A 55,441-nucleotide genomic window follows, 5' to 3' on the forward strand; every position below is an offset into this window, starting at 1 on the left:
CTAAGCCTTACAGCGCCGATGGTACTGCAGGGGGGACCCTGTGGGAGAGTAGGACGCCGCCGAACAAATTTTGAGAAGAAGCCTCAACTCTTGGGTATACACCCGGAGTTGGGGCTTTTTCGCGTTCACTAGGTAGTCATGCGCGCATCAATGGGATCCCATGCGACATCGATGCTGAACCCGTTCACAGCGAGGCCGCATGCGAATGGGGCGGTCTGGCAGAGCGTGCGAGTGAGGCGGTCTGGCAGAGCGTGCGAGTGAGGCGGTCTGGCAGAGCGTGCGGGGCATTGACTCCGTGATGCTGAGCCCCGGCCCGATCTGTAGGGGGCTGTGCCCAATGATCAGGGATCGGGCGGCAGATCTGGATGACGACGACTGAGTGACGTACGCCGGCCCCCACTCCCATCGGAGTGGGGGCCATTCCATCGGGGAGGCTACTTCAGGCGGGACGACGCGACGATCGAGACGATGTGGGCGGGGACGAGGAGCCACACGATCGCCGTCACGGCCACGGTCGCGATCTTCGTCGCCGTCAGGTCGCCGAGCGCCAGGTCGACGATCGCCGTCACGAGCAGCAGGATGGTGCACTCGATGCCGTTGACCAGGCGGTGGAGGCCGACGGCCGAGGTGAGGCGGCGGACCCGGGCAAGGCCGCTGGAGCGCGGGACGACGGACTGGTCGGTGGCCTTCTCCATGCCGCTGTCGGAGCGCGCCACGTGGACGAGGTCGGAGGACGACTTCAGGAGCAGCACGCCGATGGCTGCCGCCAGGCCGGCCACCAGGTAGGGGTCCAGGCCGAGTTCGGAGGCGCGGATGCCCATCCCGACCATGACGGCGGCGTCGGCGAGGTAGGCGCCGAGGCGGTCCAGGTAGACGCCGAGCGGGCTGAACTGCTTGCGCCAGCGGGCCACTTCGCCGTCCACGCAGTCCAGCAGCAGGTACAGCTGCATGAAGACGACGGAAAGCGCGGCGCCGCCGAGGCCCGGCAGGGCCAGGGCGACTCCGGAGAGTACGCCCGCGAAGACCATGACCGTCGTGATCTGGTTCGGCGAGAAGCGCGTGCCCAGCATCAGGCGGGTCACCCGCAGCGAGAGCGCACGCATATAGAGGCGGCCGGCCCAGTGCTCCGCCCTGCTGTCCAGTTTGCCCGCGGGGTGGATGACCTCGCGGAGTTCCTCTAGTTGGACCTTGGTCATGCGGATTTCTCCCCTGGATCAATGTGCGTTCAGGGAAGAGCATGACGGGGGCCCGGACGGCGGGCGTAGGCAGGGTGGACAACCGGTGGGTGATGTCGTACGCGCGTATTACGGTGGCCCCCATGAACCACGTGATCCGGTCCATATGTTCCGACGAGTGGGCCAAGGTGAAGGAGCTCCGGCTCGCCGCCCTGCGGGACCCCGTCGCGCATCTCGCGTTCCTGGAGACGTACGAGGATGCCGCCGTCAAGCCGGACGCGTTCTGGCGGGAGCGTGCCGCGGGGGCCGCGGTGGGGACGACCGAGCGGCAGCAGTTCGTCGCCGTGGGTGAGGGCGGGGAGTGGGCCGGATCCGTGACCGTGCTGGTCGAAGAGGCCGGGTCGCGGGATCCCTTTGGGAGTGTGATCGAGCAGAGCCAGGGGCATCTGGTGGGGGTTTTCGTACGGCCGGAGCACCGGGGGAGCGGTGTCGGGGTGACCGGAGCGCTGTTCGATGCCGCCCTTGAGTGGTCCTGGGGGATCGGGCTCGATCGCGTACGGCTGTTCGTGCACGAGAAGAACGGTCGGGCCGAGACGTTCTACCGCAAGACGGGGTTCGTGCCGACCGGGGAGAGCGTGGAGGTGCCGGGGGCGCCGGGGGAGCTGGAGCTCGAGTTCGTGATCACTCGGGGGAGCTCGCGGGGCGTCTAGCCCTTGCGTGAGCCTCGCCTGGCCTCCGCCTGGCCTTGACCCTTGCGGATCCTTGCCGGTCCTTGCCGGTCCTTGCCCGGTCCCTGCGTGGTCCTCGTCCAGTCCCCGGTCAGACCGGGAGTTCGTACTGGGGCCAGCGGGACCTCGCCTGTTCCTGGGAGCGGAGCAGGGCGAGGGTCGGGAGGCCCCGGTTGGCTCCGCTGGTCAGGAGGTCCGGGAGCTGGGGGAGCGGGGCCACGGCCGCCACGTCGTCCAGGACGAGCGTGAGTGGTGGGTCGAGGCGACCGGAGGATGACCGTTCGGCCATGCGCCGGCCGCGCTCGACCACGCTTGAGGCGAGGGCCGTCAGGAGCGGCATCGCGCCGGGGTTCGCCTTGGGGTCCTCGATGGGTTCACCGATCACATAAAGCGTGCCCCCTTCGTTGACGAAGGAATCCAAGGCAAGGCTGTCATTTCGGTTCGGAGTGCAGGCTTCGCGGACGTTCACGGTGAAGAGGGAGGAGAGGGCGCGAGCCGTCAATTCCTGTGCGATGTCTCGGCGTTCGGGGTGCGACGTGAGGGCGGCCTCGAGTTCGCCCGCGGCGCCGGATGCGGCCTTGGGGTGGGTACGAAGAACTCGTACGGCGTCCTGTACCTGGGTGCCCTGGGCCCAGCGGTGGACGTGGCGGAAGGGTTTGCCCTCCACGGCCGCGGCGTGCAGATAGCTGCGCAGAAGCGTTTCCGCGACGTCTGCCATCGCCTGGTCGACCTTGGCGGTGGGGCGTACGGGGGCAAGTATCGCGGCCGCTCTTGCCGCCGCCGTCGCCTTGTCCTCGCAGCTCGTTGCCGGGGACCAGTGGAGGCGGGCCGGGGTGTCGCACAGATGCGAGGGGTCGTAGAGGAGGACGGGGCCGAGCTTGGCTCTGGCGTCCTTGGTCTCCGACCAGGTTCTGGGGTTCGAGGTGATGACCAGGGCCGGGCCTTCGGCGTCTCGGACGGCTTGGGCGGCGGTGATGTGGCGGGCTTCGGCGGGGGCGAGGACGACGGTGCCTGCGGCGCGTGTTGCCCACCCGGCCGCCCGTTCGCCCCGTTCCCGCGCCGCCACCGTCGGCAGGACCGCGTCTTCGGCGCGGAGGCTTTCCCGTCCGCTCACCGGTTCACGGTCAGCTGCCGAAGGAGCCGTCGACATCGGCTGCGGCGCCGTTATGGGGTGCGGCGGCGCGCCTTCGGAGCGAGCGGTTTCCCACCCGCCCGCCCCACCGTCGGCTGTCGAAGAGGCCCTCGAAGAGGTCGTCGTCGGCTGGGTGGCCGCCGGAGTGCGAGGCGCTCTCCCCTGCCTCGGTACCCCCATCCCCTCGTCGGCAGCCTCCGCCCTGCGTCTCGCCCTTCCCGCCCTCCACCTTGCCACTGTCCCCATCACGAACACCGTCAGGACCAGCAGCACCATCAACTGGCCGATGAACAGGCCCCAGAAGAGCCCGTAGCCGGACAGTTGGGCCGCGGGGGTGTCGGGCCAGGCCCCCGTGATGTCATGCGGCTGCCCGATGAGGTGGCGCATGGCCAGCGGCGTGTGCGAGAAGGTGACCGCGTCCGGCCAGGCACCCCGGGCGAACCAACCCGCGAGGCCCGTGGCCGTCCACACCATCAGCGTCATGCCAAGGAGGAAGGCCAGTACGCCGACCAACAGCCCGTCGGGGATGCCGCCTTCCCCTTCGCGACGCCCGTCACGCTGGTCCTGTCTCATCTCACGCCACCTCTCACGCCACCGTGGACTCGGAGGAGTCGTCGAGATCGCTGAGGTGCTGTTCCACGAAGGCCGCAGCCCGCTCCTCCGCCTCCAACTCCGCGGCGCGCAGCGCGTCGTCGGAGAGCAGGTCCGCGGAGGACTCGGTCATGGCGCGGTCGGTGAAGACGAGGGGGCGCTCGGTCTCGGTGATGAGGTGTTTCACCACCTGGACGTTGCCGTTGACATCCCAGACCGCGATGCCGGGGGTCAGCGTCGGGATGATCTCGACCGCCCACCTGGGCAGGCCCAGCACCCGGCCCGTCGACCGCGCCTCGTCCGCCTTCTGGGCGTAGATCGTCCTTGTCGACGCCATCTTCAGGATCGCCGCCGCCTCCTTCGCCGCCGCGCCGTCGACCACGTCGGACAAGTGGTGGACCACCGCCACGAAGGACAGACCCAGTCGCCGGCCGAACTTCAGCAGACGCTGGAAGAGTTGGGCCACGAAGGGGCTGTTGATGATGTGCCACGCCTCCTCGACCAGGAAGATGCGCTTCTTCCGGTCGGGGCGGATCCATGTGTGCTCAAGCCACACGCCCACGATCGCCATCAGGATCGGCATGGCGATCGAGTTGCGGTCGATGTGGGACAGGTCGAAGACGATGAGGGGCGCGTCGAGGTCGATGCCCACCGTGGTCGGGCCGTCGAACATGCCCCTCAAGTCACCGTCGACCAGGCGGTCCAGGACCAGCGCCACGTCCAGGCCCCACGCCCGTACGTCGTCTATGGCGACGTTCATCGCCTCCGCCGACTCCGGCTCGGGGTGCCGCAGCTGTTCGACGATGTCCATCAGCACCGGCTGGCGCTCGACGATCGTCTCGTTCACGTACGCGTGCGCGACCTTCAGAGCGAAGCCCGAGCGCTCGTCGAGGCCGTGGCCCATCGCGACCTCGATGATCGTCCGGAGCAGCGCGAGCTGGCCCGTCGTCGTGATCGCCGGGTCGAGCGGGTTGAGGCGGATGCCCATGTCGAGCGCCGCGGTCGGGTCGAGCCGGATGGGAGTTATTCCCAGCTCCTCCGCGATCAGGTTCCATTCGCCGACGCCGTCCTCGCCCTGTGCGTCGAGGACGACGACCTGGCGGTCCCGGAAGCGCAACTGACGGAGGACGTACGTCTTCTCCAGGGCCGACTTGCCGTTGCCGGACTCGCCGAGGACCAGCCAGTGCGGGGCCGGCAGCTGCTGCCCGTACAGCTGGAAGGGGTCGTAGATGTACCCCTTCCCGGAGTACACCTCGCGTCCGATGATGACACCGGAGTCGCCGAGGCCGGGCGCGGCGGTCGGCAGGTAGACCGCCTGGGCCTGACCCGTGGAGGTGCGCACGGGGAGGCGGGTCGTCTCGACCTTGCCGAAGAGGAAGGACGTGAAGGCGTCCGTGGCGGCGGACAGCGGATCCCGCATCAGAACATCAGCCCCTACCTGCGGATTCCGGTGGCGAACGGCAGTGTGTTGACGAAGGCGCGGTGGTGCTCGCGGTCGCACCACTCCAGCTTCAGATACGACTTGCCGGCCGAGGCGCGGATCGTCCGCTTGTCGCGTGCGAGGGCTTCCGGCGAGCGGGCGGAGACCGTGATGTAGCCGACGAGGTTGACGCCCGCGGCGCCACTGGCGAGATCCTCACCGCGCTGGTCCAGGCGGTTGTGCGAGGCGACGTCGCGTGGGTCCACGGTGCGGTTCATCTTGGCGGCGCGGCTGGCCTCGGCCTCGTCGTTCGTCTTCTCGGTCAGCATGCGCTCGATGGCGACCTCGGTGGGTTCGAGGTCCATCGTGACGGCCACGGTCCGGATCACGTCCGGGGTATGGACGAGCAGCGGGGCGAGGAAGTTGACGCCCACCGGGGTCATCGGCCACTCCTTCACCCAGGCCGTGGCGTGGCACCAGGGTGCGCGGGTGGAGGACTCGCGGGTCTTCGCCTGGAGGTAGGTGGGCTCCATGGCGTCGAGTTCGGCGGGCCAGGCGTTGCGCTTGGTCATCGCCTGGATGTGGTCGATCGGGTGGTCCGGGTCGTACATCGAGTGCACGAGGGAGGCGAGCCGCCCCTGACCGAGCGGCTGCCGTACGCGGATGTCGGCTTCCTGGAGCCGCGAGCAGATGTCGGTGAGCTCGCGCGCCATGACGACGGCGAGGCCCGCGTCCCGGTCGAGCTTCCTCCCGCCCTGGGGCCGTGCCGCCCGCGCCATCGCCTGTGCCTCGGCGGCGAGTTCGCGCGAGTAGTGCATGCAGGCGACGAGGTACGCCCGGTGCTGCTCGCTGCTCGTGGACACCATGGACTGCAGTTGGTCGTACGACTGCTGGAGCCACCCGGGGGCCTTCCCGTCGCCTCGCACGGCGACGTCCTTGGCGTGTGCGTCCGGGTCGGCGGGCAGGGTGCGCGCGAGCATTTGCAGCCGGGTGACGAAGCCGTCGCCGTTCGCGACGTGCTTGAGGAGGGTCCCGAAGCGGTCGACGAGGGCTTCCTGGTCCTCGGAGTCGCGCAGGCCGACGCCCGGTCCCTCGATCTCGATCGCTGCCGTCACCGTGCGGCGGTCGGCGTGCAGGAGGACGGCGATCTCGTCCGGGCCGAAGGGCGCCGCGAGCCATGAGATGCGGCCGATACCCGGCGGCGGTCCGATCTCGATCTCACGGCCGTCGAGACGCGTACCCGCCTCCATGACGTTCGACCGGTACGTCGTCCCCTGGCGCAGGGTCCGCTTGTAACTGCGGTTGATCTCGAACCACTTGTAGAACGTGCGGCGCTTGTACGGGACGTACACCGCGGCCAGCGCAAGGAGCGGGAAGCCCATGAGCAAGACGATCCGCAGGGACAGGACGGGGACGAGTAGACCGCACATCATGCCGAGGAACGCGCCCGCGATGATCAGCGCGATCTCGCCGGATTCACGATTCCGGCCGACGATCGCGTTCGGCCGGGCGCGGCCGATCAGATATGTACGGCGGGGCGTGACCGGATGGGACACGTGGGACTCGGTCGTCAACGCCCTTCACCTCCCGTGCGGTTGGTACTGCTGTTGCGGGTGCTGCTTGCGTGCGGGGTGTTGGCCGGGCTGGTACGCGGCGGGGGTGCGGCGGAGGGGACAGATCCGCCGCCTCCGTTCGGCGTACGCGTGCTGTGCGCGGCCACACCGCCGGAGGCCGGGTTGGCGGGGCGGGGCTGGTTGCCACCGCCTCCGCCGCCGTTGTTGTCGGCGCGGGAACTGTGGGTCTTGATGCCCTGCGCGACCAGGGTGGCCGGCGAGCTGATCACGGCCGCGGCCTTGCTCTCGGCGCCCTGCATGATGCGGTTGTTGCGGGAGCCCGCGATCTCGTCGCCGAAGCCCGGTACGAAGCGGTAGATCATCGCGCTGGCGAAGATGGCGAGCAGGATGATGGCGAGGCCGGAGACGACGGCGGAGAAGGCGTCCGGCCCGCTGTCGGTGGACAGCGCCCCGGCGAGCCCCAGCACGATCACGATCACCGGCTTCACCAGGATCACCGCGATCATGATGCCCGCCCAGCGGCGGACATGGCCCCACAGGTTCTTGTCGACCAGACCCGCGTAGACGACGGTGCCGAGCAGGGCGCCGACGTAGAGGAGGGCGGCCCGGATCACCAGCTCCAGCCACAGCACACCCGCCGCGAGGATCGACACCAGCGACACGACGATCAGCATGATCGGGCCGCCGCCGATGTCCTCGCCCTTGCTCAGCGCGCCGGAGAACGTCCCGAAGAAGGTGTCCGTCTGGTTGCCGGTGGTCTTGGCGAGCACCTCGGTGACACCGTCCGTCGCCGAGACGACGGTGTAGAGGATCAGCGGGGTGAAGGCGCTCGCCAGCACCGTCAGCCACAGAAACCCGATCGCCTCCGACAGCGCGGTGGTGAGCGGGACACCCCGCACCGCCCTCTTCGCCACCGCCAGCAGCCAGAGCAGGAGGGTGAGGATCGTGGACGCCGCGAAGACGACGGCGTACTGCTGCAGGAACTTGGGGTTCGTGAAGTCGACGTTCGCCGTGTCGTTGACCGCGGTGGAGAGCTTGTCGATGGTCCAGGAGGCGGCGTCGGCGCAGCCCTTGGCGAGGGAGGAGAGGGGGTCGAGGGTGGAGGTGGGGTCGAGGCTGCCTCCGGTGCCCTTTCTGCCGCTGTCGCCTTCGCAGTAGTTCTTGGCGGGGCCGTGGATGAGGCCGCAGGGGTCGCTGCTTGGCGACGGAGTGGGCGCGGCGACGGCCCGCGTGGCCACCAGCACCGCGGTGGCCTGCAGGGCCCCAACGGCGGCGCCGAGTTTGAGTACGCGATGGTTAGCGGGCATACGAGAACCCTCCGTACTCCTCGACAGCCTTCGCGATGTCGTCGGCGCTGGAGGCCCGATCGTCGCCCGGGACGGGCGCGGGGCCGTCCTTCTGAGAGTGCGAGACGATCTTCCAGTCCCCGCCGGTCCACTCCAGCTTCATGGTGATGGTGAACCAGCTGCTGGTGACGGGGTTGGTGGAGTTCTGGCCCGCGAGGCCAAGTAGACCGCCACACCAGACCTCGACTGTCGCGGTGTCACCGGAGGACGCGGTCACCTTGGTGCCGATGGGGCTCGTCCGCGAGACGAACGTGTAGCCCTGGGGCGCCGAGCCGTCCTCGTTGAGGCCGACGTTCTTGTTGAACTGCGGGGTGTACGCCTTGTCCAGCGTGGTCTCGAACTCGGTCACCCGGGACGGGGTGACGACGGCCGAGAGGATCTGGTCCCGCTTGCCCTTGTTGAACATGTCGGCCGAACCCAACGCCACCGCATAGTTCGCCGCCGCGCTCTGCGCCCCCTGCTCGCTCCGCGCGAACCCCGACGGGATCCCCGCCGTCTTCGACTCCACCGGACGCGTCCCCGAGGCCGCCGTAGGTGATGTCTTCGCCTTGTCGCCGCCTCCGTTGCCCGAAGAGGAGTCGTCCCCTCCACGGTTCGCGAAGGCGATCGCGGCGATCAGGAGGACGACGACGCCGACGACCGTGACCAGGCTCCGGGAGGAGGACCGCCCGCGGCGGGCGCCGCCGTAGACGTCGCCCGGGCGGTCGGGGAGGCGGGTCCGGGTCTGGCCGGAGCCGCCGTACCCCCCGTCCTCGCCGCGCGAGGCGTCGCCGTAGCCGGGTTCGTCACCGAGACTCATGTCGCGTACGCCCCCTCAACCTCTCGCTGAACCAAGTAGTACGACGGTAGCCGTGCTGGTTCCCGCGCGGGCGCGGTGTGGTGACTCGACATCAGGGAAACGCAACCTCAGCCGGTGGGCACGACGGACGGGTGGGTCGGAGGGGAGAGGATCGGGCGCGCCCGGCCGGGGACTGACGGTGCGCCAGGCATGGCCGGGCCTAGACAGCCATGCCGTACACGATGGTGAAGAGTGTGCCGAGCGATCCGATGATGAAGACTCCGGTGAGGCCCGCGATGATGAGGCCCTTGCCCTGTTCGGCACTGAAGGTGTCGCGGAGGGCGGTCGCACCGATGCGCTGCTTGGCCGCGCCCCAGATCGCGATGCCGAGGCAGAGCAGGATGGCGACCGCCATCACGACCTCGATCATCACCTTCGCTTCGTTGCCCAGGCTGCCGAAGGGACCCCAGTCCGGAGCGATCCCGCCGATGATCGTGGTGATGTCGCCCTTATCGGCTGCGAAAAGCATGTAAGTCACCGCCCCTAGTGGGTAGTTCTGCACCCCCTGCCACTGCGCGCAGAGGTCGGGCCCATTCTCGCCGACAATGACGCTGTCGTATGTCGACTTGGCGTCATTGATTGGCGGGTTTCGTACGAATCCCTTGTCACCGGCGTACGCGGGATCCTCACGGGAGGCGTGCGACGGTATGCGAGGGGTCGCATGGTCACTCTGTGTATCACGGCAGGTCACGCCGGGCAATGAAGTCGGAGCGGAACCTGTCGTGTGGTTCCGTCGTTAACCCCTTCTACGAAGCGCACGCCCCGCCCGTCTCGTACGTACGCCGTGTGCGCGTCCCGATTCTGACGGGCCGTCGAGCCGATGTTCTCCGGGTCGTCGCGTCTGCGGGATGTGGACGCCGACCGTCGGCCCGGTGTTCCCCAGGCTATCCCTCGCCTCTGAACGCGGCGAAACGGGCCGCGGTCGGTTGCCGCGGCCCGTTCTCCGAACGCCGCCGGTGGATGGGCACGGTCACTTCATGGCCGGGGTTCGGTGGACTCCTCGTCCTCCAGGCCCTCTACGAAGTGGTCGAATTCTCCTGCCTGTACGCCCAGTACGAACGCGTCCCACTTTCTCCGGGTGGTGGTGACGACGTTCTCCGGGTCGCTGGTCTCACGGATGTGGACCAGGTCGTTGTCCCCGAAGGCGAGTTCGATCCAGGGGCCGGGGCCGGTCGCGTCGTCGGGCGCCGCGCGGACCCAGTCCAGGTTCTGGGGGACTTCAGCCACGGTGGTCGTTCTCCTTCAGTACGTGGATGAGGGTGCGGAAGGCGGCGGGGGTGGCTCCGTGAGCGGAGACTGCTCCCGGCAACCGTATCCCCGCCCTGGTCCTCCACCCTCCAACTCCCGCACGATCCCCGGGCCCGGGGATCGCCCGGGTCACCTTCCGGCGTACGGGCGCCGACGCGGCGGGGGCGGTTCACAGGAGACTTTTAGTCTGCCCTCGGCGTTTTTCTCACGTGCCTGCGGCAAGGTGAGGGGCGATGAAGCGCACCTCCCGTCCCCCCGGCACCCGCCGGCACGCCCTGCTCGGTGCGGTCGTGTTGATGGTGGCCGTGACGTCCTCCTCCGTGGCGGCCGCGGATGCCGGTCCCGGGCCGCTCGGGGTGACCGTGCCTGCCGCCGCGACCGCGCAGAGCGCACGCGTGGGCGCGCTGTTCCACGGGAGCGGCGGGCACTTCTGTACCGCGTCCGTCGTGCACAGCGCCGGCCGGGATCTGATCGTGACCGCCGCCCACTGCGTGGACGGCGGAGGGACCCTGCGCTTCGCCCCCGGGTACCGGGACGGGCAGGCACCGTACGGGTACTGGGAGGTCGCCGGGACCGTCGTCCCCGAGGGGTGGACGAACGCGCAGGACGAGGACACCGATGTCGCCTTCGCCGTTCTCGCCGAGAAGGACGGGAAGGGTGTCGAGGATGTCGTGGGGGGTGGGAACGTCTTTGCGGCCGGGCGTGCCACCGGGTCGACCGCCGTCACCGTCACCGGGTATCCCAGCACCTTCGATACGCCCATCACCTGCACCAACAAGCCCACCGTCCACAGCCGCACGCAGCAGCGCATCGAGTGCCCCGAGTTCGCCGGGGGGACGAGCGGGAGTCCCTGGGTGAACGGTGACGGGGAGGTCGTCGGTGTCATCGGCGGGCATCAGCAGGGCGGCGACACCGACGACGTCTCGTACAGCGTCGTCTTCGGGGACGAGGTCGCGGCGCTCTATCGCGAGGCCGTCATGACTGGCTCGTGACCTCGTTGGAGATGTACACGGCGAGCCAGAGCAGCGGCAGGAGCAGGACCACGTAGGCCAGCGGGCGCTGGAAGACCGGCTTGCCCTGGTCCATGACCACCCCGGTCGGGGACGGCGTCGTCGGGTGTGGAAGCTTGCCGATCTTCGTGCGGACGTAGAGGTTCCACAGGAGTGTGAGGGGGGTGAACAGGAGCAGCGACACCGGGCTCCACCAGCCGCCCGCCAGGGTTTTCGTCGTCATGTCGCGGTGGATCGCCGTCGCGCAGGAGCGGCAGAACGGGCCCTCCATCTTGGAGAACCGCATCGCGACCAGCAGGCCCGTGTGCTGACGGATGGTCATGTCCCCGGCCGGCTGCGAGGCGCATATGCGGCAGCCGGGGGTAAGGGGTGGCGGGGCGGCCGCGTAGGCGGGGCCGCCCGCGGGGGCGTACGGGTCCTGGCCGTACGCGGGGGCGGTCTGGGCGTACGCCGGGTTCTGGTGCGGTGCTGCCGGGCTCTGCGCGTACGGGTTCTGGCCGTACGCCGAGTTCTGTGCGCCGTACGCGTCCTGTGTGCCGTATGAGCCATACGGCTGCGCCCCGTTTGGCGCGTAACCGCCTTGCGGGGCAAAGGGGTTGCCCTGGGGCGGGTTCGAGTGCGGGGGCGGGGTCGCCACGTGCGGTTTCTCCTTGTGCGTGATCGTCCCGCTGCGCGAGGCCCGCCTCTAGACTGACCGTCGGCGGACTCCTGGGCGGCGAGGGGCGGTTGACGGTGCGTAAGGCATGGATCGTAGCGACCGCTGCTGTCGGGGCGGGGATCAGCTTCGTGATGCTGCTCGTCGTCGGCGTCTACATGGTCGCCGGGAACCTCGCCAACGGGTTGGGCGGAGGCGCGGTCGCGCTCGCCAAGGGAGCCGTACCCGCCGCGTACCAGGGGCTCGTACAGAAGTGGGGGAATCTGTGCAGCGCCATCAATCCCGCGCTGCTGGCCGCCCAGCTGTATCAGGAGAGCGGGTTCAACCCGAATGCCAAGAGTCCGGCGAAAGCGGAAGGGATAGCGCAATTCATCCCGGGGACCTGGGCCACGCACGGAGTCGACGGCGACGGGGACGGCGACCGCGACGTATGGGATCCGAATGACGCGATTCCGTCGGCCGCCTCGTACGACTGCCAGCTCGCCTCCTACGTGAAGAACGCGCCGGGGAACGTCACCGAGAACATGCTCGCCGCCTACAACGCGGGGGCCTACGCGGTCATCAAGTACGGAGGCGTGCCGCCGTACAAGGAGACCCGGAACTACGTGAAGACGATCACGACACTGTCGAAGAGCTTCGCCGCGCCGGTGACCCGGGTGGATCCCTCGAAGCAGGCCGCGGCGGCGATCACGTACGCGCAGAAGAAGCTCGGAACGCTCTATCTGTGGGGCGGCAACGGTGGCGCTGACCAGGGCGGACGCTTCGACTGCTCGGGGCTGACGAAAGCCGCGTACGAGAGTGTCGGGGTCGAGCTGCCGCGAGTCGCCAACGATCAGTACAACGCCGGGCCGCACCCGAAGAGGGAAGAGCTGCTGCCCGGGGATCTGGTCTTCTTCTCGGACGACCTCACCAACTCCCGGGCCATCCGGCACGTGGGGATCTATGTGGGCGGCGGGTACATGATCGACGCACCGAGGCCGGGCGCCGTGATTCGCTTCGACCCCGTCGACACCCCCGACTACTTCGGGGCCACCCGGGTGACCGAAGATGGCGCGAAAGCATTGCCCACATCCGTGTGAACCTGGGGGAAAGCACCCCCTGAGCTGCGGAGATGTGTCTCTCTTCGATAACGTCTGCGTGATCATTCCGTGGAGGGTGGAACGTATGACAAGGGACTGTGCGTTCCTTTTGACGTAGCGCTGTTCTATGACGCGGTTCTAGCGGTTCTACGACCACGGGGGTGGATCGAGCCGCGCACGAAACGGTGCGCGCGCGGGAAAGACGACGAAGGGGCCGCAGCACCATGGCTGGACTCGCCGAATCCGGTTCGAACCCCGACGTCGACCTGCTCTACGACATCAACGGCCTGGCCAAGTCCGCGCCGCACTGGTTCGACCGGGGCATGGAGTTCGTGGGCGAGTACGGGCTGCTGCTCGCCATGGTCCTGCTGGTGCTGTGGTGCTGGTGGACCGTGCGGCGGCGGGGCGGTGCCCATGCCGCGTCGTCCGTGGCCGCGTTGGTGTGGGCGCCGCTGGCCGCCGGCATCGCGGTGCTGGTGAACGTGCCGATACGGGGCTTCGTGGAGAGACCCCGCCCCTCCGTCGACCACCAGGGGCTGGACGTCCTGGTCTCCGGCAAGACCGACTTCTCCTTCGTCAGCGATCATGCGACGCTCACCATGGCGATGGGGGTCGGGCTGTTCGTGGCGAACCGGAAGTTCGGGCTGGCCGGGATCGGGCTCGCGCTGCTCGAAGGCTTCTGCCGGGTGTACATGGGGGTGCATTACCCGACGGACGTCGTCGGAGGGTTCGCGCTCGGTACGGCGGTGGCGCTGCTGTTGTCGCCGCCGGCGATGGCGTTGCTGACACCTGTCATGAAGGCGGTGGAGCAGGCCCCGCGCGCCGGGTGGCTGATCCGGGCGCGGGGGGTGGCTCCCGCCGGGCGGGATGCGGTGATTCCCGGGGCTCGGGCGGAGCTGCCCGAGGAGCGGGACCTGGCCGCGTAGCCGGCTGGGGCTGGGGAGCTGCCGTCTCCCAGACCCCCGCTTCGGTCTGAACGGCCATGTCCTCAAACGCCGGACGGGCTGAAAAGCCGGCCCCCTTACAGCGCCTGCGGGAACGTGAAGAAGTGGTTCGGGTCGTACTGCCTCTTCAACGTGGTGAGGCGGGTGGCGGCGTCGCCGTAGTACGCCTTGCGCCAGTCGGTGAGGGTGGGGTCCGTGTAGTTCTGGTAGGCGGCGCCCGAGGCGTGCCGGGCCATCGCGTTGTGCGCGGTGGTGAGCCAGGACTGGGCGGTCGTGCCCGAGGTGCCCGTCTGCCAGGAGGCGATGTACTGGGCGAGCATGCGCGAGCGGCGGTGGACGAAGGCCGTCGCGGTGGGCGAGACGCGGTTGACCGCGCCGCCCAGTGCCGTCAGGGCGATGCTGCCCGAGCCGCCTCGGACCGACGAGATCTGGTGGAGAAGCGTCTGGATGCCGGCCGTCGATATCGAGCGGTCGAAGAAGTCCGAGCGGGCCGCGTAGGTCTCGCGGCCGAGGGCGCCCTGGGGGCTGCGGCCCGGGGTCGATCCCGGGAGGTGGCACTGGGCATCGGTCGGGAAGGAGGAGCAGCCCGCGTACACCTCCATCGAGTCCTCGTACGAGCGCTTCTTCAGGGAGACGCTGCGCGCGGGGGAGCCGATCTTGTCGGCCAGGCGGTCCACGGCGTTCTGGAGTTCGCTGTACGTGCCGAGGGAGAACGCCGCGATGGAGACCGTGGGCGTGCCTCCGGCCGCGTTCGCGAGATGGCACGATGACCAGATCTCGTCCGGCTGGTCCGGGCCCCACTCCTGCCAGGCCTTCACCACGGCGGCGGCCTTGGCCCAGGGCCAGGTCATGTACGCCGAGACGGCCTGCGGGGCGGGGTGGGTCCGGAAGCGCAGCTCGGTGACGACGCCGAAGTTGCCGTTGCCGGCGCCGCGCAGGGCCCAGAAGAGGTCCTTGTTCTCGGTGGCGTTCGCGACGAGCTGCTTGCCGTCGGCGGTGATCAGCGTCGCCTGCGTAAGGCTGTCGCAGGTCAGACCGTACGCCCGTGACACGACGCCGTGGCCGCCCCCGAGCGTCAGTCCGGAGACGCCGACGGTCGGGCAGGAACCGGCCGGGATGGTCACACCCTTCGCGGCGAGGGTGCGATAGACGTCGATCAGTTTCGATCCGGCTCCGACGACCGCCTCGTTCCCGGACGCCCGGATCTTGTTCAGCTTGGAGACGTCGACGACCAGGCGGCCGTTGCCGGAGGACCAGCCGGCGTACGAGTGGCCGCCGTTGCGGATCGATACCTTGATGCCGTGGGCGCGGGCGTAGTCCATGGTGGTGCGGATGTCGTCCGCGTGGGCCACATACGCGACGGCGGCGGGCTTCAGGTTGTCGAAGCGCGTGTTGTAGAGCTGGTGCGCGGCCGTCCAGCTGCGGTCTCCGGGGCGGACCAGTGCGCCGTCCAGCTCCCTCGACAGGGCGGCCCAGTTCGCGGCGGCGCGGGTGCTGGTGGTGGCCGTGCGTATGGAGGTGCCGCTGCTCTCGGTGGCACCGGAGGCCTTCGGGCCGCCGCTGTCACCGCCGTTGCACGCGGACGTCGCCGCCGCCGCGAGTGCGGCGGTGGCTCCGCCGATGAACGTACGCCGTTGCATGTGCGCCTCCCGAGGGTTCCGTGGAACGAGACGGGTCCCCGGGCCCCAGGGTTCCACCGGCGAATGCCACGGAATCGCTACAGCGCAGCTCCAGCGGCACGACCGTTCGCCGCCGAGACGGCTAGGCCCTGTCGTCAAATTCCCGTCTGCCCCGCGACGCCATGCACGCACTCTCGCCGCACCGGGCACAGACCCAAGTACATCCAGTACGAGGGCCTGTGCCCGGCACGCCGAGAGCACGCACCTGACGCCGCAGGGCCCGCCCTCCGGGCGGACGACGGGAATTTGACGACAGGACCTAGGGCCTGTCGTCACGACAGGCCCTAGGCCAGAAGGGTACCGGTGTGGGTTTGCGCGTCCTCGCGGGCCAGGCTGCGGGCTCTGCGGGCCGGGCCTCTCCAGCCGCACGTGCAGCGGGCTACGCAGAAGCGGCCCTGTTCGACCGTCGTGGTCCGGTGTTCCAGGGAGGCGTCGGTCTCGTCCTGCTGTGCCACGCCGACAACGTTACCCAAGGCAAGTGAACGGGATGCCGCCGCGTGACGGGCGCCTCTACTCGTCGTTAACCGGAACGACAGGGAGGGCCCGGGACGGACCGGCTGGGGGTCGGCAGGAGATGGTGGCGCTGGAGGAAGGGCGGGCCGGCTGGACGGTCGTCGCGGCTGTCGCGGCGGGGTTGATGGTGTGTGCCACGGGATGCTCGGGCGGCGGGGCCGCCGCCGAGGACGCCCACGCCGGTGCCGACTCCGTCCAGGTGCTGCACCGGGCCGCCGCCACGCTGGAGCGCGCGGGCAGTGCGAAGGCCCGTACGTCCATGGAGATGGCCACCGGCGGGACCCGCGTCACCATCCGGGGCGAGGGCGTGTACGACTTCAAGGATCAGATGGGGCAGCTCAAGGTGCTGCTGCCGCAGGACCCGGCCGGCACCGACGAGCACCGGCCGATCACCGAACTCCTCGCCCCGGGTGCCCTGTTCATGAAGAATCGCGGTGCCGGCGTGCCCGCCGACAAGTGGGTCCGCGTCGACACGGCCGGCCTCACCGACGGGAACCTGGTGACGGGCGGCGCCACCGACCCGTACGCGGCGGCCGAGTTGCTGCGCGGGGCGCGGGCGGCGACCTATGTGGGGAAGACCGAGGTGGCCGGGACTCCGGTGCGGCACTATCGCGGGACCGCCGACCTGGACATCGCCGCGCAGAGCGCGTCGAAGGGGCAGCGGAAGGCTCTGATGGCGGCGGCCAAAGGGTTCGCCACCGCCGAGGTGCCGTTCGATGCCTACCTCGACGATCAGGGGCGGCTGCGCAAGGTCCGCCACCGGTTCAGCTTTGTCAACGGGCAGCAGAAGGGCACGGTCGCGGTCGCCTCGACGACGTTGCTGTTCGACTTCGGGGTCCCGGCCGACGTACAGCTTCCGGAAGCCGGGGACATCTTCGCCGGGAAGATCGCGGAGTAGTGGATTCCGGAGGGATGGGCAAGAGCATCCGGAGCCGTAGCTTCACCGGAGGGCCGGAAATGGCCCTTCCGTGCCATGCGCGGTGTGTAGGCCGCTCCCTACTCTAGGAAGTCGGTGACGGCAGGAAGAGGTGATGCACGTGGCTCCGGTCGGCGGTACGGCAGTTCAGGACCACGTGGCCCTCGCCGAGATCGAGCTGTGCGGCGACCTGATCATCGCGGCCTCGGCCGCCCATGAGGACCGGCTCAGTCTTGAGAGCATCGACGAGGTGCTGAAAGTGGCTGAAGAGCGTGCCCATGATGTCCCTGAGCGGGGTGTCGAGGAGTAGCCTCCCGGCCTTCCTCCGGTACCCGGGCGTGGCCCGGTCCCCGCCACGTCGTACCCCACGTCACACCATGATTCATGTCACCTCGTACCGCATGTGTGAAATGTACGAAACGGTCGGTGTCTCAGGTACGGAGCAGTCGGCCGATCGCCTTTGTCGCCTCTTCGACCTTCGCGTCGATCTCGTCGCCGCCCTTGACGGCCGCGTCCGCGACGCAGTGGCGCAGGTGCTCCTCCAGGAGCTGGAGGGCGAAGGACTGCAGGGCCTTCGTGGAGGCGGAGACCTGGGTGAGTATGTCGATGCAGTAGACGTCCTCGTCGACCATGCGTTGCAGGCCGCGGATCTGGCCCTCGATGCGGCGCAGGCGCTTGAGGTGCTCGTCCTTCTGCTTGTGGTACCCGTGGATTCCGCGGTCGTGGTCGGTCACGATCTCCTGCGGTTCCTGGACCTCTTTCACCTCGCCGGAGGGTGCCGTCGCGCCGGCCTCGGTGGTCGTCATCGCGTCCTCCTGCTGAATCTGCCGAATTGGTCCCGGGCGGTTGGCGAACCTGTCTGAAACGCCACTTACATATACCCCTGGTAGGTATATGGTATCGAACTTTGCTGGGTATAGGGCCCTTGCCCGATGCCGGAACCGGACCCTGTGCTGATCACTGTGCCCGATGGGCGACACTGGGGGACGGCCCATTAGCCGTGGCCGGATGATGCGCCTAGCATCAGCCTGACCGAACCGAAGCACCCCGAGGACCCCACGTGCGCTTTCGTCTGACCCCCAGGGAGACGAGCTTCTATGACATGTTTTCCGCATCCGCGGACAACATCGTCACGGGCTCGAAACTCCTGATGGAACTGCTTGGGGCGGACGCCTCCGCCCGGGCCGAGATCGCAGAGCGTATGCGGGCAGCGGAACACGCCGGTGACGACGCCACGCACGCGATCTTCCACCAGTTGAACTCCTCGTTCATCACGCCGTTCGACCGTGAGGACATCTACAACCTGGCCTCGTCCCTCGACGACATCATGGACTTCATGGAGGAGGCCGTCGACCTGGTCGTCCTCTATAACGTCGAGGAACTGCCCAAGGGTGTCGAGCAGCAGATCGAGGTGTTGGCGCGCGCCGCGGACCTGACGGCGGAGGCCATGCCGAACCTCCGCACCATGGACAACCTCACCGAGTACTGGATCGAGGTCAACCGGCTGGAGAACCAGGCCGACCAGATACACCGCAAGCTGCTGGCCCACCTCTTCAACGGCAAGTACGACGCCATCGAGGTGCTGAAGCTCAAGCAGATCGTGGATGTGCTGGAGGAAGCGGCCGACGCGTTCGAGCACGTGGCGAACACGGTGGAGACCATCGCCGTCAAGGAGTCCTGACCCGTTCATGGACACCTTTGCTTTGATCGTGACCATCGGGGTCGCGCTCGGATTCACGTACACGAACGGCTTCCACGACTCGGCGAACGCCATCGCCACATCGGTGTCCACGCGGGCGCTGACCCCGCGGGCGGCGCTCGCCATGGCCGCGGTGATGAACCTCGCCGGTGCGTTCCTCGGCAGCGGTGTCGCGCACACCGTCAGCAGCGGGCTGATCGAGACGCCCGAGGGCGGCAAGGGGATGGGAATCCTCTTCGCGGCGCTCATCGGCGCCATCGTCTGGAACCTCATCACCTGGTACTTCGGGCTTCCGTCGTCCTCGTCGCACGCGTTGTTCGGCGGGCTGGTGGGGGCGGCGCTCGCGGGTGGTACGACCGTTCTCTGGACCGGTGTCCTGGACAAGGTCATCATTCCGATGTTCCTGTCGCCGGTCGTGGGTCTGATCGTCGGCTACCTGGTGATGTGCGCGATCATGTGGATCTTCCGCAGGTCCAATCCCCACAAGGCCAAGCGGGGATTCCGTATTGCTCAGACCGTGTCGGCGGCCGGGATGGCGCTCGGGCACGGTCTTCAGGACGCCCAGAAGACGATGGGTGTCGTGGTGATGGCGCTCGTCATCGGTGGCGTCCAGGGGTCGGACGATCCAATTCCGGTGTGGGTGAAGATCATCTGTGCGGTGATGCTGTCGCTGGGGACGTACGCCGGTGGGTGGCGCATCATGCGGACGCTCGGGCGGAAGATCATCGAGCTCGATCCGCCTCAGGGGTTCGCCGCGGAGACGACGGGGGCGTCGATCATGTTCGCCACGGCGTTTCTCTTCAAGGCGCCGATCTCTACGACGCATGTCATCACCTCCGCCATCATGGGCGCCGGGGCGACGAAGCGTGTGAACGCGGTGCGGTGGGGTGTCGCCAAGAACATCGTGCTGGGGTGGTTCATTACGATGCCGGCGGCCGCGTTGGTGGCTGCGGCCAGCTTCTGGGTTGTGAACCTGGCGTTCCTGTAGGCGGGGTGGGTTTCTCGCCCCCTCCGCCCCTGCCCGTCCCGTCCCTGGGGGCTGCGCCCCCAGACCCCCGCTTAAAGATTGCGCAGTTCCCCGCGCCCCTGAAAAGGGCCGCGGGGAACTGCGCTACAAGCGCGGAAACGAGCGGGCCCGCCCCCGGGAGCCAGGGGCGGGCCCTTCTCGTCCTCGCGGTGGCACCGCCATGCAGCACCGCGAGGGGTATGGGTGGCGTCGGCTCAGCCGAAGCGGCCGGAGATGTAGTCCTCCGTGGCCTGGACCGACGGGTTGGAGAAGATGCGCTCCGTGTCGTCGATCTCGATGAGACGGCCGGGCTGGCCGACCGCGGCCAGGTTGAAGAACGCGGTGCGGTCGGAAACGCGGGCGGCCTGCTGCATGTTGTGCGTCACGATGACGATCGTGAAGCGCTCCTTGAGCTCACCGATGAGGTCCTCGATGGCGAGGGTGGAGATGGGGTCCAGGGCCGAGCAGGGCTCGTCCATGAGGAGGACCTGGGGCTCCACCGCGATCGCGCGGGCGATGCACAGGCGCTGCTGCTGACCACCGGAGAGACCGGAACCCGGCTTGTTCAGACGGTCCTTGACCTCGTTCCAGAGGTTCGCGCCCTTGAGGGACCTCTCGACGATGTCGCTGAGCTCGGACTTCTTGTAGGAGCCGTTCAGGCGCAGGCCCGCCGCCACGTTGTCGAAGATCGACATGGTGGGGAAGGGGTTGGGGCGCTGGAAGACCATGCCGATCGTGCGGCGCACGGCGACGGGGTCGATCCCGTTCCCGTACAGGTCCTCGTCGTCCAGGAGCACCTTGCCCTCGACGCGGCCGCCGGGGGTGACCTCGTGCATGCGGTTGAGGGTGCGCAGGAAGGTCGACTTGCCACAGCCGGAGGGGCCGATGAAGGCCGTCACCGAGCGGGGCTCGACCGTCATCGAGATGTCTTCGATCGCCTTGTGGGCGCCGTAGTAGGCGGTGAGACCGCTTACGTCGATTCGCTTGGCCATTTCAATCACTGCTTCTTTCGCGAAGGTTCGGGTCGCTGATTGGCCGCGTCAGCGGCCCGTCTTGGGCGCCTTCCAGCGCGCGATGCCACGCGCTGCCAGGTTGAGGATCATGACGAAGGCGATGAGCGCGAGTGCCGCCGCCCATGCCCGGTCGTAGGCCGCGCCGGAACCGGCGCTGTTCGCGTACTGCTGGTAGATGTACAGCGGCAGCGAGGCCTGCGGGTCCGAGAACGGGTTGTCGTTGATGACACTGGTGCCCCACACCAGCAGCAGCACGGGAGCGGTCTCACCGGTGATGCGCGCGACGGCGAGCATCACACCCGTGGTGATACCACCGATGGAGGTCGGCAGAACCACCTTGAGGATGGTGCGCCACTTCGGGATGCCCAGCGCGAGGGAGGCCTCGCGCAGCTCGTTCGGTACGAGCTTGAGCATCTCCTCCGTGGAGCGGACCACCACGGGCATCATCAGGATCGACAGGGCGAGCGAACCGGCGAAGCCGGAGTACCCCATGTCCAGGATGAGGATCCAGAAGCTGAGAATGAAGAGGCCGGCGACGATCGACGGGATGCCCGTCATGACGTCGACGAAGAAGGTGACGGCCTTGGCGAGCTTGCCGCGCCCGTACTCGACGAGGTAGATCGCGGTGAGCACACCGATCGGCACCGCGATCAGGGTGGCGATGGCGACCTGCTCCAGGGTGCCGATGATCGCGTGGTAGATGCCGCCACCGGGCTGGGTGTCGGCGACCACACCCATGGAATGGGTCAGGAAGTAGACGTCGAAGACCTTCACACCGCGCTTGACGGTCTCCCAGATCAGGGAGGCCAGCGGGACGACGGCGACGATGAAGCAGACCCAGACGAGGCTGGTCGCGACCCGGTCCTTGGCCTGGCGGCGGCCCTCGACGCGCGCGGCGATGGCGTATGTGCCGAGGACGAAGAGGATCGCTGCGATCAGGCCCCACTGGACCTTGCTGTCGAGGCCGGCGCCCAGGCCGATGCCCGCGGCGACGGCGACGGAGCCCACGGCGATGGCCCACGGGGACCACTTCGGGAGGCTGGCGCCGCGCAGCGTGCTGGCGCGCCTGTGGCTGACGGGTGCGGTGCTCATGCGTTGGCCCCCGAGTACTCCTTGCGGCGGTTGATGATCACGCGCGCCGCGCCGTTGACCAGCAGGGTGATGACGAACAGGACGAGACCAGAGGCGATCAGCGCGTCCTGGCCGAGCGGGGTGGCCTCGCTGAACTTGCTCGCGATGTTCTGGGCGAACGTGCCGCCGCCCGGGTCGAGCAGGCTGGCGTTGATATCGAAGGTCGGGGAGAGGACCGTGGCGACGGCCATCGTCTCGCCGAGCGCGCGGCCGAGGCCGAGCATCGAGGCGGAGATCACGCCGGAGCGGCCGAAGGGCAGCACCGACATGCGGATGACCTCCCAGCGCGTGGCGCCGAGGGCCAGCGCGGCCTCCTCGTGCATCTGCGGGACCTGGCGGAAGACCTCACGGCTCACGTTCGTGATGATCGGCAGGATCATGATCGCCAGCAGGATGCCGACGGTGAGCATCGAGCGGGGCGCGCCGCCCTGCCACTCGAAGATGCCGGTCCAGCCGAAGTAGTGGTCGAGCCAGCCGAAGAGTCCGTCCATGTGCGGTACGAGGACGAGGGCGCCCCAGAGGCCGTACACGATGGACGGGACGGCGGCCAGCAGGTCGATCACGTACGCGATGGTGCCGCCGAGCCTGCGCGGCGCGTAGTGCGTGATGAACAGGGCGATGCCGACCGCGACCGGGACCGCGAGGACCATGGCGATGAGCGCGGAGACCACGGTGCCGAAGGCGAGGACCGCGATACCGAAGGTCGCCGGTTCGAGGCTGGTGTTCCACTCGAACGTGGTCAGGAAGTTCCCGTGGTCCTTGCTGATCGCAAGGGCGGCACGGTAGGTGAGGAAGGCCGCGATGGCGGCCATGATCGCCAGCAGGAAAATGCCGGACCCGCGCGAGAGACCGAGGAAGATCCGGTCTCCAGGGCGGGTGGCGCCGCGGCTCGCACTCTTCAGGACGGCCGCGGAAGGCTGTGGGGTGGGGGGAGGGGCTTCAGCGTTCTGTGTTGATATGTCCATCAGGATTCTCCGGTCTGCGGAGCCGTACGGGTGGCGGCTCCAGGCGGCGGTGCACCGGACGGTGCGGCCCGCCTCGGCGAGGCGGGCCGCACACTCAGGTCAGCTCAGGCTCGAGATGGTGGAACGGACCTTGGTGATGATCTCGTCGGGGATCGGCGCGTACTTGGCGTCGGTCAGCAGCTTCTGACCGTCCTCGCTCGCGATGTAGGTGAGGAAGGACTTGGTGGCGGCCAGGGTGTCGGCCTTGTTGCCCTTCTCACAGACGATCTCGTAGGTGACCAGGGTAAGCGGGTAGGCGCCTTCCTCGGTCGGCTTGTAGTTCAGGGACAGCGCCAGGTCGTTGCCCGTGCCGGCGACCTTGGCGGTGGCGATGGCCTTGGTGGCGTTCTCGACGGTGGCCTTGACCGGGGTCGCGGCGTCCGTCTTCAGGTCGACGGTGTTGATGCCGTCAGCGGCGTAGGAGAGCTCGAAGTACGAGATCGCGCCCGGGACCTGCTTCACCTGCTGGGCCAGGCCGGAGGAGCCCTGCGCGGACTGGCCGCCCTTGGCCTGCCAGGCCTTGCCGCCCGAGTACTTCCAGTCGGACGGGGCGACGGCCTTCAGGTACTTGGTGAAGTTGTCCGTGGTGCCGGACTCGTCCGAACGGTGGAAGGCCTGGATCTTGGTGCTGGGAAGCTTCGCGTCGGGGTTCAGCTTCGCGATGGCCTTGTCGTTCCACGTCGTGATCTTGCCGTCGAAGATCTTGGCGAGCGTGGAGGCGTCCAGCGTGAGGTTGTCCACGCCGTCCAGGTTGTAGCCGATCGCGATCGGGCCGCCGACCATCGGAAGGTCGATGGCGGCGTTGCCGCCGCAGGCCTTCTTGGCAGCCGTGGCCTCTTCGGGCTTCAGCGGCGAGTCCGAACCGGCGAACGCGGTCTGGCCCTGGGTGAACGCGGTGATACCGGCGCCCGAACCCGTCGGGTTGTAGTTGATCTGCACGCTGCTGCACGCGGCCTTGAACTGCGCCACCCACGCGTCGATCGCGTTCTTCTGCGCGGAAGAGCCGGAGGCCTGCAGCTGGCCCTTGGCGTCGTCACACTTGATGGCGCTGTTGTTGCTGGCAGAGGCCGAGCTGCCGCCACCGTTGCTCTTGCCAGTGTCGTCCGAGCCGCACGCCGTGAGGGCCAGGGCGCCGGAGACGGCGACGGCACCGAGCGAGAGGGCGCGAAGCCGGTTCTTGCGCTGAAGCTTCACTTTCGGGAGTTCCTTCCAGGAGCCGCCGTCGAGGTGGCGGCGTGCGAGGGTCGGTGTCATGCGAACGCCACATCGAGTGAGCGCTCCGCACCGGGTAAGGCCGAAATTAGGCAGAACAGGTGAAGCGGCCGATGGGCGTAAGTGAACGGGGGGTGAACCCCTGCGGACGGTGCGGTGAGGTCACGGAACGCTTACGCCGAGGACACGGGGCGGTTTCCGACAACTAGGGTCGCATAGGGCCGCATTGATAACTCTGGGCAACCGGACGTAATCGCGCAGGTGTCGACTCCTTTGCGCCGACGCCGATACACACAGAGTCGCCGGACACGACGGCGGCACTCGCACGGCGGTGACATCGCGTGACTACGTCAGGTGCAGCGAGGCGAGCAGGGCGTGGACCAGGTCGCGGTCCCTGGGCATCGTCAGACGGTCGCGGGCCTCGACGGGCGAGAGCCACAGGACGCGGTCCACCTCGCGGTTCGGGGTGAAGTGGCCGTTCGTCGCCTCGGCCGCCCAGTACCGGACATCCTTGGGACGGCCGGCGACGAGGTAGCGGAGCGTCGGCAGGGGAGCACCCAGGACGGCCGTGTACCCCGTCTCCTCCTCGACCTCGCGCAACGCGCCCACGAGAGGATCCTCGCCCCGCTTCAGCTTGCCCTTCGGGTGCGACCAGTCGTCGTACTTCGGCCGGTGGACGAGGCAGATCTGCAACTCGCCGTCGACCGGGGAGCGACGCCACAGGACGCAGCCCGCCGCTTGGATGGTGTCGTCTGCCATGGGGCCTCCCTCGTTGTCCGCCATGGGTCCTCCCTCAGGGGGTGCGTACCACTTCCAACTGCCAAGCCCGCTGGAACGCGAACCGTGCCGCCTCCACCTCGTGCCGCTGGTCGGCGTGGAGCACGCCGAGCGCGTACGCCGTCGCCGGGGCGATGCGCGGGGTGCGGGCCGCCGACGCCGCGGCCGATGCCGCCTCCGCGGCGTCCCGGTGCCGGTTGAGGGCCTGACCCGCGGCGAGGAGTCGTACGTCGGCCGGACAGTCCTCGCCGTACAGGACCTCGCGGGCGTAGCGGTGCAGCCGCAGCAGCAGGCGGACCTGGTGCCAGGGGGCGTCCTGAGGCTGGGGCGCGGTGTCGGCGGAGAGTCCGTGGACGAGGGCCTCCGCGTTGTAGGGGTGGCCCGCGGTGACCAGCGGCAGCGCGGCGATCGCGTCGGTCAGACGGTCCTCCGCGGCGGCGGCCATCGGGCGCAGGTCGGTGGCGGTGGCCGCGGGGGTCAGCGGGACCTCGCTGGCCAGGACCGCCACGCTGTCGGCCACCGCGTGGAAGCGGCTCGAGCCCAGTGCCTGCAGGGCCGCCGAGTGGGCCCTGGTGCGGGCCAGGGTCAGCTGGCGGTCCAGGAGGGCGCCTGCTTTCGCCGCGCCCACGGTCAGGTTGCCCGCGGGCTGGGCGCGGGGGCCGGGGGTGCCGGGTTCCGCACCGGCGGAACGACCGCCCACGGCGGAAGCGGAGGCGGCCGACTGGCCCACGGGCTTGGCCGCCGACTGTGCCGGGAGCGCCGACGAACCCGACAGGCGGTTCAGCGCGCCCAGCAGCCGTTCCAGGCGTGCCGCGTACGCGTGTTCCCGGGCCAACGTGCCGGACAGCCAGGCCAGTTCGGGGCGCATGCCCTCCGACCAGTCCGGGTCGAGCAGGGGCCGGAAGGTGTGGAGGCTGCCGCTGATGCGGCGGGCCGAGCGGCGCAGTGCCCGCGCCGCGTCGACGGACTCCGCCGAGCCGTTCGACGTCCCGCCGGTCTCCCGGTGCTGGCGCAGCGAACGGAGGAACTCCGTGGCCTGGGCCCGCAGATACTCGGCCAGGGCGTCCCCGAGGGGAGTACCTCCCTGATCGAGCGAAGCCGAGAGCTTGCGGGAGGGCCCGGCCGTGGGGTCGGTGGGGGGATCAAGGTGCTGCTGTGCCACGCCGGCGCCTCCGCGCGTCTATGAGCATCTCCTGGACGTTCCGCAGGGGCTGGCCATCCGAGTCGGCGTGCCGCGTCCACTCGCCGTCGGGGCCCAGGTGCCAGGAGGAGGTGGTGTCGGACATGCCGGTCTCCATCAGCCGGTTGAGGGCTGCCCGGTGGGCCGGGTCGGTGACTCTGACCAAAGCCTCGATCCGCCGGTCGAGGTTGCGGTGCATCATGTCGGCGCTGCCGATCCACACCTCGGGCTCGCCGCCGTTGCCGAAGGCGAAGACCCGGGAGTGTTCGAGGAAGCGGCCGAGGATGGAGCGGACCTGAATGTTTTCGGACAGGCCGGTGACGCCCGGCCGGACCGCGCAGATGCCGCGCACCCATACGTCGACCGGCACTCCGGCCTGGGACGCGCGGTACAGCGCGTCGATGATCGCCTCGTCGACCATCGAGTTGACCTTGATGCGGACGAACGCGGGGCGGCCGGCGAGGTGGTGCTGTACTTCCTTGTCGATCCGCGAAATCAGGCCGTCGCGCAGGGATTTGGGGGCGACGAGCAGACGGCGGTAGGTCTCGCGGCGCGAGTAGCCGGAGAGCCGGTTGAAGAGGTCGGAGAGGTCCGCGCCGACCTGCGGGTCGGCGGTGAGCAGTCCGAGGTCCTCGTACAGCCGGGCGGTCTTCGGGTGGTAGTTGCCCGTGCCGACGTGGGAGTAGCGGCGCAGGGTGTCGCCCTCCTGTCGTACGACGAGCGACAGCTTGCAGTGGGTCTTCAGACCGACCAGGCCGTACACGACATGGCAGCCCGACTCCTCCAGCTTGCGGGCCCACTTGATGTTGGCCTGTTCGTCGAAGCGGGCCTTGATCTCGACCAGCACGAGGACCTGTTTGCCGGACTCGGCGGCGTCTATCAGCGCGTCCACGATCGGCGAGTCGCCCGACGTCCGGTACAGGGTCTGCTTGATGGCGAGCACGTCCGGGTCGGACGCGGCCTGCTCCAGGAAGGCCTGCACGGAGGTGGAGAAGGAGTCGTAGGGGTGGTGCAGCAGGACATCGCGTTCGCGCAGGGCGGCGAAGATGTCGGGCGCGGACGCCGACTCGACCTCCGCGAGGTCGCGATGGGTGCCCGCGATGAACTTCGGGTACTTCAGCTCGGGCCGGTCCAGGGAGGCGATGCCGAAGAGGCCGGTGAGGTCCAGGGGACCCGGCAGCGGGTACACCTCGGCCTCGGAGATCTTCAGCTCCCGTACCAGCAGATCGAGGACGTACCGGTCGATCGACTCCTCGACCTCCAGGCGCACCGGCGGACCGAAGCGGCGCCGCATGAGCTCCTTCTCCAGGGCCTGGAGCAGGTTCTCGGCGTCGTCCTCCTCGACCTCCAGGTCCTCGTTCCGGGTGAGGCGGAAGGTGTGGTGCTCAAGGACCTCCATGCCCGGGAAAAGCTCCTCCAGGTGGGCCGCGATGACGTCCTCGATGGGGACGTAGCGGTTCGGGGAGGCCTCCAGGAAGCGGGAGAGTAGCGGCGGGACCTTGACGCGCGCGAAGTGGCGGTGGCCGCTGACCGGGTTCCGTACGACGACGGCCAGGTTCAGGGACAGGCCGGAGATGTACGGGAAGGGGTGCGCGGGGTCGACCGCCAGCGGGGTCAGGACCGGGAAGATCTGGTGCCGGAAGAGCGTGAAGAGGCGGGCCTGCTCCTTCTCGGTCAGCTCGCTCCAGCGGACCAGGTGGATGCCCTCCTCCGCGAGCGTGGGGGCGACGTCCTCCTGGTAGCAGGCCGCGTGCCGGGCCATGAGCTCGCGCGAACGGGCCCAGATCATCTCCAGGACCTCGCGGGGCTGCAGGCCGGAGGCGGACTTCGTGGCCACGCCGGTCGCGATACGGCGCTTCAGACCCGCCACCCGGACCATGAAGAACTCGTCCAGGTTGCTGGCGAAGATCGCCAGGAAGTTGGCGCGCTCCAGGAGGGGCGTGTTCGGGTCTTCCGCGAGCTCCAGAACCCTCTCGTTGAACGCGAGCCAGCTGCGCTCCCGGTCCAGGAAGCGGCCCTGCGGCAGCGTGATGCCGTCCCGCACCGAGTCCTCGTACACGTCGAGGTCGGCGTCGATGTCAGGCTCGAGATCGGAGACCGCCGCCGACACGGTGTGCGGGCGGTGAGCGGCTATGGAGCCGACGGACGGCTGGGGGTGCTGTACCGGTGCCTGAGCGCTGGGCTGGTTCATGGACCCATTCTTCCGCGCCAGGGGCGAGACCGGCGCGTCGGAGAGGGCGAGCGGCAGCGGAGCGAGGCGGATGTTCATTCCCCCACCCTCGGCTTCGCTCGGGCGGGGGGACCCCCATCGCCTCACTGGCGTACGCTCACTCCCCGTCGTCGACGAGGTCTCGTTCTCCGGTGGAGGCGACGGCTCGGGCGCGGCGGGCTTCATTGGTCGAGCGTCGCAAGGTCACTTGAATCGATGGTTACGGCGACATGACGTGCGGGATAGCGGGGGGCGGCTCCCCGACGTCTACATGCCGGGGAGCCCCGTACGCGCCCACCCCCGTGAGGTGCGTACGTTTCCCGCCTAAGGAGTACGGCGGCGCAGCAGCCGGAACGCCGCTGCGGTGGAGAGGGCCGCGACGGCGAGGAGCACACCGGTCTCCATGAACTGGAGGGGCCAGAAGTGCGACTCGGGGTGGCGCGTGGCCCAGAAGTCGCTCAGGCCGGAGCGGGCCATGCAGTTTTTGATGTCCGTGGCGTTGTCGTAGCCGACGCAGGCCAGGTTGTTGCCGATGCGCTCGCCGGTGGTGGTGACGGCGCCGTGTTCGAGCACCTGGGAGCTGCGCGGGAGGTGCAGCGCGGCCCGTCCGGTGACCGTGTCGGTGGGCCACAGGCTCGTCCGGAACCAGTCGACGACGTTGTACAGGACCAGCGTCGCCGCGAAGGCCACGCCCGCCGCGGGCAGCGCCTTCCTGGTGACCAGGCCCGCGAGCGCGCCGAGGGTGAGCCCGGCGAGGACATGGGCGACGGCGGCCGGGCCCGTGGAGAGGAAGACGTCGGGGTTGTACCAGTCGCCGACGAGGTCCGGGTTGTCGTCCCGGCGGGCCCAGACGTTGAGGAGGACGATCAGGGTGGTGCCGGTGGCGATCAGGGCCGCCGGGACGGCGAGTTTGGCGGTGAGCCAGCGCACCGGGGTGACGGACTGGGTCCAGGCCAGTTCCGCGGTCCCGCTCTCCAGTTCGCGCCCGATCAGCGCGGCACCTGCCCAGGCGGCGACCGGGAACGTCAGGTACGACAGGGCGGTGTCGACCAGGCCGATGCCGATTCCGTAGGTCTCGTCGGTGTTGATCGCCTCGACGTCCGAGCAGCTCGGCAGGGTGTCGGTGGCCGGTGTGGCGCAGGCGCTGAGTCCCGCGCGGGCGTCGGCACCGATGGCGTACATCCAGATCAGGGTCCCCACGACGGCGAGCAGAAGGGCACCCCAGAGCAGCAGGGCCGTGCGGTGCAGGCGCAGGACGGTCCAGGGGAGGCCGCCGAACGCGCCGCTGTCGTTCGCGCGGGCGACCGTGCCTCTGGCGGTGAGGGCGCTCATACGGCGGTTCCCTTCGCGACGGTGCCGGTGTGGCGCTCGAGCACACGGAAGGCGAGAAGAACCACGAGGCCGGTGAGGGCGAGGGTGAGGGCGGTCGCCGTGAGCTGGAGGGGCCAGTAGTGGGAGTAGGGGTGCATCTCGCTGTAGAAGCGCACGATGTGCTGCTTGTCGAGCTGGGCGCGGCAGTCCTTGGCGGCGCTCCAGTACTGGGCGCAGTCCGGTACGGGTACATGGGCGCCGGTGGACGTGACCGCGCCGTAGGAGACCACGGAGCCGCCGAACCAGGGGCCGTCCTTGAGCGGGGCGGTCACGGTGAGGGTCGGCCAGAAGTACCCGCGGAACCAGTTGAGGCCGAAGCCCACGGCCGCCGTGACCGCGACGGTGACGGCCAGCGCGGCCAGCGAGCGGCGCAGCAGCAGGCCGGTGAGGGCGCCGGCGGCCAGCCCGAACAGGGTCAGTGCGACGGTGGTCGGGCCGTTGGCCTGGAAGATCAGGATGTCGTTCCAGCCGAGGACGTCGGCACGGCGGCCCTCGGCCCACAGCAGGTGGTGCAGCAGCACCAGGAGTGAGGTGCCCGCCGTGAGCAGGGTGGCCGGGGCGAGCAGCTTGGCGGCGAGCCAGCGTGTGGGCGTGACCGACTGGGTCCACGCGAGCTGCGCCGTGCCGCTCTCCAGCTCGCGACTGGTCAGCGTGGCGCCGGCCCATGCGGCGACCAGGAGGGGCAGGAACGTCACGAGGTACGAGGCGTAGCGCAGGACGTCCTTGTAGGTGAGGTACGCGTCCTGGTCGTACGAGCAGGCGTAGTCGCACGCCTTGAGGCGCTGGTAGGCGGCGGCCGCCGGTTCCGCGAGCCATCCATAGCCCCACACCATCAAGGCCAGGGCGGCGAGGACCACGCCCGTCCAGAGGAACAGCGCGGGGCGGTGCAGCCGCAGCATCGCGCGCGCTGTGGCGAACGGGGGCGCCGCCGGGGTGCCGGCGACGGTGACGGCGGTCATGCGGCGGGCTCCTGGGCGGGGGTGCGGGCGGGGTCGAGGACCAGCGCGGGGGCGTCGGGGTTGCGCAGGTGGGCGAGGAGCAGTTCCTCGAGCGAGGGCGCGGTGGCGCCGCCGTCGGTGGGAAGCGGTCCCCGGGGTCGTATCAGCGCGGTCAACTGGCGCCCTGTGGTGCGGGATTCGACGACGGTGTGCGGGTCCAGGTCGCGGACCGGGCCGGTGGTCAGCAGGTGCGCGGCCAGCAGGTCGTCCAGGTCGCCCGCCAGGCGCACCCGGCCGCCGCCGATCAGCAGCAGGTAGTCGCAGGAGCCCTCCAGTTCGGCGACGACGTGCGAGGACATCACGACCGTGGTGCCGTACTGCGCGGCCTCGGCCATCAGCAGGCCCATCAGTTCGTGGCGGGCGAGCGGGTCGAGGTCGGCCATCGGCTCGTCCAGGAGCAGGAGTTCGGGCCGCTTGCCGAGCGCGAGGGCGAGGGCGACGCGGGTGCGCTGACCGCCGGAGAGTGAGCGGACCCTGGCCTTCGGGTCGAGGTCGCCGGCCGCCACGATCCGCTCGGCGACGGAGGCGTCCCAGCGCGCGGGGTTGAGCTCCCGGCCCAGGAGCAGCGTGTCGGCGACGCTGAGCTGCGGATACAGCGGCTTGCCCTGCGCGACGTACGCGATGCGCTCGCGGGCGGCGGCCGGGTGCGTGCCGAGCACGGTCAGGGAGCCCTCGGTGGGGGCGAGCAGCGCGGCCGCGTGGGCCAGCAGGGTCGACTTGCCCGCGCCGTTGGGTCCGACGACGGCGCAGACGCGCCCCACCGGGAGCCGGAAGGTGCACTCGCGCAGGGCCCAGCCCCCGCGCCGCCCGAACCGCTTGCCCAGCGCGGCCGCCGCTATGGCGGTCTCGGTCATTCCTGGTCTCCCTTGCTGAACTGTTCATCGATTACGGCGGTGAAGAGCGCCGCCACGTCGTCGCGCTGGAGCCCGGCCTCGCGGGCCCTGCTCGCCCAGGCGTCCAGTTCGGCGCGCAGGGGCGAGTCGGCCGGGGCGGTGCCCAGCGACTTCCGTACGAAGGTGCCGAGGCCGCGTCTGGCCTCGACCAGGCCCTCCCGCTCCAGCTCGCGGTAGGCCTTCAGGACGGTGTTCGGATTGATGGCGGTGGCTTCCACGACCTCACGGGCCGTGGGGAGCTTGTCGCCCGGTTCAAGGAGGCCGAGGCGCAGGGCCTGCTTGGTCTGCTGGACGATCTGGACGTAGGTGGCGACGCCGCTGCGCCGGTCGATGCGGTACTCGACCACTCGGACAACCACCCTTTCACTAATTGAGTAGTGAAAGGGTGGTGCAAGAGGGTGGCCACGGTCAAGACCGAGAGGGTCCGAGATTTCGTGGGCCGATGCGTGAACCGATCGGCGGGGCTCGTCCGATGAGGGGGTGTGAGGGAAACGAGAAGCGACGGGGAACTGCTGCGGGCCATCGCGGCGGACGGGGACCGTCGCGCCTTCGAGGAGCTGTACCGGCGGTACGCGCCGTGGCTGACCGCGCGGCTGCGCGGCCGGTGCGCCGACGCCGGAGTCGTCGACGACGTCGTGCAGGAGACCTTCCTCGCCGTGTGGCGCGGCACCGCCCGCTACCGCGAGGAGGGCGACGCGGCCGGCTGGCTGTGGCGCATCGGCTCGCGACGACTGATCGACGCCCTGCGCGGCGACGGCGCGCGCGGGCGGCTGCGGCAGGCGCTCGCCCGCCTCCGGCACCGGGACGAGGACTCCGCCGAGGAGCGGGTGCTCGCCGGGGTCGAACACGGCGACCTGGCAGGCGCGTTGACCCGGCTCTCGCCCGAACTGCGCGCGGTCCTCCAGGCCACGGTGATCGACGGGCTCAGCACCCGGGAAGCGGCCGTCCTGCTCGGCATTCCGCCGGGCACGGTCAAGACGCGGGCACTGCGTGCACGCAAGCAGCTGCGGGAGGAGTTGGCATGAGCGGCGACGAGTATGCAGCCCGTCCGGCGTTCGAGGACGAGGCCGTTCGAGCCGACGCGGGGGACGGGGGGCGGCAGCACCCAGGGACGGGACGGGAAGCGGCGGAGGCGGCGAAAGCCGCTGGTCCGCCCGCACCTGACGCGGACGCGGGCGCAGGCACCGAACCGACCGACGGCCGGTGGCACGTGGACGAAGCCGACCTCCGGGCCTACGCGCAGGGCGAGTTGGCCCCTCCGCGGCTCTGGTCGGCCGACACCCACCTCGCCTCCTGCGCGCGGTGCCGGGAGGCGCTGGCCGCGGTGAGCGACCCTGTCGCGCTGGACGCCGGGTGGGAGCGGCTCGACGCCGAGCTGGACGCGCCGCGGCCGGGGCTGTTCGAGTCGCTGCTCGTGCGGGTCGGCGTCGCCGATCACATCGCTCGGCTGCTCACGGCCACGCCCGTGCTGCGCCGCTCCTGGCTGGGCGCGGTCGCCGCCGTGCTCGTCATGACCGTGGTGGCGGCCGACGCGGTGCAGTCCGCGGCCTCGCCCTCGCTGTTCCTGGCCCTCGCACCGCTGCTTCCGCTCGCCGGGGTCGCGCTGTCGTACGGGCCCAAGCTCGACCCGACGTACGAGACGGCCGTCGTGTCACCGATGCACGGGTTCCGGCTGCTGATGATCCGCACGGTCGCCGTACTGGCCGTCGGCCTGGGCCTGAACGGCCTGGCGACTCTCGCGCTGCCGTCGTACGGGCTGCGTGCGCTGGCCTGGCTGCTGCCCGCGCTCGCCCTCACCGGCACCGGGCTCGCGCTGACCCCCAGGCTGGGTCCGGTGCTCGCGCCCTCCCTGGTCGGCGGCGCGTGGATCGGCCTGCTGGTGGCAGCGCAGACGACGACCGAGGCGGGCGGCACGCTCGCTCCGTTCACGGCGGCCGGACAAGGCGTCGCCGGGGCGGTCGCGGCGCTTGCCGTCGGGCTGCTCTATCTGCTTCGCGACCGCTTCGACGCGTCGCGCGCGTCCTTCACCCACTTCTCCGACGGGGGTGCCGCGTGAGCGCCCCCATCCGACGGGGGCGCGGCGTGACCGCCCCCGTCCCACGGGGACGCCGCGTGACCGTCCCCACCTTCCACAGGGGTGCCGCGTGACCGCCGCCTCTGCCCACGTCTCCGACCCCTCCGACAGGAGTGCCGTACGTATGACCCCCACCGTCTCCGCATCCGGTCTGACCCTCCGCTACGGCGGGACCGTCGCTCTCGACGACGTCTCGCTGCGGCTGACCGAGGGCGTCACCGGGCTGCTCGGGCCCAACGGGGCCGGAAAGACCACTCTGTTGCGGGTGCTCGCCACCGCGGTGCCCGCCGACCGGGGGGCCTTCACGGTGCTCGGGCACGACCCGAGCACGACGGCCGGCCGCCTGGACGTGCGTCGCGCGCTGGGTTATCTGCCGCAGACGCCCGGGTTCCACCAGGACTTCTCGGCCTTCGCGTTCGTCGACTACGTGGCGATCCTGAAGGAGCTGACGGACCGCGGCGCCCGGCACCGGGAGGTGCGGCGTGTGCTCGATGCCGTCGACCTGTCCGACGTACGGAGCAAGCGCATCAAGAGGCTGTCCGGCGGTATGCGCCAGCGGGTCGCGCTGGCCGCGGCGCTCGTCGGCGACCCGGGTTTCCTCGTCCTCGACGAGCCGACCGTCGGCCTCGATCCCGAACAGCGCATGCGCTTTCGGGAGCTGATCGCCCAGGCGGGGGAAGGGCGGACGGTTCTGCTCTCCACCCATCAGACCGAGGACGTCGCGATGCTCTGCCACCGCGTGATCGTCATGGCCCGCGGGGGCGTCCGCTTCGAGGGCACGCCCGCCGAGCTGACGGCGCGGGCGGCGGGCCGGGTGTGGAGCAGCACGGAACGCGACCCGGGTGCGCGAGCCGGATGGCGTACGGGCACGGGCTCCTTCCGCAACGTCGGCGACCCGCCCGAGGGTGCCGACCTCCTCGATCCGACCCTGGAGGACGGCTACTTGCTCACCCTCGACGGCGAGCCCGCGGAGGTGGCGGCATGAGCGGTACCGCCACCGGCACGGTCGAGCAGGCGGCTCCCACGGGGGTGGAGCCGCCTGCTCGGGGACAGGGGTCCAGGACGGCCGCGGTGCTCGCCCTCGCCCGCTTCGAGGCACGCGAACTGCTCCTGCAGATACCGGTGTTCGTCTTCCTCGCGCTGTACGTCGGCTACACCGGCTGGACGATGTTCAACGGCCGCGAGGGCATGGACGACTACCCGGTCCTCCAGGACGTCGACCGGTCCACCCAGACCGGGCCCCTGCTCCTGGGCATCGCGCTGTTCGTCTGTGTGAACCGAGCCGTGCTGCGCTCCCGCAGGCAGGGCACGGACCGGCACTTCGACGTGCTGGTCATGGAGCCGTGGCGGCGCACGGTGGCGCACGTGCTGTCCGTCGCGCCCTTCGCCGCCGGCACGGCGCTGGTCGTCGCCTTCCAGTTCACCTGGGCGGCGCTGAAGCCGGGCGCGGTCGGCCACGGCTCGCCCGCCGAACTCGCCGTGGGCCCGCTGGCGATCCTCCTGTCCGGCACCTTCGGCGTCCTGCTCGCACGGCTGATCCGCTCCGCCTTCGGCGCACCGCTCTTCGTGGTCGGCGCCTATGTCGTCACCGTGCTCGTGGCCGGCGCCACGGGCGGCGCGCACTGGGTGCGCTGGCTGTCCCCGGCCGTCTCGGAGGAGGGGGCCGACCCGTTCCCCTCCGACCTGCTGGGCCGACCGGCCGCCTGGCACGTGCTGTATCTGGCAGGGCTCGTGGTGTTGCTGCTGTGTCTCGCGGTCCTGGTCGGCGGCGGTCGTACGCGTGTCGTCAAAGCCGTGACCGCTCTCGCCCTCGCCGCCACGGTCGCCGGTGTCGTCGGGCAGTCCCCGGGCGACTCGGCCGCGCTGATCGCGGCCCGCGCCAAGGCGTCCGTCACACCGGAGAAGGTGCAGTCGTGCGTCGCCCACGGCAGGTCGACGTACTGCGCCTACCCCGAGTGGACCGGCCGCACCGCGGACTGGGCCGAGGTCGTCGCCCGCGTCCAGTCCCTCGCGGGCGGCTCGGCCCGGGGCGAGCGGCTGACCGTGCGGCAGCGGGTCGAGGCCCGCTACGGACTGGAGGGCGCCGCCGCGCTCCCCGCGTCCAGCACGCCGGGCGTGGTGACCGTCGGCACACGGTGGGGCGGCAACCGGATCCCGGAGTTCGCGGTCGGCGTCGCCTCGGTTCTGGTGGCCGGCGACGAGGAGTCCAGCGGCGAAGGGTGCGACGCCCGCGGAGTGACCATCATGTGGCTGGCGCTGGCCTCGGAGTCCGACCCGATGACCGTGTTCCGCCACATCCGCCTCGACGACAGCGACAAGGGCTCCGGGGTCTCGCTCGCGCCCACGAACTCGGTCTATCTGAGCGCCGAACAGACAAGGATCGTACGGGAGTTGCTGCTCAAGCCCCGCTACAGCGTCATCCCCAAGGTGCGGGCCCACTGGGCGGAACTCACCTCTGCGAAGACGTCGACGGCTCGGGTGGCCCAGCTGCTCGGAGTGCCGGCGGCGGGTGCGGGCGCCGAGGACGCGAAGGAATGCGAGCAGTGACCGCACGCGTGGTCCGAGCCCTGCTGCGCCCGGTGTCCCGGACCCTGCCCCGGCGGGCCCTCGCGGTGGGCAGCGCCCTCGGGCTGCTGCTCGCCGGGACCCCACGGCTGCTGTCGTCCCCGCCCGACCCGTGGCTCTGCCTCAGCCTCCTGCGGGCCGCCGCGCTCGCCTTCGGCCTGGGCCTGGCCTTCCTGCTGGACGACCCTGCCCGGCACACCACCGCCGCGGTGCCGACCCGGCGCCCGGTGCGCGTCGGTCTGCGGGTGGCGCTCGTCGCTCCGTTCGCGGTGGTGTGGTGGACGGCCGCGCTCCTGCTCGTACCGGGGGAGACGCGGCCCCCGGTGGGCGCGGTCACCCTGGAGGCGGCGGCCGTCGCCGTACTCGCCCTGGCCGCCGCGGCCGTGGCCGTGCGGTGCTCCGACGTGGCCGAGCCGGGGGTCGCGGTGTCGGCCGGACTGCTGCTCGCCGTCCCCGCCGGTGCCCTGCTGCTCCCGGAACGGTGGGAGCTGTTCGTGTCGGTGACCGACCCGCGCTGGGACGGCGCCCACGATCGCTGGGCGGGGCTCCTGGTCGTGGCGGCGGTGCTGGGAGCGTGCTCCGTCGCGGAACCCCGGCAGCGGTGGCGGATCAGCTCCCTTGCTCACCGCTGACCCGACGTGAGCAGGCGCCGAACCGTTGGCGCGGGAGCGGTTACGACTCCGTCCGGTACATCAGGTCCGTCTCGTGGGTGACGAAGCCGAGCCGCTCGTACACGGTCACCGCCGCCTTGTTGTCGGCATCGACGTAGAGCATCGCGGTGGGCAGGCCCTGCGCGGCGAGGTGGCGGAGCCCGATCGTGGTGAGCGCCTTGCCCAGGCCGCCGCCCTGGGCGCCGGGGCTCACCCCGAGGACGTACACCTCGCCCAGCCGCTCCTCGGCATGGACCTTGGTCCAGTGGAAGCCGACGAGCCGCCCCTCGCGGAAGGCGAGGTAGAAGCCGGACGGGTCGAACCACGGCTCGGCCATCCGGTCGTCCAGATCACGCTGGGTGAGGGAGCCCTGCTCGGGGTGGTGGGCGAAGGCCTCGGCGTTCACCGCGAGCCAGTCGGCGTCGTCCCGGCCCGGCACGAAGGCGCGGACGTGCACCCCGTTCGGGAGCTTCGGCTCGGGCAGGTCGAGGTCCGCCAACGGCCGCCGCATCTGGCGCAGTTCGCGGAAGAGGGTGAGCCCGAGGACCTGCGCGAGGTGCCGGGCGGCCGAGTGCCCGCCGTGCGCCCACACCCGCAGCCGCTTCCCGGACTCGGCGAGCAGTGCCGAGCCCAGCGCCCGCCCGTGCCCGTGCCCGCGGTGCGCCGGGTGTACGACCAGCTCGGCGGCCGGGGCCTCCACCGGATCGGTGTCCTCCAGCTGCGCGTACCCGATGAGCTGGTCGCGGACGGTCAGCAGCAGATGCCGTACGCCCTCACGGGCCCCGCCCTTGAGCTGCAGCCGCCCCTGCTCGGACACCGCCTGCTGCCCGTCGGCCCGCGCGGCCTCGGTGAGCAGCTGGAGCACGTCCTCGGCCTGGCCCGGGGAGAGCGCGGAGTAGGTCTCGATGGAGCGGGAGAGGGCGGGCAGTGCGCTGTCGTCGCTGGTCATGGCTACGAGGGTAAGGCCTGCCCGTTTCATGGCGAAGTGCTCTCGACCGCAACCTGTTGGTAACCCTCAACCCCCTGTTGCGCTACGCGCGTTGAATCTAAAGTGCGCGCACAGCGGTAAGTCGCAGTCGTCACACGGCTCCTACGGCTTCCACGGCTCTTCCGGCACTTCCAGCTCTTCCGGCACTTCCGGCTCTTCCAGCTCTTCCAGCTCTTCCAGCTCTTCCGGCACTTTCAGCTCTTCCGGCTCTTCCGGCTCGTCGGGCTCGTCCGGCACTTTCAGCTCGTCCGGCACTTTCAGCTCTTCCAGCACTTTCAGCTCTTCCAGCTCCCACGCATCCCACAGGGGGGAACCCATGTCGCCGACGCCCCGGCACAGACATACCCATCGCATCCTCGCGGCCGCCGCCGGCCTCGCCACCGTCGGCGCGCTGGCCGCGGCGATGCCCGCCAGCGCGGGTCAGGACAACGCGACGCCGCTGCACCACCACGGCAGCGGCCGCTACCAGGACGTACAGCTGCTGTCCTTCAACGACCTGCACGGCAACCTGGAGCCGCCGTCCGGCTCCTCGGGCCGTGTCACGGAGCTGCAGGCGGACGGCACGACGAAGACCATCGACGCGGGCGGTGTCGAATACCTCGCCACGCATCTGCGCCAGGCCCGCAAGAACAACACGTACTCGATCACGGCCGCCGCCGGTGACATGGTCGGCGCCTCCCCGCTGATCTCCGGCCTCTTCCACGACGAGCCGACGATCGACGCGCTGAACAAGCTCGACCTGGACGTGACGAGCGTCGGTAACCACGAGTTCGACGAGGGCGCCCAGGAGCTGGCCCGCCTGCAGAACGGCGGCTGCCACCCGAAGGACGGCTGTTACGACGACAGCGAGACGTTCTCCGGCGCCAACTTCCCCTACCTCGCGGCGAATGTCACCGACGAGAAGACCGGCAGGCCGATCCTCAAGCCCTACTGGGTGTGGAAGAAGAACGGCGTCAAGGTCGGCTTCATCGGCGTGACCCTGGAGGGCACTCCGAACATCGTCTCCGCCGAGGGCGTCAAGGGCCTCAAGTTCGGCGACGAGGTCGAGACGATCAACAAGTACGCCAAGGTGCTCCAGCGCCAGGGCGTGAAGTCGATCGTCGCGCTGATCCACGAGGGCGGCTCGCCCGCGTCGGCGGCGTACAACTACGACTGCGACAGCCCCGGCGCCGGTGACGGCATCTCCGGCCCGATCGTCGACATCGCCAAGAACGTCACTCCGGCCGTCGACGCGCTGGTCACCGGCCACACCCACCAGGCGTACGCCTGCACCATCCCCGACCCGGCGGGCAACCCCCGCATGGTCACCTCGGCCTCGTCCTTCGGCCGGCTCTACACGGACACGACGCTGACATACGACCGCTGGACCGGCGACATCGCCCGTACGGCGGTGAAGTCCGCGAACCACGTCGTCACCCGTGACGTGGCCAAGGCGGCCGACATGACGGCCCTGATCACCAAGTGGAAGGCGCTCTCCGCCCCCATCGCCTCGCGTCCCATCGGCCACATCGCGGGCGAGATCGGCAACACCGGCACGGAGTCCCCGCTCGGCGACCTGATCGCCGACGCGCAGCTCGCGTACGCCAAGTCCGTCGACCCGGAGGCCGACCTCGCGGTGATGAACCCGGGCGGCATTCGCGCCGGGCTCACCTACACCGCGAGCGGTAGTGAGGGTGACGGCGTGGTGACGTACGGCGAGGCGTACACGGTCCAGCCCTTCTCCAACACGGTCAACCTGGTGAACCTCACCGGCGCCCAGCTGATCACCGCGCTCCAGCAGCAGGTCAGCGGCGCGAACGAGGCGTCGCCGAAGATCCTCCAGATCTCCTCGGGCCTCACCTACACCCTGGACCTGACGAAGACGGGCGCCGCCCGAGTGGTCGCGGGCTCCATCAAGCTCAACGGCACGGCCATCGATCCCACCGCCACCTACCGCGTCGCGATGAACTCCTTCCTCGCCGGTGGCGGCGACGGCTTCGCCGAACTCGGCAAGGGCGCGAACGTGGTCGTCGGCGGCGACGACCTGGCGGCCTTCGAGTCCTACCTGACGGCCAACTCCTCGGCGGCGACGCCGTATCCGGTTCCGGCGGCGGACCGGATCACGATCGTGAAGTAGCGATCGTGAAGTGGCGATCGTGAAGTAGCGATCGTGGCGTGGAGATCGTGAAGTAGATCGCATACGGGCGGTTGCGGTTGCGGACAGGGGTGGTACGCATGGTCGGATGAGACGATGCGTACCCCCCACCGCATAACAACGCATCCCCGTACAAACCCCTACGACGAGCTCGCCGCTCTGGACGACGGCCCGCTGGAGGAGTTCCTCCACGAGGACGAGCCGGAAGAGGCGCCGGAGGAGGACTGGGCACCGCCCAACCACCGCCGGGGCAGCCGACGCCGCCGGAAACGCTTAGCCGGACTGCCGTTCGCGATGAAAGCCGCCGTCCTCGTCCTGTCCCTCGCCGCGTTCCTCACGCTCGCCGACCGCTGGGCGCTGCTGTACGCCGAGCACCGGGCGGCCGACAAACTCAAGGACCAGCTGCACCTGGCCGCCGCGCCCGAGGTCGAGATCGGGGGCTTTCCCTTTCTCACCCAACTCGCCGGCCACCGGCTGGACTCCGTGAAGGTGACCGTGCCGGACGTGGCCGCCGACCGGGTCTCGCTGGCCGAGGTGTCGGCGACGGCGACGCATGTACGGCTCGACGGCGGCGACGGTCCCGCCTCCGTACGCGGTGCCCGTATCCCCGCGCTGCACGGCGAAGTGCTGCTCTCCTTCGACGACCTGAACCGTGAACTCGGGGCCTCCCAGGTGACGTTCACGGGCCACGGCCGGGACCGGGTGCGGGCGCGTGGCACGCTGCCGGTCGCCGGACACGATCTGAGACTCCGGGCCGACGCCCGTATCGGCCGCGACGGTGAGCGCGGCATCTCGACGCACATCGACGGGATGCGCCTGGACATCGGCGACTTGGCGACGTACCGGCCGGGGGTGCGCGCCTCGGAGGGCCTGCACCTGAGCGCACGCTCGGTGGCGCGCCTCGGCAAGGAGACCGGCAGGGCGCGGGCCCTGCTCTCCGTCCCGTCGATCGTGCGTCGCCTCGGGGTGCCGGAGGCCGTGGTGCGGGAGGCACTGCGCGACGACACCGAGCTCGCCTCGCTGACGGGTTCGGCGACGTTCGCCCGCCGGGCGATGCGCGTGAACCTCCTCGACGTGGCGATCGCCCACCCGGCGCTCCTGAAACGCCTCGGCCTGGATCCGGCTCTCCTCGACGGCCTCTCCCGGCTCACCCGGCCCGTCCTCGTGGACCAGCTGTCCTTGGGATTCCGCCTGCCGCATCCGAAGGGCGGCGAACTGCGGCTGCGCGACGTCCGCGTGGAGAAGGACGGAATCCGGGTGCGGATGACGGGGGCGGCTCTGACGATCGGCCATTGACGGAACACCGACCAGATGAATTAGCCTTTGAATAACCTCAGTAAGTTCCAGGTGAGGTTCGTCGTAAATTCTGTGTGAGTGACCGGCCGGTTCCGCCGTCTCTCTGAGAATTTCTTTCAGATGCAATTCATTGAGGTCTCAGCGGAATTGGCGATTTCCGGGTTCGGGGTCCCGTAGTGTTTTCCATGTCGAAAGCGAACAGCGCAAACGGCAAAGGGAATTCACCCACTGGGAAGAAGGAGAACCCCATGAGCTTCCACAAGATCGCCCCGGTCAAGAAGCAGCACAAGCCCGCCCCCAAGCACGCTGCGAAGCCCGCGCCGAAGCCCGCCGCCAAGAAGGCCGCCGCTCCGAAGCCGCGCCCGGTGAGCCGTCACGGCCGCTAGCAGCCGTGACGAGGCGGGGCCCCGGAATTGTTCCGGTGGCCCCGCCTCGGCCGTGTTCCGAACAGTAAGAGGGGAGTTGACATGCGCGAAGTCCGGGAGGCGTTCGCTCGCTTTTGGCCACTGACTCGCGGGGACCGTAAGTGGCTCGTGGTGATCATTGGCTGTGTGGTGGTGGCCGCACTCGCCGAGACGGCCTCGATTCTGCTCTTCGCGCAGCTCACCGACCATGCCCTGAAGGCCGGTTCGCTCGCCGCGTTCTGGGGGCCCGCCGGGGCCTGGCTCGGTGTCGCCGTGCTCGGCGCGCTCGTCGGGTATCTCGGCAACTCGCTCGCCGTGTGGACCGCCGAGAGATTCGTACTGCGGCTTCGCGCGGGCGTGTTCCGGCACGTCCAGGAGCTGCCTCCGCACTTCTTCCAGAAGCACCGCCAGGGCGATCTGGTCGAACGTCTCACCGGTGACGTCGAGGCCATCGAGCAGATGGTCGTGTCGGGGGTCGTCGGAACGGTCTCCGCGGCCTTCTCCACGCTCTTCTACGCCGCCGCGGCCCTCTGGCTGCGCTGGGACCTCGCGCTCGCCACCTTCGTCCTCGCTCCTCTCTTCCTCGTCGCCGCGCGCCGTTTCTCCGGCCGGATCAAGACCGCCTCCCAGGAGGAGCGGGCCGCCGACGGCGCGATCACCTCCGTCGTCGAGGAGTCGCTCGGCAATGTGGTGCTGACGCAGGCGTACAACCGTCGCCGCGCCGAGGAGAAGCGCCTCGACCGGGAGGCGCGCGCCTGGATGCGGGCTTCCGTGCGCGGGGCACGGGCGAGCGAGATGTACGAGCAGTTCGTCGAGGTCGTCGAGACGGTGTGCGTGCTCGCGGTGATCGGGCTGGGCGCCTGGGAGATCTCTCAAGGGCGGATGTCACTGGGCCGGCTGCTCGCCTTCGCCGCCTTCCTCGGCTATCTCTACCCGCCGATCCGCAATCTCGGGCAGCTCGGTCTCACCCTCACCGCCGCCACCGCCGGTGCCGAGCGGCTCCAGGAGATCCTGGACGCCGAGCCCGCCGTCAGCGACCCCGCCCGTCCGGTGCCCGAATGGCCGGTACGGGGCTGGGTCGGCTTCCACGGCGCGTCGTTCCGCTACCCCGGCGCCCAGCGCGACTCCCTGCACGAGGTGACCTTCACGGCCGGACCCGGCGAACTCGTCATCGTCACCGGCCCCAGCGGCGCCGGAAAGTCCACCCTCTCCAAGCTCCTCACCCGTTTCTACGACCCCACGGCCGGCGTGATCTGCCTCGACGGCGTCCCGCTGACCGACGTACCCCTGGAGTTCCTGCGCGAGAACGTCGCGCTGCTGCCCCAGGAGACCCTCATCCTGCACGGCACCATCCGCGAGAACATCGAGTGCGGACGGCCGGGAGCGACGGACTCCGAGATCGAGCGGGCCGCGCGGGACGCCGTCGCGCACGACTTCATCAGCGCCCTTCCGGACGGGTACGACACCGAGATCGCGCCCGGCACGGCCATGCTCTCCGGCGGTCAGCTGCAGCGGATCGCCATCGCCCGCGCCATGCTGCGCGGCGCCCCCGTCCTCGTCCTCGACGAGCCCACGGCCGGGCTCGACTCGGTTGCCGCGCGACGCGTGGTGCAGCCACTGCGCCGGCTGATGGCGGGCCGTACGACCATCATGATCACGCACGACCTGTCGCTGGCGCCCGACGCGGACCGCATTCTCGTCGTGGACGGCGGGCGGCTGGTGGAGGCGGGCACGCATGACGAACTGATGGCGTACGCGGGGGCGTACGCGCGGCTCGCGACGCCGACGGCGATCCCGACGGCGGGGCTCGGGCTCGACCACCTGGCGGCGCGGAGCGTGTAACCCGGCCACCCGGCCACCCGGCCACCGGCCGCCCGACTACTGGGCCCGCAGCATGTAACCCAGCCCCCGCACGGTGTGGATGAGCCGCGGTCCGCCGTGGCTCTCCAGTTTCCGGCGCAGATACATCACGTACACGTCCAGCGTGTTGGACGTCGGCTCGAAGTCGAAGCCCCAGACCTCCTTGAGGATCTGGGCCCGGCTGAGGACCCTGGCCGGGTGCCGCAGCAGGTACTCCAGCAGGGCGTACTCGGTCCTGGTGAGGTCGAGGGGGCGGTCGGCGCGGGTGCCCGTTCGATGTCTGTGGAGGGGAGGGGCATTGAGCAGTCGCCGCGGGTGGCTGATTGGTTGCCGCGGGGGCGTGTGGACCCCGCGGGGTGGCATGTGACGCAGGTCACGGGAAGGCCGTGTGGGGTGCCGGACAGCTCATGAACGTGAGCACTCATATGCGAACCCGGGTACGGGCCGGGGAATCGAGCGCGTTCGCGGAGCTCTACGACAGCTACGCCCGCGCGGTCTACAACCATGTCTTCCGGCTGACCGCCGACTGGTCGACGGCCGAGGACGTGATGGCCACGACCTTCATGGAGGCGTGGCGGCTGCGCGACAGGGTCGACCCGGAGGGCGGCTCGCTGCGGCCCTGGCTGCTGGGCATCGCCACCAACACCGCGCGCAACCAGTACCGGAGCAACCGGCGGTACCGGGCGGCGGCCGGTGCCGCCGCGGCGGCCGAACTGTCGGTGCCCGACCACGCCGAGGAAGTGGCCGACCGGGTCGACGACCGGCGGCGCCTCGCGACGGCGCTCACCGCGCTCGCGGCGCTGCGCAGACCGGAGCGCGAGGTCATCGCGCTCTGCCTGGGGGAGGGCCTGGACTACGAGGCCGCGGCGGAGGCGCTCGGGATTCCGGTGGGCACGGTCGCCTCCCGGCTCTCCCGGGCCCGCAAGAAGCTGCGGACGCTCACGGAAGCCGAACTGGCACGCCCCGCAGGGGAGTTGGCGCTCAAGAAAGTTCGCGGAAATCGGGAAGGCGGCTGCCCCGGCCGACAGACAAGAGGCGATCACGCACACGCGATCCGGCCCGCACAGGAAGGAAACCGATGAACGCGAACACGCCACGGCAGAGTCCTGCCGAGTGGGAAGAGGGCGCACAGCTCTTCGACCGGACGACGCGCGACCTGCCGACGGGCCGTCACCAGTTCCACAAGGAGCGCATGATGGCCCAGATTCACGAACTTCAGCAGGAAGAGCGCACGGCGGCCCCGTCGAGGACCGGGCGTCGCTTCCGGCTGCCGCGCCCGGCGATCGTGCTGCCCGCGATGGCCGCCGCCGTGGCCGCCGCGGTCGTGGCCGGGGTGGTGACGTCGGGTAACGGAAGCGGGGTCGAGAGCAGCGGCGGTGTCGCCACCGGACCCGCCCTGACCACCCAGGTCGGTGCCGCGACCACCAAGGGTGTGCCGCAGCTCCTCGACCAGATCTCGCTGGCGGCGGCCGAAGGGGACCACCCGACGGTCAAGCCCGGCCAGTACATCTACATCGAGTCCAGGACGGCCGACAGCTTCCTGAAGTCCGTCGACGACAAGACGACCCTGGCCGGCCACGCGCTGCACCGCCGCCAGATGTGGAAGTCCCCGGACGGCACCAAGGGCTGGCTGATCGACCCGGCCGTCAACGACAGCCCCGAGGGCGAGACCCTGAGCCTGCCGGACGAGCAGGGCAACACCCCGAAGGCGAACCTGAACGGTCCGTCCTACGACTACCTGGCCAAGCTGACCACCGATCCCGACGCGCTGCTGGCCAAGATCTACAAGGAGACGAAGGGGCAGGGCAACTCGCCCGACCAGGAGGCGTTCACGACCATCGGCGACCTGCTCGGCGAGAGCTACCCGCCGGCGGAGCTGTACCCGGCGCTGTTCAAGGCCGCCGCGAAGATCCCCGGCGTGGTCGTCGTCGATGACGCGGTGGACGCGGTGGGCCGGCGCGGGGTGGCGGTGGCCCGGCTCGACGAGACCAGCGGCGAGCGCGAGGAATGGATCTTCGACAGGAAGAGCCATGTCTTCCTGGGGGAGCGCTCGGTCCAGGTGAAGCAGAACACCGGAGTGGACGCCCTGATCAAGCCCGGCACGGTGACCTTCACCAGCGCCATACTGCACCGTGCCGTGGTCGACGACATCAAGCAGACGCCGTCACGGTCCCAGGCGGGCTGAGGCCGACCACGGCTGGGGAGGGCCCGGCTACGGCATCTCGGGCGGCGGGGTCGGGGCGCCCGGCAGGCGGATCGTCGCCACCGTGCCGCCGCCCGCGGCGGGGGTCAGGGACACTTCGCCGCCCGACTGCTGCACCGTGCGCGCCACGATGGACAGGCCCAGGCCGGAGCCGGGCAGGGCGCGGGCGCTCGGGGAGCGCCAGAAGCGGTCGAAGACGTGGGGGAGTTCGTCGTGGGGGATGCCGGGGCCGTGGTCACGGACGGTGAGTTCGCCGTCCTTGAGTACGACGTCGATCGTGCCGCCCTCGGGGCTGAACTTCACCGCGTTGTCGAGGATGTTCACGATCGCCCGCTCCAGCGCCGACGGCTCCGCCCGGACGAACCAGGGCTGCATGTCCGCCGTGATCGTCAGCTCCGGCCCGCGCAGCCGAGCGCGGCACAGGGCGGCCTCGACCGTGTCCTCCAGCGCGACCACCTCGGCACGGTCGGCAGGCTGGCCGGCGTCCGACCGCGACAGCGTCTGCAGATCGCCGATCAGGGCGGCCAGCTCGGTCATCTGGGCGGTGACCGAGGCGAGCAGCGCCTTGCGGTCGGCCGGGGGAATCGGGCGGCCCACCTCCTCGCTGCGGCTGAGGAGTTCGATGTTCGTGCGGAGGGAGGTGAGGGGGGTGCGGAGTTCGTGACCGGCGTCGGCGATGAGCTGCTGCTGCAGGTCGCGGGAGCTGGCGAGCGCGGAGGTCATCGAGTTGAAGGACTCGGACAGGCGCGCGATCTCGTCGTCGCCCTCCACCGGGATACGGACGGTGAGGTCCTCGGTGCGGGCCACGTGTTCCACGGTCTCGGTGAGCTTGTCGACGGGGCGCAGGCCCGCTCGGGCCACGGCGAGACCTGCGGCTCCGGCGCCCACTACTCCGATGCCGCCGACGAGGAGGAGGAGCAGGGCCAGCTCATTGAGGGTGGAGTTGGTGCCCTTGAGGGGAAAGGCGAACTGGATCACGGCATCGGGGAGCACCGTCGGGTCGCCGCCGCTGGGTGCGCTGATCAGCAGGGGGACCGTCAGCACCCGTACGGGGTTGCCCTCGGTGTCCGTGCCATTGCGGAAGATGCCGCGGTCCGGGTGCTTGGCCAGGTCGGTGTCACTGCTGGTGATCTTGACCGTGCCGGGTGACATCGAGGCGACGCAGGACTCGCCGTTCGCCTTGACCACCTGGAGGTAGTACTCGGTCGGCCCACGGAAGCCGCCCTGATCCGTCGACGGTTCGTCGGACTGGTCGGACGACTGACCGCAGTTGTTGATGGTGTCGAGGAGTTTGCCGCCCTGCGGATGGGTCGCCTGTGACTGCAACTGGTTGTCGACCCCGGAGTACAACTTCTTTTGCACGATGAACCAGCACGTCGTCGAAACAGCCGCCACCGCGAACGCCACCGCCGCGGCGACGAGCAACGCCAGTCGCGACCGCAGCGGCAGTGCCCTGAACCTGCGGATCACTCCGCGCCGCCCGAGCGCAGCACGTACCCCACGCCCCGCACCGTGTGGACGAGGCGCGGCTCGCCGCCCGCCTCGGTCTTGCGGCGCAGGTACATGACGTACACGTCGAGGGAGTTGGAGGAGGGCTCGAAGTCGAAGCCCCAGACCGCCTTGAGGATCTGCTCGCGGGTGAGGACCTGGCGCGGGTGGGCCAGGAACATCTCCAGGAGGGTGAATTCCGTGCGGGTCAGCTCCACGGGACGCCCGGCCCGCGTGACCTCGCGGGTCGCCAGGTCCATGCGGAGGTCGCCGAAGACGAGGGCGTCCTCCTCCTGCGTGCCGACCGCCGCGGCGGCATAGGAACTGCGCCGCAGCAGGGCCCGGACACGGGCGAAGAGCTCGTCGAGTTCGAAGGGCTTGACGAGGTAGTCGTCGGCGCCGGCGTCCAGGCCGGTGACGCGGTCGCCCACGGTGTCGCGGGCGGTGAGCATCAGGATCGGCGTGGTCGTGCCCGCGCCGCGCATCCGGCGGGCCGCCGTCAGGCCGTCCATGCGGGGCATCTGGATGTCCAGGACGACCAGGTCGGGCCGGTAGACCGTGGCCTTCTCCAGCGCGTCCGCACCGTCGACCGCGACCTCGGTCTCGTACCCCTCGAAGGCGAGGCTGCGCTGGAGTGCTTCGCGCACGGCCGGCTCGTCGTCGACGATCAGGATGCGCTGGGATTCACGGTCGCCATCGGCGGGGCTCATGGGCGGGATGTCCTCGGGTGCGGTGGGACGGTGGGGCTGACACATTCAGCCTCGCACGTCTGAGTGCGGGGGCGGAGCGGCTCGGCGGGGGAGTGACCGGCTCGGCCGGGGAGGGACCGGCTCAGCTGGGCAGCGCGCTCAGCTCGGTCAGCCGGCGCAGCGGGACCTTGCGGCGGTGCGGGCGCGCCGCGGTCGTACGCAGTCCCATCAGCTGCGGGACCGCCACCTCCGGGGTCCGTGCCGCCGAGGCGTGCAGTTCGTGTGCCACTTCCAGGGCCAGGACGAAACCGGCCGGGTCACTGTCGGCGATGATGTGCGAGACGCGCGTGATCATGTGAACCTCCAGGTGTCAGCTGTCGGAGCCGCCGGCCCGCAGGGAGGCCAGGTCGGACTTCACGGTGTTGATCGGTATGGCGAAGCCGAGGCCGACGCTGCCGGCGCTCGACGAGGACGAGGACGAGTCCGAGGCGGCCGAGTACATCGCGGAGTTGATGCCGATGATGTTGCCGTTCATGTCGATCAGCGCGCCGCCGGAGTTGCCCGGGTTCAGCGAGGCGTCGGTCTGGAGGGCCTTGTAGGTCGTCGTCGACGAACCGGTGTCGCCGTTGAACTCCTGGCCGCCGAAGGAGAACGGCCACTGGCCGTTGCCGCCGCCCTGCTGTTGCTGCCGGCCCTGGCTCTCGTCCGTCGAGACGGTCACGTCACGGTTCAGGGCCGAGATGATGCCGCTGGTGACGGTGCCGGTCAGGCCCTCGGGGGAGCCGATCGCGACGACGTCGTCGCCGACCTGTACGCCGTCGGAGTTGCCGAGCGTGGCGACCTTCAGGCCGGAGGGCGCCTTCTCCAGCTTGATCAGCGCGAGGTCCTTCTTGCTGTCGGTCCCGACGACCTTCGCGGTGTACGACTTGCCGCTGCTCAGCTGCACCTTGATCTCGGAGGCGCCCGAGATGACGTGGTTGTTGGTGATGATCTCGCCGCCGGACGTGATGATCACGCCCGCACCGGTGGAGGAGCCCGCGTTCGAGGTCGCGCTGATCTCGACGATGCTCGGGCTGACCGCCTGGGCGACCCCGGCGACGGTGCCCTTCTTGGCGGTCGGCACCACGTTGGTGCTGGTGCTGCTCGACGCGGTGTCCTTGCCGGTCAGCTCCTGGATGCCGTACGCCGTACCGCCTCCGATGGCCGCGGCGACTATCGCCACGGCGGCGAGCAGGGCCAGCGGGCCCTTCGCGCGCTTCTTGGCCGGAGCGTGGGCGGGGTCCTCCTGGACGGGGGTCGCGGCGAGCACCGCGGTGGAGCCGGCGTCCGGCGAGGGGTACCCCGCGTAGCCGCCGCCGCCATGGCCGCCGCCATGGCCGCCCTGACCGGAGCCCGGCCACACGGTGGTACCCGGTTCGACGGCGACCGGTGCGACCGGCTGGTTCGCCGGCGGGGGAGGCCACTCGGGGTTCACTGGGGAGGAGGCGTGCTGCTGCCGGGGGTACGCGGGCTGCTGGTCGTCGCCCTGGACGTACCCGGACAGGCCGCCCTGCTGGGGGTGCTCGTACTCGCCGCTGCGGCGGAAGCTCTCGGTCATGGAAAAAGACTGTCCCCCGATCATGAGAGCTCCCTGAGTGCCCGCTGAGAAGCCCGACAGAACCTCGTATGCCCGATATAAAGGCGCGCGGGCCCGGCAAACAGGGGGTTGCGGTCGGGTGATGACACGGAACGCGGCGGACGAACACTTGTCTGTCTGCTGTGAAGCCCGTGTGTGAAGGGGCGCGTGAGGCCTACGATCTCCGCGCCGGAGGGGGGCTCCGCGGTTACGCCTGAATCGATGCAAGCGATGGCGATGTGCACGCGTATGTGCAAGCGATTGCTGTCACCGATCGGGCGGGTGCGTCGTACGCCCTTCTCGGGCCTCTTACGACACGGAACGACACCACACGCACCCACGCACCCCAGGAGCCCTGAGTGATACGTGCCCTGCGCGGCCGCCTGAGACGCCCTGTCACGGCGTTGCCCGCGGCCGCCCTCGCGCTGGCGCTGACCTGCGCCGGCGCTCTCGCGGCGCAGCCCGCGGCAGCGGCGGACGACCCGTCCGGACTGCCCGACGCGAGCGTCGCCCGGTCGGCGAAGCCCGCGCCGACCGCATCCGACAAGGAACTGCGCGACCGGGTCATCGAGGCCGCCAAGGACCAGGCGACCCCGGAGACGACCCCCAAGAAGACTCCCTTCATCATCGGCGGCAGCGAGACGACGATCTCCTCCGCTCCGTGGATGGTCCAGCTCTCGTACTACGACGACACCACCGGCGCGGGCTACTTCTGCGGCGGCACCCTCGTCGCCCCGAACAAGGTCCTGACGGCGGCCCACTGCGTCGCGGGTCTGGACTGGGTGAAGAACGGCGCCGTCGTGGCCGGCACCGCAGGCCTGCTCGACGACACCAGCGGCACCGTCGCGGGCGTCTGGCGCCAGTGGAACCACCCGCACTACAACTCCACGACCATCCAGAACGACGTCGCGGTCCTCACCCTGGACCGCCCGCTGGAGCAGCAGTGGACGCGTCTGGTGGCCGCCGGCGACTCCGCGTCGTACGCCGCGGGCAAGACCGCCACCGTCTACGGCTGGGGCCTGACCTCCGGTGCCGAGGGCGCCGACCTGTCGGCCACGCTGCGCAAGGTCGACCTGCCGGTACAGTCCGACGCCACCTGCAACTCCGCGATGCAGACGGTCCTCGGTGAGGACGACTTCATCGAGGGCTCGATGTTCTGCGCGGGCACCCCGGCCACCGGCACCGACGAGGGCACCAAGAGCCCCTGCAACGGTGACTCAGGCGGTCCGGTGATCGTCGGCGGCAAGGTCGTCGGCATCGTCTCGTGGGGCGTCTCGGGCTGCACGGCCAAGGGCGCCTACCCGGTCTTCACCAAGGTGTCCTCGTACACCTGGGCGGCCCAGCCGCGCATCGACGACACCGACCTGTCCTTCGACGGCAAGGCCGACATCCTGGCCCGTACGCCCTCCGGCGGCCTGTTCGAGCAGGACAGCAAGGGCACCTCGCTCGCGCAGCGCGCCTTCCAGGGCACCGGCTGGCAGGGCATCAGCTGGGGCCTGCAGGCGGACCTGGACCGGGACTTCTACCAGGACCTGATCGTCCGCGACAAGGGCGACGGCAAGCTGTACCGCAGCTACCTGAACCACTCCAGCGGCGAGTTCGAGTGGATGCAGATCAGCTCGGTGTGGGGCGGCTACAAGTCGTACGCCATCCCCGGCGACATGACCGGTGACGCCCGCCCCGACCTCGTCGCGGTGGACTCCGACGGCTCGGTCTACCTCTACCCGGGCAAGGGCAACGGTCAGTTCTACGGCCGCGTCAAGGTCGTCGACAAGGCCTGGAAGAACGTCAGGATCTTCGGCCACGGCGACCTGTCCGGTGACGGCCGCGCCGACCTGCTGGTCCGCAACAGCTCCGGCGTCCTGTACCTCTACCGGGGCACCCAGCAGGAGCACACCCCCTGGTCGACGCGGATCCAGGCGCGTACGTACTGGAACTTCACCTCGTACGTCTCCAACGGCGACGTGACGGGCGACGGCATCGCCGATGTCATCACCCGCGACTCCGGCGGCACGCTCTGGCTCTACCCGGGCACGAACAAGGCGTCCAGCAGCCTCTTCGGCTCACGGAAGAGCCTGGGCACGGGCTTCAACCAGTACAACCTGCTGTTCTAGATCGCAAAAGCCCCGCGCCTCAAGGGGCGCGGGGCTCTGTCATATGCGGCTCCGCCGCGTGGGCGCGGCCGGCCGCAAAGGACCCGCGGGTCTACTCACAGCCGCATGAGCGCCGCACGACCAACCGCGACGGGAAGAGCTTCAGGCGCTCACGCCGGGAACCGGCGACCCGCAACCCGTCATCGAGCACGAGGTCGACCGCGGCGTGCGCCATGGCGGACCGGTCCGATGCGATCGTTGTCAGAGGCGGGTCCGTCAGCGCGGCTTCCTTGACGTCGTCGAAGCCGGCGACGGCCAGCTCCCCGGGCACGTCGATGCGCAGCTCGCGCGCGGCCCGCAGCAGACCGATCGCCTGGTCGTCCGTGGAGCAGAAGATCGCCGGCGGCCGATCCGGCCCGGCGAGCAGGCCCAGGGCGACCTGATACGCGTCGTAGCGGTTGTACGGCGCCTCGAAGAGGCGGCCCTCCGTGGAGATCCCGGCCTCCTGCATCGCGCGCCGCCAGCCCTCGACGTGGTCGGAGACCGGGTCGCCGACGGCGGGCGTCTCCGCGGTGCCGCCGAGACAGGCGACGTACTCGTGGCCGTGCTCGAGGAGGTGGCGGACGGCGAGCTGGGCGCCGCCGAGGTCGTCCGTGACGACCGCGACGTCGTCGATGGCCTCGGGCCGCTCGTGCAGGAGCACGACCCGGGCGTCCCAGGCGTCGATCTCCGCGGCGGCGTGATCGTTCAGCGCGTGGCTGACCAGGATCAGCCCGGAGACCCGCATGCCGAGGAAGGCCCGCAGATAGTGGACCTCGCGCTCGGCGATGTAGTCGGTGTTGCCGACGAGCACCATTTTTCCGCGCTCGGCGGCGGCCTGTTCGACCGCGTGCGCCATCTCGCCGAAGAACGGCTGGCGCGCGTCCGGGATGATCAGGCCTATGAGCTCGGTCCGCCGCGACGCCATGGCCTGAGCGACCCGGTCGGGCCGGTACCCCAGCTCCTTGATCGCGGCGAGAACGCGCTCGCGCGTGGCCGGGGCAACCGGCCTCGGTCCGTTGTTGATGACATAGCTGACGACGGCGGTGGAAGTACCCGCCAGCCGCGCCACATCATCCCTAGTCACCTTGGCCACGCGCGGAGTCTACGCGGATGGACCGCCTCTGGGCAGGGCGTACGGGAGGCTTCCTACGCCTCCGCCGTGACCTCGGAAGCGGCCGTGGCATCCAAGTGCGCCGTCTCGTCCGCCTCATCCGGCTTTGGCTGGGCCGCCTTGGCCCTCGCCCCCTCCGCGGCGCGGTCCACCTTCTCAGGAGTAACGAATCGATAACCGACGTTCCGCACGGTACCGATCAGCGACTCGTGCTCGGGTCCGAGCTTCGCGCGCAGTCGTCGTACGTGCACGTCGACCGTCCGCGTGCCACCGAAGTAGTCGTAGCCCCAGACCTCCTGGAGCAGCTGGGCGCGGGTGAAGACGCGGCCCGGGTGCTGCGCGAGGTACTTGAGGAGCTCGAACTCCTTGAAGGTCAGGTCGAGGACCCGGCCCTTGAGCTTGGCGCTGTACGTCGCCTCGTCCACGGAGAGGTCGCCGTTGCGGATCTCCATGGGGGAATCGTCGTTGACGATCTGCTGGCGGCCCATGGCGAGCCGCAGCCGGGCCTCGACCTCCGCCGGACCGGCGGTGTCCAGGAGTACGTCGTCGATGCCCCAGTCGGCGGTGACGGCGGCGAGACCGCCTTCGGTGACGACGAGGATGAGGGGACAGCCGGGGCCCGTGGACCGCAGCAGCTGGCACAGGCTGCGGACCTGCGGGAGATCCCGCCGCCCGTCGATCAGGATGACGTCGGCACCCGGGGTGTCGACGAGGGCGGGGCCTTCCGCCGGAGCCACTCGCACGTTGTGCAGGAGCAGGCCGAGAGCGGGAAGCACCTCCGTCGACGGCTGAAGGGCATTGGTCAGGAGCAGCAGAGAACTCATCGCGCCCCACCTGCCTGGGTCGTCCTACGTTCGTGCACGGTTCGCTCGCCCATAACGTCTGGTTCCTCCTCGGTCCCTGCGAGGACGTTTGCGGCACTGCTCGGTACGAGCGGCTCCCGCGCCCCTGGGATCCGCCCTGTGTTCGAGGCCTCGTATACCCGCGGTTTCCCGCTTCGTATACAACGCTTCCGAAAGCACAAAAGGACCCGGGGGCTTCGCTGCCCGAGTCCTCTGCCCAGCAGAATAGCCCACATGAGCTCAGGTACGGCAGGTCATGTGACGCGATCTTCCAGTAGTCCACACCTTGAGACAGCAGCGCACACTCCGTTGCGGAGGCTTCTGCGCACGGTCGACGGGGTGTCCATCGATGCCGCGTACGACCCTGGAACACGGCCTTCCGGCGACCTCGCGATCGTTGTCGCGCACGGTTTCACGGGCGACCTGGGCCGCCCGCACGTGCGCCGCGCGGCGGGTGTCCTCGGGCGGAACGCGGCGGTGGTCACCTTCTCCTTCCGTGGTCACGGCGCCTCCGGCGGCCGCTCGACGGTCGGCGACCGGGAGGTGCACGACCTGGCGGCCGCGGTGGCGTGGGCGCGGGAGCTCGGGCACGCGCGGGTCGCCACCGTCGGGTTCTCGATGGGCGGCTCGGTGGTGCTGCGGCACGCGGCACTGCACCGAGCGGCCGGTTCGGAGCACGCGGGGCGCACGGAAGCGCATGTGGACGCGGTGGTTTCGGTGAGCGCTCCGGCCCGTTGGTATTACCGGGGTACGGCCCCTATGCGGCGCGTGCACTGGCTGGTAACCCGTCCGGTGGGGCGGGCCGTGGGCCGCTACGGGCTGCGGACCCGGATCCACCACCGCGAGTGGGACCCGGTGCCCGCCTCCCCCGTCGAGTCGGTCCCCCTCATCGCGCCCACCCCGCTGCTGATCGTCCACGGCGACCAGGACGGCTATTTCCCGGTGGACCACCCGCGGATGCTGGCCGAGGCCTCCGGGGATCACGCCGAGCTGTGGCTGGAGCACGGCATGGGCCACGCCGAGAACGCGGCCGAGGACGAGCTGCTCGCCCGGATCGGGGACTGGGTCGCCGCGCACGCGGGCTAGCCTGACGGTGTTCACAGGATCCACCGGTGTACGCGGTCCGGATCCACTGCTGTACGCGATCCGCTGGGATCGCGTATCCACTGATTGAGGAACGAGATGGCAAAGGGCACGGTGCGTTACTGGGCCGCCGCCAAGGCCGCGGCAGGCGTCGCCGAGGAGCCGTACGAGGCGAGCACGCTCGCCGAGGCGCTCGACGCGGCCCGCGAGCGACACCCCGGCGAACTCGTCCGCGTCCTGCGGCGATGCTCGTTCCTCATCGACGGTGACCCCGTGGGGACCCGCGGGCATGAGACGGTACGGCTGGCCGAGGGCGGCACGGTCGAGGTGCTCCCGCCGTTCGCAGGAGGGTGAGCGAGACGATGAGCAACCAGCCGTACGAGTCCCCGTACGAGCCGCCGTACGAGGGGTACGACCCGTATCAGCAGCCCCAGCAGCCCCAGCAGGCCGCGCAGCAGCCCGAGTGGCAGCAGTACACCCAGCAGTGGGAGGGGCAGACCTGGGAGACGCAGGCGCAGACGCCGGTCTCCGCGGCGGAGACGGCGTATCTGCCTCCGCAGGCGTACGCCGAGCCGCCTGCCTACGGCACTTACGCCCAGCCCCTGCCGCCGGAGGCGCCGGCGCCGGAGTGGACGCCCGGGTACGAGCCCTCCGCCTACATGACGCCCGACAGCGGTGGCTTCGCCCACCCGTCCCACCCGGGGGTCCCCCCGGGGCGTTCGGATGCCGGGGGAGGGCCGACTGCCCACAGCGCGGGCAGCCCCCAGGGCGCGCCCGGTCCCGTTGCCGAGCCCGCCCCCGAGTACGGGCCCCCCACCGTCACCGGCAACACCCGCGTCACCGACGCCCAGCGTGCCCGTGCCGAGGGGCGGTCGCCGATCATCGAGCCCGGGATGCAGCCGGCCGCGCTCACGGCTGGGCTGGGGCTGCTGCTGTCCGGTGCGGCCGCGATCGGGGAGTACG

Annotated in this window: 54 protein-coding genes, 1 rRNA gene and 1 pseudogene (1 of these 56 cut by a window edge); 24 read left to right on the top strand and 32 right to left on the bottom strand. The window is 70.1% G+C overall.

What is annotated here, in order from left to right; all coding sequences use genetic code 11:
• Positions 1-65: ribosomal RNA gene (rrf, locus tag IEY95_RS51045) — 5S ribosomal RNA — on the top strand; the annotation flags it as partial.
• Positions 66-434: 369 nt separating this feature from the next.
• On the opposite strand, the gene IEY95_RS12355 is transcribed toward rrf, so the two are convergent.
• Entirely contained in the window at positions 435-1,196 is a 762-nt protein-coding gene (locus IEY95_RS12355; RefSeq protein ID WP_189186030.1) for a CDP-alcohol phosphatidyltransferase family protein, read from the bottom strand.
• Between the two features lie 122 nt (positions 1,197-1,318).
• Between IEY95_RS12355 and IEY95_RS12360 the strand changes: the two genes are divergently transcribed.
• Positions 1,319-1,885 (top strand): GNAT family N-acetyltransferase, encoded by a 567-nt coding sequence (locus IEY95_RS12360; protein WP_189186031.1) that lies wholly within the window; start codon positions 1,319-1,321, stop codon positions 1,883-1,885.
• Between the two features lie 109 nt (positions 1,886-1,994).
• Here IEY95_RS12360 and IEY95_RS12365 read toward each other — a convergent pair whose 3' ends face one another.
• The 7 genes from IEY95_RS12365 to IEY95_RS12395 form a co-directional block, all read right to left on the bottom strand.
• Complete coding sequence (locus IEY95_RS12365; RefSeq protein WP_189186032.1) at positions 1,995-3,608, bottom strand: type VI secretion protein; 1,614 nt, start codon at positions 3,606-3,608, stop codon at positions 1,995-1,997.
• Between the two features lie 13 nt (positions 3,609-3,621).
• On the bottom strand, positions 3,622-5,046 hold the full coding sequence (locus tag IEY95_RS12370) for an ATP-binding protein (protein ID WP_189186033.1): 1,425 nt from the start codon (positions 5,044-5,046) through the stop codon (positions 3,622-3,624).
• Positions 5,047-5,060: 14 nt separating this feature from the next.
• Positions 5,061-6,620 carry an SCO6880 family protein gene (locus IEY95_RS12375; RefSeq protein ID WP_189186034.1) on the bottom strand — a complete coding sequence of 520 codons (1,560 nt, stop codon included), beginning with the start codon at positions 6,618-6,620 and terminating at the stop codon, positions 5,061-5,063.
• Entirely contained in the window at positions 6,617-7,927 is a 1,311-nt protein-coding gene (locus tag IEY95_RS12380) for a hypothetical protein (protein ID WP_189186035.1), read from the bottom strand. The genes IEY95_RS12375 and IEY95_RS12380 overlap by 4 nt, the downstream gene beginning before the upstream one ends.
• Complete coding sequence (locus IEY95_RS12385) at positions 7,917-8,765, bottom strand: DUF8175 domain-containg protein (RefSeq protein ID WP_189186036.1); 849 nt, start codon at positions 8,763-8,765, stop codon at positions 7,917-7,919. Before IEY95_RS12385 ends, IEY95_RS12380 begins: the two co-directional genes overlap by 11 nt.
• A gap of 199 nt (positions 8,766-8,964) precedes the next feature.
• A complete protein-coding gene (locus IEY95_RS12390) occupies positions 8,965-9,273 on the bottom strand; it encodes a DUF8827 family protein (protein ID WP_028804304.1) in 309 nt (102 codons plus the stop codon).
• 506 nt (positions 9,274-9,779) lie between these two features.
• Entirely contained in the window at positions 9,780-10,031 is a 252-nt protein-coding gene (locus IEY95_RS12395; protein ID WP_189186037.1) for a DUF397 domain-containing protein, read from the bottom strand.
• 254 nt (positions 10,032-10,285) lie between these two features.
• On the opposite strand from IEY95_RS12395, the gene IEY95_RS12400 reads away from it, so the two are divergent.
• Positions 10,286-11,044 (top strand): trypsin-like serine peptidase, encoded by a 759-nt coding sequence (locus IEY95_RS12400; protein WP_189186038.1) that lies wholly within the window; start codon positions 10,286-10,288, stop codon positions 11,042-11,044.
• Here the strand turns inward: IEY95_RS12400 and IEY95_RS12405 are convergent.
• Positions 11,028-11,699, bottom strand: coding sequence for a hypothetical protein (locus IEY95_RS12405; RefSeq protein WP_189186039.1), 672 nt, complete (start codon positions 11,697-11,699; stop codon positions 11,028-11,030). The two genes, IEY95_RS12400 and IEY95_RS12405, sit on opposite strands and share 17 nt — an antisense overlap.
• Before the next feature lie 89 nt (positions 11,700-11,788).
• Here IEY95_RS12405 and IEY95_RS12410 point away from each other — a divergent pair, with 89 nt between their 5' ends.
• Together IEY95_RS12410 and IEY95_RS12415 are read left to right on the top strand one after the other, a co-directional pair.
• Entirely contained in the window at positions 11,789-12,796 is a 1,008-nt protein-coding gene (locus IEY95_RS12410; protein WP_229702848.1) for a C40 family peptidase, read from the top strand.
• 224 nt (positions 12,797-13,020) lie between these two features.
• A complete protein-coding gene (locus IEY95_RS12415) occupies positions 13,021-13,722 on the top strand; it encodes a phosphatase PAP2 family protein (RefSeq protein WP_189186041.1) in 702 nt (233 codons plus the stop codon).
• 95 nt (positions 13,723-13,817) lie between these two features.
• Here the strand turns inward: IEY95_RS12415 and IEY95_RS12420 are convergent, their stop codons facing one another.
• Both IEY95_RS12420 and IEY95_RS12425 read right to left on the bottom strand, forming a co-directional pair.
• On the bottom strand, positions 13,818-15,380 hold the full coding sequence (locus tag IEY95_RS12420; protein WP_189186042.1) for an FAD-binding oxidoreductase: 1,563 nt from the start codon (positions 15,378-15,380) through the stop codon (positions 13,818-13,820).
• 323 nt (positions 15,381-15,703) lie between these two features.
• The gene (locus IEY95_RS12425; RefSeq protein ID WP_189186043.1) at positions 15,704-15,874 is read right to left on the bottom strand and encodes a hypothetical protein; all 171 of its coding nucleotides are present in this window, start codon (positions 15,872-15,874) and stop codon (positions 15,704-15,706) included.
• Positions 15,875-15,993: 119 nt separating this feature from the next.
• Here IEY95_RS12425 and IEY95_RS12430 point away from each other — a divergent pair, with 119 nt between their 5' ends.
• Complete coding sequence (locus tag IEY95_RS12430) at positions 15,994-16,830, top strand: SCO4651 family lipoprotein (protein ID WP_189186044.1); 837 nt, start codon at positions 15,994-15,996, stop codon at positions 16,828-16,830.
• Positions 16,831-16,963: 133 nt separating this feature from the next.
• Positions 16,964-17,158, top strand: a complete 195-nt coding sequence (locus IEY95_RS12435; protein WP_189186045.1) for a hypothetical protein — start codon at positions 16,964-16,966, stop codon at positions 17,156-17,158.
• Positions 17,159-17,279: 121 nt separating this feature from the next.
• Here the strand turns inward: IEY95_RS12435 and IEY95_RS12440 are convergent, their stop codons facing one another.
• A complete protein-coding gene (locus tag IEY95_RS12440) occupies positions 17,280-17,654 on the bottom strand; it encodes a metal-sensitive transcriptional regulator (protein WP_189186046.1) in 375 nt (124 codons plus the stop codon).
• Between the two features lie 254 nt (positions 17,655-17,908).
• On the opposite strand from IEY95_RS12440, the gene IEY95_RS12445 reads away from it, so the two are divergent.
• Together IEY95_RS12445 and IEY95_RS12450 are read left to right on the top strand one after the other, a co-directional pair.
• Positions 17,909-18,529 carry a DUF47 domain-containing protein gene (locus IEY95_RS12445; protein ID WP_189186047.1) on the top strand — a complete coding sequence of 207 codons (621 nt, stop codon included), beginning with the start codon at positions 17,909-17,911 and terminating at the stop codon, positions 18,527-18,529.
• 7 nt (positions 18,530-18,536) lie between these two features.
• On the top strand, positions 18,537-19,535 hold the full coding sequence (locus tag IEY95_RS12450) for an inorganic phosphate transporter (RefSeq protein ID WP_189186048.1): 999 nt from the start codon (positions 18,537-18,539) through the stop codon (positions 19,533-19,535).
• Positions 19,536-19,768: 233 nt separating this feature from the next.
• On the opposite strand, the gene pstB is transcribed toward IEY95_RS12450, so the two are convergent.
• The 11 genes from pstB to IEY95_RS12505 all read right to left on the bottom strand — a co-directional run bounded on the left by pstB (position 19,769) and on the right by IEY95_RS12505 (position 31,688).
• Positions 19,769-20,545, bottom strand: a complete 777-nt coding sequence (pstB, locus tag IEY95_RS12455; protein ID WP_189186049.1) for a phosphate ABC transporter ATP-binding protein PstB — start codon at positions 20,543-20,545, stop codon at positions 19,769-19,771.
• Between the two features lie 48 nt (positions 20,546-20,593).
• Positions 20,594-21,658, bottom strand: a complete 1,065-nt coding sequence (gene pstA / locus IEY95_RS12460) for a phosphate ABC transporter permease PstA (RefSeq protein ID WP_189186050.1) — start codon at positions 21,656-21,658, stop codon at positions 20,594-20,596.
• The gene (gene pstC, locus IEY95_RS12465) at positions 21,655-22,662 is read right to left on the bottom strand and encodes a phosphate ABC transporter permease subunit PstC (RefSeq protein ID WP_189186051.1); all 1,008 of its coding nucleotides are present in this window, start codon (positions 22,660-22,662) and stop codon (positions 21,655-21,657) included. Before pstC ends, pstA begins: the two co-directional genes overlap by 4 nt.
• A gap of 99 nt (positions 22,663-22,761) precedes the next feature.
• Positions 22,762-23,895: a phosphate ABC transporter substrate-binding protein PstS gene (pstS, locus tag IEY95_RS12470; protein WP_189186475.1), complete on the bottom strand. Its 1,134-nt coding sequence runs from the start codon at positions 23,893-23,895 to the stop codon at positions 22,762-22,764.
• Between the two features lie 363 nt (positions 23,896-24,258).
• On the bottom strand, positions 24,259-24,672 hold the full coding sequence (locus IEY95_RS12475; protein WP_189186052.1) for an NUDIX hydrolase: 414 nt from the start codon (positions 24,670-24,672) through the stop codon (positions 24,259-24,261).
• 34 nt (positions 24,673-24,706) lie between these two features.
• The gene (locus IEY95_RS12480) at positions 24,707-25,852 is read right to left on the bottom strand and encodes a CHAD domain-containing protein (protein ID WP_189186053.1); all 1,146 of its coding nucleotides are present in this window, start codon (positions 25,850-25,852) and stop codon (positions 24,707-24,709) included.
• Entirely contained in the window at positions 25,833-28,061 is a 2,229-nt protein-coding gene (locus tag IEY95_RS12485) for an RNA degradosome polyphosphate kinase (RefSeq protein WP_189186476.1), read from the bottom strand. The genes IEY95_RS12480 and IEY95_RS12485 overlap by 20 nt, the downstream gene beginning before the upstream one ends.
• A gap of 342 nt (positions 28,062-28,403) precedes the next feature.
• Positions 28,404-29,411, bottom strand: coding sequence for an ABC-2 membrane transporter-related protein (locus tag IEY95_RS12490; protein WP_189186054.1), 1,008 nt, complete (start codon positions 29,409-29,411; stop codon positions 28,404-28,406).
• Positions 29,408-30,409 (bottom strand): ABC-2 membrane transporter-related protein, encoded by a 1,002-nt coding sequence (locus IEY95_RS12495; protein WP_189186055.1) that lies wholly within the window; start codon positions 30,407-30,409, stop codon positions 29,408-29,410. Before IEY95_RS12495 ends, IEY95_RS12490 begins: the two co-directional genes overlap by 4 nt.
• Positions 30,406-31,302 (bottom strand): ABC transporter ATP-binding protein, encoded by an 897-nt coding sequence (locus tag IEY95_RS12500; protein ID WP_189186056.1) that lies wholly within the window; start codon positions 31,300-31,302, stop codon positions 30,406-30,408. The genes IEY95_RS12495 and IEY95_RS12500 overlap by 4 nt, the downstream gene beginning before the upstream one ends.
• Complete coding sequence (locus IEY95_RS12505; RefSeq protein ID WP_189186477.1) at positions 31,299-31,688, bottom strand: GntR family transcriptional regulator; 390 nt, start codon at positions 31,686-31,688, stop codon at positions 31,299-31,301. The genes IEY95_RS12500 and IEY95_RS12505 overlap by 4 nt, the downstream gene beginning before the upstream one ends.
• Positions 31,689-31,823: 135 nt before the next feature.
• Here IEY95_RS12505 and IEY95_RS12510 point away from each other — a divergent pair, with 135 nt between their 5' ends.
• The 5 genes from IEY95_RS12510 to IEY95_RS12530 all read left to right on the top strand — a co-directional run bounded on the left by IEY95_RS12510 (position 31,824) and on the right by IEY95_RS12530 (position 36,612).
• Positions 31,824-32,366 carry an RNA polymerase sigma factor gene (locus IEY95_RS12510; RefSeq protein ID WP_189186057.1) on the top strand — a complete coding sequence of 181 codons (543 nt, stop codon included), beginning with the start codon at positions 31,824-31,826 and terminating at the stop codon, positions 32,364-32,366.
• Entirely contained in the window at positions 32,363-33,397 is a 1,035-nt protein-coding gene (locus IEY95_RS12515; RefSeq protein WP_229702850.1) for a cupin domain-containing protein, read from the top strand. The genes IEY95_RS12510 and IEY95_RS12515 overlap by 4 nt, the downstream gene beginning before the upstream one ends.
• A gap of 142 nt (positions 33,398-33,539) precedes the next feature.
• Complete coding sequence (locus tag IEY95_RS12520) at positions 33,540-34,400, top strand: ABC transporter ATP-binding protein (RefSeq protein ID WP_189186058.1); 861 nt, start codon at positions 33,540-33,542, stop codon at positions 34,398-34,400.
• Complete coding sequence (locus IEY95_RS12525) at positions 34,397-35,962, top strand: ABC transporter permease (protein WP_229702852.1); 1,566 nt, start codon at positions 34,397-34,399, stop codon at positions 35,960-35,962. Before IEY95_RS12520 ends, IEY95_RS12525 begins: the two co-directional genes overlap by 4 nt.
• Complete coding sequence (locus IEY95_RS12530; protein ID WP_189186059.1) at positions 35,950-36,612, top strand: ABC transporter; 663 nt, start codon at positions 35,950-35,952, stop codon at positions 36,610-36,612. Before IEY95_RS12525 ends, IEY95_RS12530 begins: the two co-directional genes overlap by 13 nt.
• Positions 36,613-36,652: 40 nt before the next feature.
• On the opposite strand, the gene mshD is transcribed toward IEY95_RS12530, so the two are convergent.
• A complete protein-coding gene (gene mshD / locus IEY95_RS12535) occupies positions 36,653-37,579 on the bottom strand; it encodes a mycothiol synthase (RefSeq protein ID WP_189186060.1) in 927 nt (308 codons plus the stop codon).
• 141 nt (positions 37,580-37,720) lie between these two features.
• A complete protein-coding gene (locus tag IEY95_RS12540; RefSeq protein WP_189186061.1) occupies positions 37,721-37,936 on the bottom strand; it encodes a hypothetical protein in 216 nt (71 codons plus the stop codon).
• On the opposite strand from IEY95_RS12540, the gene IEY95_RS12545 reads away from it, so the two are divergent.
• The 4 genes from IEY95_RS12545 (at position 37,935) to IEY95_RS12560 (ending at position 43,294) form a co-directional block, all read left to right on the top strand.
• On the top strand, positions 37,935-39,734 hold the full coding sequence (locus IEY95_RS12545) for a bifunctional metallophosphatase/5'-nucleotidase (RefSeq protein ID WP_189186062.1): 1,800 nt from the start codon (positions 37,935-37,937) through the stop codon (positions 39,732-39,734). The genes IEY95_RS12540 and IEY95_RS12545 overlap by 2 nt on opposite strands.
• A 114-nt stretch (positions 39,735-39,848) precedes the next feature.
• On the top strand, positions 39,849-41,048 hold the full coding sequence (locus IEY95_RS12550; protein WP_189186063.1) for an LmeA family phospholipid-binding protein: 1,200 nt from the start codon (positions 39,849-39,851) through the stop codon (positions 41,046-41,048).
• Between the two features lie 248 nt (positions 41,049-41,296).
• Positions 41,297-41,434: a hypothetical protein gene (locus IEY95_RS12555; RefSeq protein WP_189186064.1), complete on the top strand. Its 138-nt coding sequence runs from the start codon at positions 41,297-41,299 to the stop codon at positions 41,432-41,434.
• A gap of 81 nt (positions 41,435-41,515) precedes the next feature.
• Complete coding sequence (locus tag IEY95_RS12560) at positions 41,516-43,294, top strand: ABC transporter ATP-binding protein (RefSeq protein ID WP_189186065.1); 1,779 nt, start codon at positions 41,516-41,518, stop codon at positions 43,292-43,294.
• A 36-nt stretch (positions 43,295-43,330) separates the two neighbouring features.
• Here the strand turns inward: IEY95_RS12560 and IEY95_RS12565 are convergent.
• Positions 43,331-43,588: pseudogene (locus IEY95_RS12565) on the bottom strand (winged helix-turn-helix domain-containing protein); the annotation flags it as partial.
• A gap of 149 nt (positions 43,589-43,737) precedes the next feature.
• Between IEY95_RS12565 and IEY95_RS12570 the strand changes: the two are divergent.
• Together IEY95_RS12570 and IEY95_RS12575 are read left to right on the top strand one after the other, a co-directional pair.
• On the top strand, positions 43,738-44,394 hold the full coding sequence (locus tag IEY95_RS12570) for an RNA polymerase sigma factor (RefSeq protein WP_189186480.1): 657 nt from the start codon (positions 43,738-43,740) through the stop codon (positions 44,392-44,394).
• A complete protein-coding gene (locus IEY95_RS12575) occupies positions 44,391-45,497 on the top strand; it encodes a CU044_5270 family protein (RefSeq protein WP_189186066.1) in 1,107 nt (368 codons plus the stop codon). The genes IEY95_RS12570 and IEY95_RS12575 overlap by 4 nt, the downstream gene beginning before the upstream one ends.
• 27 nt (positions 45,498-45,524) lie before the next feature.
• Here IEY95_RS12575 and IEY95_RS12580 read toward each other — a convergent pair whose 3' ends face one another.
• The 4 genes from IEY95_RS12580 to IEY95_RS12595 form a co-directional block, all read right to left on the bottom strand.
• Positions 45,525-46,985, bottom strand: a complete 1,461-nt coding sequence (locus IEY95_RS12580; RefSeq protein WP_189186067.1) for a HAMP domain-containing sensor histidine kinase — start codon at positions 46,983-46,985, stop codon at positions 45,525-45,527.
• Positions 46,982-47,713: a response regulator transcription factor gene (locus IEY95_RS12585; RefSeq protein ID WP_189186068.1), complete on the bottom strand. Its 732-nt coding sequence runs from the start codon at positions 47,711-47,713 to the stop codon at positions 46,982-46,984. The genes IEY95_RS12580 and IEY95_RS12585 overlap by 4 nt, the downstream gene beginning before the upstream one ends.
• Before the next feature lie 121 nt (positions 47,714-47,834).
• Complete coding sequence (locus tag IEY95_RS12590) at positions 47,835-48,047, bottom strand: hypothetical protein (RefSeq protein WP_189186069.1); 213 nt, start codon at positions 48,045-48,047, stop codon at positions 47,835-47,837.
• A 15-nt stretch (positions 48,048-48,062) separates the two neighbouring features.
• The gene (locus IEY95_RS12595; RefSeq protein WP_189186070.1) at positions 48,063-49,289 is read right to left on the bottom strand and encodes a S1C family serine protease; all 1,227 of its coding nucleotides are present in this window, start codon (positions 49,287-49,289) and stop codon (positions 48,063-48,065) included.
• Positions 49,290-49,666: 377 nt separating this feature from the next.
• Here IEY95_RS12595 and IEY95_RS12600 point away from each other — a divergent pair, with 377 nt between their 5' ends.
• A complete protein-coding gene (locus IEY95_RS12600; RefSeq protein WP_189186071.1) occupies positions 49,667-51,421 on the top strand; it encodes a trypsin-like serine protease in 1,755 nt (584 codons plus the stop codon).
• A gap of 91 nt (positions 51,422-51,512) precedes the next feature.
• On the opposite strand, the gene IEY95_RS12605 is transcribed toward IEY95_RS12600, so the two are convergent.
• Entirely contained in the window at positions 51,513-52,535 is a 1,023-nt protein-coding gene (locus IEY95_RS12605; protein WP_189186072.1) for a LacI family DNA-binding transcriptional regulator, read from the bottom strand.
• A 53-nt stretch (positions 52,536-52,588) separates the two neighbouring features.
• Positions 52,589-53,377, bottom strand: a complete 789-nt coding sequence (locus IEY95_RS12610; protein ID WP_189186073.1) for a response regulator transcription factor — start codon at positions 53,375-53,377, stop codon at positions 52,589-52,591.
• 252 nt (positions 53,378-53,629) lie between these two features.
• Between IEY95_RS12610 and IEY95_RS12615 the strand changes: the two genes are divergently transcribed.
• The 3 genes from IEY95_RS12615 to IEY95_RS12625 form a co-directional block, all read left to right on the top strand.
• A complete protein-coding gene (locus IEY95_RS12615) occupies positions 53,630-54,481 on the top strand; it encodes an alpha/beta hydrolase (RefSeq protein WP_189186074.1) in 852 nt (283 codons plus the stop codon).
• 96 nt (positions 54,482-54,577) lie between these two features.
• Entirely contained in the window at positions 54,578-54,832 is a 255-nt protein-coding gene (locus tag IEY95_RS12620; RefSeq protein WP_189186075.1) for a MoaD/ThiS family protein, read from the top strand.
• An 8-nt stretch (positions 54,833-54,840) separates the two neighbouring features.
• Positions 54,841-55,441, top strand: partial view of a hypothetical protein gene (locus IEY95_RS12625; protein WP_189186076.1) — the beginning only. The gene runs 629 nt beyond the window's last position; the window shows 601 of its 1,230 coding nt (coding positions 1-601); the start codon lies at positions 54,841-54,843; its stop codon lies off the right edge, out of view.

The organism is Streptomyces albiflavescens (assembly GCF_014645835.1).
Taxonomy (GTDB): Bacteria; Actinomycetota; Actinomycetes; order Streptomycetales; family Streptomycetaceae; genus Streptomyces; species Streptomyces albiflavescens.

Bases quoted from the DNA above. Each gene is read 5' to 3' on its own strand.
- IEY95_RS12485 (WP_189186476.1), bottom strand. From the start codon at position 28,061: ATGAACCAGCCCAGCGCTCAGGCACCGGTACAGCACCCCCAGCCGTCC.
- IEY95_RS12365 (WP_189186032.1), bottom strand. From the start codon at position 3,608: ATGAGACAGGACCAGCGTGACGGGCGTCGCGAAGGGGAAGGCGGCATC.
- IEY95_RS12370 (WP_189186033.1), bottom strand. From the start codon at position 5,046: ATGCGGGATCCGCTGTCCGCCGCCACGGACGCCTTCACGTCCTTCCTC.
- IEY95_RS12435 (WP_189186045.1), top strand. From the start codon at position 16,964: ATGCACGTGGCTCCGGTCGGCGGTACGGCAGTTCAGGACCACGTGGCC.
- IEY95_RS12530 (WP_189186059.1), top strand. From the start codon at position 35,950: ATGCGAGCAGTGACCGCACGCGTGGTCCGAGCCCTGCTGCGCCCGGTG.
- pstC (WP_189186051.1), bottom strand. From the start codon at position 22,662: ATGGACATATCAACACAGAACGCTGAAGCCCCTCCCCCCACCCCACAG.
- IEY95_RS12355 (WP_189186030.1), bottom strand. From the start codon at position 1,196: ATGACCAAGGTCCAACTAGAGGAACTCCGCGAGGTCATCCACCCCGCG.
- IEY95_RS12540 (WP_189186061.1), bottom strand. From the start codon at position 37,936: ATGGGTTCCCCCCTGTGGGATGCGTGGGAGCTGGAAGAGCTGAAAGTG.
- IEY95_RS12545 (WP_189186062.1), top strand. From the start codon at position 37,935: ATGTCGCCGACGCCCCGGCACAGACATACCCATCGCATCCTCGCGGCC.
- IEY95_RS12615 (WP_189186074.1), top strand. From the start codon at position 53,630: ATGAGCTCAGGTACGGCAGGTCATGTGACGCGATCTTCCAGTAGTCCA.
- IEY95_RS12360 (WP_189186031.1), top strand. From the start codon at position 1,319: ATGAACCACGTGATCCGGTCCATATGTTCCGACGAGTGGGCCAAGGTG.
- IEY95_RS12620 (WP_189186075.1), top strand. From the start codon at position 54,578: ATGGCAAAGGGCACGGTGCGTTACTGGGCCGCCGCCAAGGCCGCGGCA.
- IEY95_RS12495 (WP_189186055.1), bottom strand. From the start codon at position 30,409: ATGACCGCCGTCACCGTCGCCGGCACCCCGGCGGCGCCCCCGTTCGCC.
- IEY95_RS12415 (WP_189186041.1), top strand. From the start codon at position 13,021: ATGGCTGGACTCGCCGAATCCGGTTCGAACCCCGACGTCGACCTGCTC.
- IEY95_RS12420 (WP_189186042.1), bottom strand. From the start codon at position 15,380: ATGCAACGGCGTACGTTCATCGGCGGAGCCACCGCCGCACTCGCGGCG.
- IEY95_RS12585 (WP_189186068.1), bottom strand. From the start codon at position 47,713: ATGAGCCCCGCCGATGGCGACCGTGAATCCCAGCGCATCCTGATCGTC.
- mshD (WP_189186060.1), bottom strand. From the start codon at position 37,579: ATGACCAGCGACGACAGCGCACTGCCCGCCCTCTCCCGCTCCATCGAG.
- IEY95_RS12440 (WP_189186046.1), bottom strand. From the start codon at position 17,654: ATGACGACCACCGAGGCCGGCGCGACGGCACCCTCCGGCGAGGTGAAA.
- IEY95_RS12380 (WP_189186035.1), bottom strand. From the start codon at position 7,927: ATGCCCGCTAACCATCGCGTACTCAAACTCGGCGCCGCCGTTGGGGCC.
- IEY95_RS12450 (WP_189186048.1), top strand. From the start codon at position 18,537: ATGGACACCTTTGCTTTGATCGTGACCATCGGGGTCGCGCTCGGATTC.
- IEY95_RS12590 (WP_189186069.1), bottom strand. From the start codon at position 48,047: ATGATCACGCGCGTCTCGCACATCATCGCCGACAGTGACCCGGCCGGT.
- IEY95_RS12525 (WP_229702852.1), top strand. From the start codon at position 34,397: ATGAGCGGTACCGCCACCGGCACGGTCGAGCAGGCGGCTCCCACGGGG.
- IEY95_RS12390 (WP_028804304.1), bottom strand. From the start codon at position 9,273: ATGCTTTTCGCAGCCGATAAGGGCGACATCACCACGATCATCGGCGGG.
- IEY95_RS12490 (WP_189186054.1), bottom strand. From the start codon at position 29,411: ATGAGCGCCCTCACCGCCAGAGGCACGGTCGCCCGCGCGAACGACAGC.
- IEY95_RS12610 (WP_189186073.1), bottom strand. From the start codon at position 53,377: ATGAGTTCTCTGCTGCTCCTGACCAATGCCCTTCAGCCGTCGACGGAG.
- IEY95_RS12500 (WP_189186056.1), bottom strand. From the start codon at position 31,302: ATGACCGAGACCGCCATAGCGGCGGCCGCGCTGGGCAAGCGGTTCGGG.
- IEY95_RS12430 (WP_189186044.1), top strand. From the start codon at position 15,994: ATGGTGGCGCTGGAGGAAGGGCGGGCCGGCTGGACGGTCGTCGCGGCT.
- IEY95_RS12575 (WP_189186066.1), top strand. From the start codon at position 44,391: ATGAACGCGAACACGCCACGGCAGAGTCCTGCCGAGTGGGAAGAGGGC.
- IEY95_RS12475 (WP_189186052.1), bottom strand. From the start codon at position 24,672: ATGGCAGACGACACCATCCAAGCGGCGGGCTGCGTCCTGTGGCGTCGC.
- pstB (WP_189186049.1), bottom strand. From the start codon at position 20,545: ATGGCCAAGCGAATCGACGTAAGCGGTCTCACCGCCTACTACGGCGCC.
- pstA (WP_189186050.1), bottom strand. From the start codon at position 21,658: ATGAGCACCGCACCCGTCAGCCACAGGCGCGCCAGCACGCTGCGCGGC.
- IEY95_RS12400 (WP_189186038.1), top strand. From the start codon at position 10,286: ATGAAGCGCACCTCCCGTCCCCCCGGCACCCGCCGGCACGCCCTGCTC.
- IEY95_RS12570 (WP_189186480.1), top strand. From the start codon at position 43,738: ATGCGAACCCGGGTACGGGCCGGGGAATCGAGCGCGTTCGCGGAGCTC.
- IEY95_RS12520 (WP_189186058.1), top strand. From the start codon at position 33,540: ATGACCCCCACCGTCTCCGCATCCGGTCTGACCCTCCGCTACGGCGGG.
- IEY95_RS12555 (WP_189186064.1), top strand. From the start codon at position 41,297: ATGAGCTTCCACAAGATCGCCCCGGTCAAGAAGCAGCACAAGCCCGCC.
- IEY95_RS12560 (WP_189186065.1), top strand. From the start codon at position 41,516: ATGCGCGAAGTCCGGGAGGCGTTCGCTCGCTTTTGGCCACTGACTCGC.
- IEY95_RS12385 (WP_189186036.1), bottom strand. From the start codon at position 8,765: ATGAGTCTCGGTGACGAACCCGGCTACGGCGACGCCTCGCGCGGCGAG.
- IEY95_RS12595 (WP_189186070.1), bottom strand. From the start codon at position 49,289: ATGACCGAGAGCTTCCGCCGCAGCGGCGAGTACGAGCACCCCCAGCAG.
- IEY95_RS12550 (WP_189186063.1), top strand. From the start codon at position 39,849: ATGCGTACCCCCCACCGCATAACAACGCATCCCCGTACAAACCCCTAC.
- IEY95_RS12515 (WP_229702850.1), top strand. From the start codon at position 32,363: ATGAGCGGCGACGAGTATGCAGCCCGTCCGGCGTTCGAGGACGAGGCC.